General features: G+C 48.8%; 58 protein-coding genes and 3 pseudogenes (1 of these 61 cut by a window edge). 33 read left to right on the top strand and 28 right to left on the bottom strand.

Annotation, left to right across the window (positions count from 1 at the left end):
- Positions 1-61, bottom strand: partial view of a bifunctional UDP-sugar hydrolase/5'-nucleotidase gene (locus D9736_RS18410; RefSeq protein WP_130258902.1) — the 5' portion only. It extends 1,508 nt beyond the left edge of the window; 61 of the gene's 1,569 nt are visible here — the first part of the coding sequence; it begins with the start codon at positions 59-61; its stop codon lies beyond the left edge, outside the window.
- 225 nt (positions 62-286) lie between these two features.
- Positions 287-956 (bottom strand): annotated as a pseudogene (locus D9736_RS23860) (bifunctional metallophosphatase/5'-nucleotidase); the annotation flags it as partial.
- Positions 957-1,088: 132 nt separating this feature from the next.
- Here D9736_RS23860 and D9736_RS18405 point away from each other — a divergent pair.
- Both D9736_RS18405 and D9736_RS18400 read left to right on the top strand, forming a co-directional pair.
- Positions 1,089-2,225, top strand: coding sequence for a cytoplasmic protein (locus D9736_RS18405; protein ID WP_130258901.1), 1,137 nt, complete (start codon positions 1,089-1,091; stop codon positions 2,223-2,225).
- Positions 2,226-2,741: 516 nt separating this feature from the next.
- Positions 2,742-2,849 carry a type I toxin-antitoxin system toxin Ldr family protein gene (locus D9736_RS18400; RefSeq protein WP_016265910.1) on the top strand — a complete coding sequence of 36 codons (108 nt, stop codon included), beginning with the start codon at positions 2,742-2,744 and terminating at the stop codon, positions 2,847-2,849.
- A 149-nt stretch (positions 2,850-2,998) separates the two neighbouring features.
- Here D9736_RS18400 and kdsA read toward each other — a convergent pair whose 3' ends face one another.
- The 6 genes from kdsA to hemA are packed head-to-tail and all read right to left on the bottom strand — an operon-like array spanning position 2,999 to position 8,303.
- Positions 2,999-3,853 (bottom strand): 3-deoxy-8-phosphooctulonate synthase, encoded by an 855-nt coding sequence (kdsA, locus tag D9736_RS18395; RefSeq protein ID WP_000811058.1) that lies wholly within the window; start codon positions 3,851-3,853, stop codon positions 2,999-3,001.
- 35 nt (positions 3,854-3,888) lie between these two features.
- A complete protein-coding gene (gene sirB1 / locus D9736_RS18390) occupies positions 3,889-4,698 on the bottom strand; it encodes an invasion regulator SirB1 (RefSeq protein ID WP_001764444.1) in 810 nt (269 codons plus the stop codon).
- A gap of 3 nt (positions 4,699-4,701) precedes the next feature.
- The gene (gene sirB2 / locus D9736_RS18385; protein ID WP_021580704.1) at positions 4,702-5,094 is read right to left on the bottom strand and encodes an invasion regulator SirB2; all 393 of its coding nucleotides are present in this window, start codon (positions 5,092-5,094) and stop codon (positions 4,702-4,704) included.
- Positions 5,091-5,924 (bottom strand): peptide chain release factor N(5)-glutamine methyltransferase, encoded by an 834-nt coding sequence (gene prmC / locus D9736_RS18380; RefSeq protein ID WP_130258900.1) that lies wholly within the window; start codon positions 5,922-5,924, stop codon positions 5,091-5,093. The genes sirB2 and prmC overlap by 4 nt, the downstream gene beginning before the upstream one ends.
- The gene (prfA, locus tag D9736_RS18375) at positions 5,924-7,006 is read right to left on the bottom strand and encodes a peptide chain release factor 1 (RefSeq protein ID WP_130205673.1); all 1,083 of its coding nucleotides are present in this window, start codon (positions 7,004-7,006) and stop codon (positions 5,924-5,926) included. The genes prmC and prfA overlap by 1 nt, the downstream gene beginning before the upstream one ends.
- Before the next feature lie 40 nt (positions 7,007-7,046).
- Positions 7,047-8,303, bottom strand: a complete 1,257-nt coding sequence (gene hemA, locus D9736_RS18370) for a glutamyl-tRNA reductase (protein ID WP_130205671.1) — start codon at positions 8,301-8,303, stop codon at positions 7,047-7,049.
- Between the two features lie 213 nt (positions 8,304-8,516).
- Here hemA and lolB point away from each other — a divergent pair, with 213 nt between their 5' ends.
- The 4 genes from lolB (at position 8,517) to dauA (ending at position 12,890) form a co-directional block, all read left to right on the top strand.
- The gene (gene lolB / locus D9736_RS18365) at positions 8,517-9,140 is read left to right on the top strand and encodes a lipoprotein insertase outer membrane protein LolB (protein WP_130205669.1); all 624 of its coding nucleotides are present in this window, start codon (positions 8,517-8,519) and stop codon (positions 9,138-9,140) included.
- Positions 9,140-9,988: a 4-(cytidine 5'-diphospho)-2-C-methyl-D-erythritol kinase gene (gene ispE, locus D9736_RS18360; RefSeq protein WP_130258899.1), complete on the top strand. Its 849-nt coding sequence runs from the start codon at positions 9,140-9,142 to the stop codon at positions 9,986-9,988. The genes lolB and ispE overlap by 1 nt, the downstream gene beginning before the upstream one ends.
- Positions 9,989-10,138: 150 nt before the next feature.
- On the top strand, positions 10,139-11,086 hold the full coding sequence (gene prs / locus D9736_RS18355; RefSeq protein WP_001298109.1) for a ribose-phosphate diphosphokinase: 948 nt from the start codon (positions 10,139-10,141) through the stop codon (positions 11,084-11,086).
- A gap of 124 nt (positions 11,087-11,210) precedes the next feature.
- Positions 11,211-12,890: a C4-dicarboxylic acid transporter DauA gene (gene dauA / locus D9736_RS18350; protein ID WP_130205665.1), complete on the top strand. Its 1,680-nt coding sequence runs from the start codon at positions 11,211-11,213 to the stop codon at positions 12,888-12,890.
- 59 nt (positions 12,891-12,949) lie between these two features.
- Here dauA and ychH read toward each other — a convergent pair whose 3' ends face one another.
- Positions 12,950-13,228, bottom strand: a complete 279-nt coding sequence (gene ychH, locus D9736_RS18345; RefSeq protein ID WP_064528711.1) for a stress-induced protein YchH — start codon at positions 13,226-13,228, stop codon at positions 12,950-12,952.
- A 277-nt stretch (positions 13,229-13,505) separates the two neighbouring features.
- On the opposite strand from ychH, the gene pth reads away from it, so the two are divergent.
- The 3 genes from pth (at position 13,506) to D9736_RS18330 (ending at position 15,664) form a co-directional block, all read left to right on the top strand.
- Positions 13,506-14,090: an aminoacyl-tRNA hydrolase gene (pth, locus tag D9736_RS18340; protein ID WP_130258898.1), complete on the top strand. Its 585-nt coding sequence runs from the start codon at positions 13,506-13,508 to the stop codon at positions 14,088-14,090.
- A gap of 116 nt (positions 14,091-14,206) precedes the next feature.
- On the top strand, positions 14,207-15,298 hold the full coding sequence (ychF, locus tag D9736_RS18335; protein WP_000505866.1) for a redox-regulated ATPase YchF: 1,092 nt from the start codon (positions 14,207-14,209) through the stop codon (positions 15,296-15,298).
- Between the two features lie 189 nt (positions 15,299-15,487).
- The gene (locus D9736_RS18330) at positions 15,488-15,664 is read left to right on the top strand and encodes a hypothetical protein (RefSeq protein ID WP_165383448.1); all 177 of its coding nucleotides are present in this window, start codon (positions 15,488-15,490) and stop codon (positions 15,662-15,664) included.
- A gap of 37 nt (positions 15,665-15,701) precedes the next feature.
- On the opposite strand, the gene dhaR is transcribed toward D9736_RS18330, so the two are convergent.
- Positions 15,702-17,621, bottom strand: coding sequence for a dihydroxyacetone kinase operon transcriptional regulator DhaR (gene dhaR / locus D9736_RS18325; RefSeq protein WP_130258897.1), 1,920 nt, complete (start codon positions 17,619-17,621; stop codon positions 15,702-15,704).
- A gap of 227 nt (positions 17,622-17,848) precedes the next feature.
- Between dhaR and dhaK the strand changes: the two genes are divergently transcribed.
- The 10 genes from dhaK (at position 17,849) to D9736_RS18275 (ending at position 29,574) form a co-directional block, all read left to right on the top strand.
- Positions 17,849-18,919: a dihydroxyacetone kinase subunit DhaK gene (gene dhaK, locus D9736_RS18320; protein WP_130215987.1), complete on the top strand. Its 1,071-nt coding sequence runs from the start codon at positions 17,849-17,851 to the stop codon at positions 18,917-18,919.
- Positions 18,920-18,929: 10 nt separating this feature from the next.
- The gene (gene dhaL / locus D9736_RS18315; protein WP_130205657.1) at positions 18,930-19,562 is read left to right on the top strand and encodes a dihydroxyacetone kinase subunit DhaL; all 633 of its coding nucleotides are present in this window, start codon (positions 18,930-18,932) and stop codon (positions 19,560-19,562) included.
- A 10-nt stretch (positions 19,563-19,572) separates the two neighbouring features.
- Positions 19,573-20,991, top strand: coding sequence for a dihydroxyacetone kinase phosphoryl donor subunit DhaM (dhaM, locus tag D9736_RS18310; RefSeq protein ID WP_130258896.1), 1,419 nt, complete (start codon positions 19,573-19,575; stop codon positions 20,989-20,991).
- A gap of 121 nt (positions 20,992-21,112) precedes the next feature.
- On the top strand, positions 21,113-22,810 hold the full coding sequence (locus D9736_RS18305) for an alpha,alpha-trehalase (protein WP_130258895.1): 1,698 nt from the start codon (positions 21,113-21,115) through the stop codon (positions 22,808-22,810).
- Positions 22,811-23,147: 337 nt separating this feature from the next.
- A complete protein-coding gene (locus tag D9736_RS18300) occupies positions 23,148-24,170 on the top strand; it encodes an iron ABC transporter substrate-binding protein (protein ID WP_130258894.1) in 1,023 nt (340 codons plus the stop codon).
- The gene (locus D9736_RS18295) at positions 24,170-25,150 is read left to right on the top strand and encodes an iron ABC transporter permease (protein WP_130258893.1); all 981 of its coding nucleotides are present in this window, start codon (positions 24,170-24,172) and stop codon (positions 25,148-25,150) included. Before D9736_RS18300 ends, D9736_RS18295 begins: the two co-directional genes overlap by 1 nt.
- A complete protein-coding gene (locus D9736_RS18290) occupies positions 25,147-25,905 on the top strand; it encodes an ABC transporter ATP-binding protein (protein WP_130258892.1) in 759 nt (252 codons plus the stop codon). Before D9736_RS18295 ends, D9736_RS18290 begins: the two co-directional genes overlap by 4 nt.
- A gap of 9 nt (positions 25,906-25,914) precedes the next feature.
- Complete coding sequence (locus D9736_RS18285) at positions 25,915-26,727, top strand: class I SAM-dependent methyltransferase (protein ID WP_130258891.1); 813 nt, start codon at positions 25,915-25,917, stop codon at positions 26,725-26,727.
- Positions 26,724-27,578: a ModD protein gene (gene modD, locus D9736_RS18280; protein WP_130258890.1), complete on the top strand. Its 855-nt coding sequence runs from the start codon at positions 26,724-26,726 to the stop codon at positions 27,576-27,578. Before D9736_RS18285 ends, modD begins: the two co-directional genes overlap by 4 nt.
- A gap of 25 nt (positions 27,579-27,603) precedes the next feature.
- Entirely contained in the window at positions 27,604-29,574 is a 1,971-nt protein-coding gene (locus tag D9736_RS18275) for a TonB-dependent receptor (protein WP_130258889.1), read from the top strand.
- A 49-nt stretch (positions 29,575-29,623) separates the two neighbouring features.
- Here D9736_RS18275 and D9736_RS18270 read toward each other — a convergent pair whose 3' ends face one another.
- A complete protein-coding gene (locus tag D9736_RS18270; RefSeq protein WP_000511315.1) occupies positions 29,624-29,878 on the bottom strand; it encodes a GlsB/YeaQ/YmgE family stress response membrane protein in 255 nt (84 codons plus the stop codon).
- 198 nt (positions 29,879-30,076) lie between these two features.
- Here D9736_RS18270 and D9736_RS18265 point away from each other — a divergent pair, with 198 nt between their 5' ends.
- Positions 30,077-30,811: a flagellar brake protein gene (locus D9736_RS18265; protein ID WP_130258888.1), complete on the top strand. Its 735-nt coding sequence runs from the start codon at positions 30,077-30,079 to the stop codon at positions 30,809-30,811.
- Position 30,812: 1 nt separating this feature from the next.
- Here D9736_RS18265 and emtA read toward each other — a convergent pair whose 3' ends face one another.
- The gene (gene emtA / locus D9736_RS18260; protein WP_130205637.1) at positions 30,813-31,424 is read right to left on the bottom strand and encodes a membrane-bound lytic murein transglycosylase EmtA; all 612 of its coding nucleotides are present in this window, start codon (positions 31,422-31,424) and stop codon (positions 30,813-30,815) included.
- A 99-nt stretch (positions 31,425-31,523) separates the two neighbouring features.
- Between emtA and ldcA the strand changes: the two genes are divergently transcribed.
- Positions 31,524-32,438 (top strand): muramoyltetrapeptide carboxypeptidase, encoded by a 915-nt coding sequence (ldcA, locus tag D9736_RS18255; RefSeq protein WP_130258887.1) that lies wholly within the window; start codon positions 31,524-31,526, stop codon positions 32,436-32,438.
- A gap of 94 nt (positions 32,439-32,532) precedes the next feature.
- Positions 32,533-34,269, top strand: a complete 1,737-nt coding sequence (locus tag D9736_RS18250; protein WP_064528688.1) for a potassium/proton antiporter — start codon at positions 32,533-32,535, stop codon at positions 34,267-34,269.
- 56 nt (positions 34,270-34,325) lie between these two features.
- Here D9736_RS18250 and dadX read toward each other — a convergent pair whose 3' ends face one another.
- Both dadX and dadA read right to left on the bottom strand, forming a co-directional pair.
- Complete coding sequence (dadX, locus tag D9736_RS18245; RefSeq protein WP_130258886.1) at positions 34,326-35,396, bottom strand: catabolic alanine racemase DadX; 1,071 nt, start codon at positions 35,394-35,396, stop codon at positions 34,326-34,328.
- Between the two features lie 9 nt (positions 35,397-35,405).
- Positions 35,406-36,704 (bottom strand): D-amino acid dehydrogenase, encoded by a 1,299-nt coding sequence (dadA, locus tag D9736_RS18240; protein ID WP_130205629.1) that lies wholly within the window; start codon positions 36,702-36,704, stop codon positions 35,406-35,408.
- A 329-nt stretch (positions 36,705-37,033) separates the two neighbouring features.
- Here dadA and D9736_RS18235 point away from each other — a divergent pair, with 329 nt between their 5' ends.
- The gene (locus D9736_RS18235) at positions 37,034-38,566 is read left to right on the top strand and encodes a SpoVR family protein (protein WP_130205627.1); all 1,533 of its coding nucleotides are present in this window, start codon (positions 37,034-37,036) and stop codon (positions 38,564-38,566) included.
- Positions 38,567-38,617: 51 nt separating this feature from the next.
- Here the strand turns inward: D9736_RS18235 and fadR are convergent, their stop codons facing one another.
- On the bottom strand, positions 38,618-39,337 hold the full coding sequence (gene fadR, locus D9736_RS18230) for a fatty acid metabolism transcriptional regulator FadR (protein WP_130215962.1): 720 nt from the start codon (positions 39,335-39,337) through the stop codon (positions 38,618-38,620).
- 221 nt (positions 39,338-39,558) lie between these two features.
- On the opposite strand from fadR, the gene nhaB reads away from it, so the two are divergent.
- Positions 39,559-41,100: a Na(+)/H(+) antiporter NhaB gene (gene nhaB, locus D9736_RS18225; RefSeq protein ID WP_130258885.1), complete on the top strand. Its 1,542-nt coding sequence runs from the start codon at positions 39,559-39,561 to the stop codon at positions 41,098-41,100.
- Positions 41,101-41,245: 145 nt separating this feature from the next.
- A complete protein-coding gene (gene dsbB, locus D9736_RS18220) occupies positions 41,246-41,776 on the top strand; it encodes a disulfide bond formation protein DsbB (protein WP_130258884.1) in 531 nt (176 codons plus the stop codon).
- Positions 41,777-41,821: 45 nt separating this feature from the next.
- On the opposite strand, the gene umuC is transcribed toward dsbB, so the two are convergent.
- Complete coding sequence (umuC, locus tag D9736_RS18215) at positions 41,822-43,090, bottom strand: DNA polymerase V catalytic protein (RefSeq protein ID WP_130222849.1); 1,269 nt, start codon at positions 43,088-43,090, stop codon at positions 41,822-41,824.
- Entirely contained in the window at positions 43,090-43,509 is a 420-nt protein-coding gene (locus D9736_RS18210; RefSeq protein ID WP_130205617.1) for a translesion error-prone DNA polymerase V autoproteolytic subunit, read from the bottom strand. Before D9736_RS18210 ends, umuC begins: the two co-directional genes overlap by 1 nt.
- 879 nt (positions 43,510-44,388) lie before the next feature.
- Here D9736_RS18210 and D9736_RS23630 point away from each other — a divergent pair.
- Positions 44,389-44,568: a hypothetical protein gene (locus D9736_RS23630; RefSeq protein ID WP_240779355.1), complete on the top strand. Its 180-nt coding sequence runs from the start codon at positions 44,389-44,391 to the stop codon at positions 44,566-44,568.
- Between the two features lie 668 nt (positions 44,569-45,236).
- Here the strand turns inward: D9736_RS23630 and D9736_RS18195 are convergent.
- The 3 genes from D9736_RS18195 to D9736_RS18185 all read right to left on the bottom strand — a co-directional run bounded on the left by D9736_RS18195 (position 45,237) and on the right by D9736_RS18185 (position 46,798).
- The gene (locus D9736_RS18195) at positions 45,237-45,683 is read right to left on the bottom strand and encodes a YcgN family cysteine cluster protein (protein WP_205712811.1); all 447 of its coding nucleotides are present in this window, start codon (positions 45,681-45,683) and stop codon (positions 45,237-45,239) included.
- A 90-nt stretch (positions 45,684-45,773) separates the two neighbouring features.
- On the bottom strand, positions 45,774-46,433 hold the full coding sequence (locus D9736_RS18190; RefSeq protein ID WP_130205613.1) for a fumarylacetoacetate hydrolase family protein: 660 nt from the start codon (positions 46,431-46,433) through the stop codon (positions 45,774-45,776).
- A 71-nt stretch (positions 46,434-46,504) separates the two neighbouring features.
- Complete coding sequence (locus D9736_RS18185; protein WP_130205736.1) at positions 46,505-46,798, bottom strand: YcgL domain-containing protein; 294 nt, start codon at positions 46,796-46,798, stop codon at positions 46,505-46,507.
- A gap of 125 nt (positions 46,799-46,923) precedes the next feature.
- Between D9736_RS18185 and minC the strand changes: the two genes are divergently transcribed.
- From minC to D9736_RS18160, 5 genes are all read left to right on the top strand, one after another.
- Positions 46,924-47,619, top strand: coding sequence for a septum site-determining protein MinC (minC, locus tag D9736_RS18180; RefSeq protein WP_130215951.1), 696 nt, complete (start codon positions 46,924-46,926; stop codon positions 47,617-47,619).
- A 23-nt stretch (positions 47,620-47,642) separates the two neighbouring features.
- Positions 47,643-48,455 (top strand): septum site-determining protein MinD, encoded by an 813-nt coding sequence (gene minD / locus D9736_RS18175; RefSeq protein WP_064528664.1) that lies wholly within the window; start codon positions 47,643-47,645, stop codon positions 48,453-48,455.
- Between the two features lie 3 nt (positions 48,456-48,458).
- Positions 48,459-48,725 (top strand): cell division topological specificity factor MinE, encoded by a 267-nt coding sequence (gene minE / locus D9736_RS18170; protein WP_001185664.1) that lies wholly within the window; start codon positions 48,459-48,461, stop codon positions 48,723-48,725.
- 454 nt (positions 48,726-49,179) lie between these two features.
- Positions 49,180-49,524: a YMGG-like glycine zipper-containing protein gene (locus tag D9736_RS18165; RefSeq protein ID WP_064528662.1), complete on the top strand. Its 345-nt coding sequence runs from the start codon at positions 49,180-49,182 to the stop codon at positions 49,522-49,524.
- A gap of 3 nt (positions 49,525-49,527) precedes the next feature.
- A complete protein-coding gene (locus tag D9736_RS18160) occupies positions 49,528-49,863 on the top strand; it encodes a YmgD family protein (RefSeq protein WP_074399524.1) in 336 nt (111 codons plus the stop codon).
- 57 nt (positions 49,864-49,920) lie between these two features.
- Here the strand turns inward: D9736_RS18160 and D9736_RS18155 are convergent.
- From D9736_RS18155 to D9736_RS18140, 4 genes and pseudogenes are all read right to left on the bottom strand, one after another.
- Positions 49,921-50,064, bottom strand: a pseudogene (locus D9736_RS18155) (autotransporter outer membrane beta-barrel domain-containing protein); the annotation flags it as partial.
- Between the two features lie 48 nt (positions 50,065-50,112).
- Positions 50,113-50,331 carry a cell division-associated protein YmgF gene (ymgF, locus tag D9736_RS18150; RefSeq protein WP_130215949.1) on the bottom strand — a complete coding sequence of 73 codons (219 nt, stop codon included), beginning with the start codon at positions 50,329-50,331 and terminating at the stop codon, positions 50,113-50,115.
- 130 nt (positions 50,332-50,461) lie between these two features.
- Positions 50,462-51,985 (bottom strand): cyclic diguanylate phosphodiesterase, encoded by a 1,524-nt coding sequence (locus tag D9736_RS18145; protein ID WP_130215947.1) that lies wholly within the window; start codon positions 51,983-51,985, stop codon positions 50,462-50,464.
- A gap of 253 nt (positions 51,986-52,238) precedes the next feature.
- Positions 52,239-52,640 carry a DUF302 domain-containing protein gene (locus D9736_RS18140; protein WP_130258882.1) on the bottom strand — a complete coding sequence of 134 codons (402 nt, stop codon included), beginning with the start codon at positions 52,638-52,640 and terminating at the stop codon, positions 52,239-52,241.
- 454 nt (positions 52,641-53,094) lie between these two features.
- Between D9736_RS18140 and D9736_RS18135 the strand changes: the two genes are divergently transcribed.
- The gene (locus D9736_RS18135) at positions 53,095-53,424 is read left to right on the top strand and encodes a YkgJ family cysteine cluster protein (RefSeq protein WP_130205601.1); all 330 of its coding nucleotides are present in this window, start codon (positions 53,095-53,097) and stop codon (positions 53,422-53,424) included.
- Positions 53,425-53,828: 404 nt separating this feature from the next.
- Here D9736_RS18135 and D9736_RS18130 read toward each other — a convergent pair whose 3' ends face one another.
- Entirely contained in the window at positions 53,829-54,545 is a 717-nt protein-coding gene (locus D9736_RS18130) for a YebC/PmpR family DNA-binding transcriptional regulator (protein WP_130258881.1), read from the bottom strand.
- A 330-nt stretch (positions 54,546-54,875) separates the two neighbouring features.
- Here D9736_RS18130 and D9736_RS18125 point away from each other — a divergent pair, with 330 nt between their 5' ends.
- Positions 54,876-55,217 carry a DHCW motif cupin fold protein gene (locus D9736_RS18125; protein WP_130222855.1) on the top strand — a complete coding sequence of 114 codons (342 nt, stop codon included), beginning with the start codon at positions 54,876-54,878 and terminating at the stop codon, positions 55,215-55,217.
- Positions 55,218-55,405: 188 nt separating this feature from the next.
- Here D9736_RS18125 and D9736_RS18120 read toward each other — a convergent pair.
- The 3 genes and pseudogenes from D9736_RS18120 to pinE all read right to left on the bottom strand — a co-directional run.
- Positions 55,406-55,573, bottom strand: a pseudogene (locus D9736_RS18120) (isocitrate/isopropylmalate family dehydrogenase); the annotation flags it as partial.
- Between the two features lie 230 nt (positions 55,574-55,803).
- Positions 55,804-56,637 carry a 5-methylcytosine-specific endonuclease McrA gene (mcrA, locus tag D9736_RS18115; RefSeq protein ID WP_072668360.1) on the bottom strand — a complete coding sequence of 278 codons (834 nt, stop codon included), beginning with the start codon at positions 56,635-56,637 and terminating at the stop codon, positions 55,804-55,806.
- 106 nt (positions 56,638-56,743) lie between these two features.
- Positions 56,744-57,298 (bottom strand): site-specific DNA recombinase, encoded by a 555-nt coding sequence (gene pinE, locus D9736_RS18110; RefSeq protein WP_000905000.1) that lies wholly within the window; start codon positions 57,296-57,298, stop codon positions 56,744-56,746.
- Between the last annotated feature and the right edge of the window lie 81 nt (positions 57,299-57,379).

Here is a 57,379-nt window from a genome sequence, read left to right as displayed (position 1 = left end):
CGAATAGGCTTTGTGCAAACAATAGAGAAGACATTACTGGCAATAGTATTTTTTTACACATTATAGGCACCATTTTATTTAAAATAAAAACTATTCACCGCCTTTCCTGAAGGTAGTTTATAGATAATAATAAATTTAGTTAAAGATCACATCTAAAGGCAATAAATGCCCTGTGAATCTTGCTCCTATGAATTAACAAATACAGTAATGTAAAACACACTACGTCAAACGTATTTATTTCTTCACATCAACACCACGTATACAATTAATTTGTTCATTCCTGATGGTCAGTCCCCCCCTTACTGAATTGGCTAACTGGCACAAACTCATAGACCAGCAATACAGTCAAATCAACTTTACCTTTTAGTTCGTCGATATAATGTTGTGGGGATTTAATTTCATCCCTACTTTAAATGCCTACATGTGTTGTGGAATAAACAGCATCCTTAAATACAAACATGCAGTGCAAAATTATTGCACTGTTCTTCACTCCATCTTTCTCAATAATGGCATAAGGTTTATCCATCAATTTTCTATTACTATTCTGATAAAATACCTTTCCCAGTACAGCATGGGGTTTTACCTGTTCAAGCTGTAATAATGTATTATAGTAGACATGACTGAATTCATGATTTCACATTGTAACGGTGTAAAATGACACAGTATTCATGAGATCAATACTAGTACCCACCTTTTGTAAGACTACTAATACATGGTCCAGTAAAATACCCTCCTGGTATAAAAAACATACTGCTTTACCTTTTACTTATCCTGTTTTACCTGAGTAGCGATATTTACCCAGCCCCCAATGTCTCCTTTAGCATCAGCAAGTCATAGAGTTTTATAATGTTCCACGTGTGCATGGAGAGCATTAGCATAAATAATCGATACATCTTTGGCACAGGTCAAAATTGTAATAGCAACAGGATATCCTCAGTAATTATTTGTATCTTCATAACCCGTTCCGTTCAGTTATATTAACGTTTGTTACTTTACGTTTTTAATGGTTACTTTATGTGAATCTGCTCACACAACTTGACAAGAGTTATAGGGCAGAATTAGCAACCACTTAAAATCGTTGGTGACCTATGTCGACGCTATTTACAATTAATACCTGCAAAACGTTTGGTTGTCGCAATTTAGGATTACCAACATCTGCTGATTACAGCTGGCCTGATTACAGGTTAGGGTATCCTGCATTGCACTGTCAGGCATGTGGAAGTTATCCCCCCCTGTTTGATGGACAACAATTTCGTGACTGGCTATCAGCGTACTTAACCGCATACGCCTGTGAAAGAGGTCTTTTTTGCCCTGTATGTTATTGCAAAGAGATTATTTGCTATGGTCATAATCCACAAGGGACACAGCGCGTTCAGTGTCGCGTCTGCAAAAAAGTCTGGACACCAAAACAGCTTCTACAAAAAGAAATAACACCACCAGAACAAATTGAAACGGTTCCTCTTATTGTGCCATTTCAAGGGAGAAGCTCGGAGCAGAAACTATATGTTCTACTCAGCGTTGATAGTGTTCGAGGTAATATTCTTCATATCTCCACTAATTTTACTCAGCACCAGACAGGGGAATCTTTACGTTATCGCTGGAAAGGGTATGTTGAACCCGATTTATTTCATAGTGACATCGTACAACGCATTGATATGCGAGAAAAACAATTTCTTAACCGAAGCCAGTTCGATGAAATTCAGTATGGGAGTGCTGAGCTCAAACGCAATGCCAGAGGTACGGTTCTACGTCCTGTTATCGCTGTACACGGACATTTCCGTTTACTGAATATCCTCTATCCTGAAGTTAAGATAAATATCATTTCACATGAATGCTTTCTAAGAGGCGCAGCCATTACCGCATGGTCCAAACAATTTCGTCAACGCCAGGGTGAGCTTTGGTTTATAGAAGAGGAAATAAATGACAGTGACACGAATACACCGTGGCATTTTCAGGGGGTAACGTACCATGGCTGGTGGAAAAATCAGTGGCAGCTATGGGAACAAGATAAAAATCGTAAAATGGCCTGCTCATTAACCGGTGGGGATAACAATAATGCTAAGACGCTCTCTTTAGCAGCCAGCAGACACTTTATCTATTGGTTATATAAACAAACAACTTTTACTCACAGTGCTCGGCTATCCGCCGGTCATGTAACGCAGATACTACTTTCCCTGGCACAAGACTATAACGGTAAACTTACTGTAACGAGTTCTGGTGAGTAATATTCTGCCACATCTTCTCTGCGATAAAATTCCGGCCCATATCCATTCATGGAAAGAGAAACCCCCCGCACGTTGAGAGGTCAAACCTGACAACAGAACGGGGGCTAATCTTGAACCAGAACGATTCAAGAATAGCCGCAAAATGTTGTCATTACAACAAGGCGGCTATATGACGCTCGCGCAGTTTGCCATGATTTTCTGACACGACCTGGAAGCATCATCCAGTGCACTCATGAAACCACTGCAACAGCTGTTGAAAAGCCGGAATGCACTCTTCATTGCAAACATTTCAGGGATGAAGTGAATATAAATTGAGACGTAATATCGACACCAAGCCGGAGTTATCCGGTGAGGCGCAATGTTGCGGGGGCTTTATCCCTGGTGGCATTGGTTGCTGGAAAGAGAAAACCCCCGCACGTTGAGAGGTCAAACCTGACAACAGAACGGGGGCTAATCTTGAACCATCAACAATTCAAGAATAGCCGCAAAATGTTGTCATTACAACAAGGCGGCTATATGACGCTCGCGCAGTTTGCCGTGATTTTCTGGCACGACCTGGCAGCACCGATCCTTGCGGGAATTATTACCGCAGCAATTGTTGGCTGGTGGCGTAGTCGGAAGTAAGGTGAAAACGGGCGTCAGGCTGCCGTGATGGCAATATGCGCCCGAAACCGGCCGCAGAGGTAACAGCCTGCGGCCTTTTTTGTCTTCTTTGACCATGAAAAAAGCCCTACCGTAGAACGATAAGGCCTTTGTTTTCAAAGCAGAAAAGATTACTTGCTGGTATCCAGCTCTTCGAAACCTTTAACCAGATCATCAATCGCTTTCATCTGCTTGAGGAACGGCTCCAGTTTAGCCAGCGGCAGCGCGGATGGACCGTCACATTTCGCATGTTCCGGATCCGGATGCGCTTCAATAAACAGACCAGCCAAACCTACAGCCATACCGGCACGTGCCAGTTCGGCAACCTGGGCGCGGCGACCACCAGAAGCTGCACCAAACGGATCGCGGCATTGCAGTGCGTGGGTAACGTCGAAAATTACCGGGGAGTTGCCAGAGACTTTCTTCATTATGCTGAAGCCCAGCATATCAACGACCAGGTTGTCGTAACCGAAGTTAGCGCCACGGTCACAAAGAATCACTTTATCGTTGCCGCCTTCTTTGAATTTATCAACGATATTACCCATCTGGCCTGGGCTCACGAACTGTGGTTTCTTGACGTTAATTACCGCGCCAGTCTTCGCCATCGCCTCCACCAGGTCAGTCTGGCGAGCAAGAAACGCTGGCAACTGAATAACATCTACCACATCAGCAACAGGCTGTGCCTGGCTTGGCTCGTGAACGTCAGTGATAATTTTTACGCCAAATGTCTGTTTCAGTTCCTGGAAGATTTTCATCCCTTCTTCCAGTCCTGGTCCACGATAAGAGTGGATGGAGGAACGGTTGGCTTTGTCAAAAGAGGCTTTGAACACGTAAGGGATACCCAGTTTCTGGGTTACGGTTACGTAGTGTTCGCAAATGCGCATCGCCAGATCGCGAGATTCCAGCACGTTCATACCACCAAACAGCACGAACGGCAGGTCATTTGCTACGTTGATGTCGCCAATGCTAACCACTTTTTGTTTCATAGGATCGCCTTAATCTTAAGTAAAGTGTCGATTAATTAATGCAGCACAATATGTTTATGCGCGATGTTGTTAATTTGCGCACGTATCATTTCGCTGATCGGGTCTTCCGGACACTGTTCAACGAAATAATTTAAATCATTCAACGCAACGTGTTCGCAATCCAGTTGCGCGTAAATCAACCCACGATCGCGAATTTCATACGGATCTTCCGGGTTAAATTGTAATAAGGCCTCGCTGGTGCGTAACGCCAGTTCCATCTGATTTTCTTCCATCAGCGACGCTTTCAGCGTATCCAACAGTTTACGGATAACCTCAATGTTATCGGCTTCATCCAGGTCTTCATAAAACAGTTCCGCAGACGGGCTGATATTTCCCTTTAACCACACATCCAGCATATGTTCGCTTAATGATTCACCGTTAAAAGGGTTAATCAGCCAGATTTCTCCGTCCGGGCATTCTATGCGCAATATAAGCTGCGTCGGGAATATCACCGGCAATAGCGGCAAATCGAGACGATTAGCAACCCACAATAAAACGGCGCCTAACGATACCGCACTGCCCTGCCGATTTTTTAGCACTTGATCAAGCCATAATGCATCGGAAAGACGATAAACACCACGTGAGGCTTTAAACCCCCATTCGCCGTAGAACAGCGCGATTAATTTTTCCAGCTGCTCTTCTAATGGCAGAAGCTGGCTAATTTCTTCCTTCGCCAGACTAACGAGACGCTCCAGTTCGTCGTAAACATCTTGCGAGGGAAAATCGCGGCGGATTGCTTCGCAAGCCAGGATCATGCCTTCGCACAGCGGCGCTTTATTAAATTCGAAATCAGCTAACGATCTCATGACTTACCCCAGTAACGGTACTTTTGTGGTGGCGAGTTTAATGATGATGTACAGCACCACCAGCGCCAGCGGGAAGGCAATAATGCGCGCCTGCTGACTGTGCATCCGACGATAATCGAGTGCAATAAAACCCAAAACGATATAAATGATAACTCCAAACAGCTTTTCAGTCAGCCATTCAGCCTGCCCGGAAAATGGCAGGATGTGCGCTTTAGCCATCAGCGCGATGCCGCTAAGCAATAACACCGTGTCGACAACCGGCGGCACAATGCGCGTCCAACGAGCGAATGCCAGTGGATGCTCCTGGTAACGTAGCCAGAATCGTAGGGTTAAGAGCCCAACAGAAAGCGCGATGCTAATGAGATGAACGCTAAGCAGCGTAGTAAAACTTATCATCGATAATAGCGACCGAGCGTTACGCGCTCGTTATCACCATAGTCCCGACAGGTTTCGACTTCATGATATCCCGCGTGGATAAATGCCTGTCGCACAGCTTCGCCCTGCTGCCAGCCATGTTCCAGAAGCAGAAAGCCGCCGGATACCAGCGCGTTACGCGACTGTTCGATGATATGCACGATGTCTGCCATTCCGCTGTCTGCCGCAACCAGCGCAGTGAGTGGCTCAAAGCGGACATCGCCTTGTTGAAGATGTGGGTCCTGCTCGTCAATATACGGCGGATTACTGACAATCATCGTAAACTGCTGTCCGACAAGCGCACTAAACCAGTCGCTTTGCAGGATGTGGATATTTTTGATTGCCAGATTTTGCGCATTGCGCTTCGCAAGAGCGACAGCGTCAGGCATTCGGTCAACCGCCGTAACATCGCAATCCGGGCGTTCGCTGGCCAATGCCAGCGCAATTGCCCCAGTGCCAGTTCCAAGATCGAGAATACGGCAAGGTTGTTCAGGCAATCGCGCCAGTGCCTGCTCCACCAGACATTCCGTATCCGGGCGCGGAATTAAGGTCGCTGGCGAAACAAATAATGGCAACGACCAGAATTCACGCACACCGGTTAAATGAGCAATAGGTTCACCGGCACGACGACGAGCTAAAAGCGCGTCGAGTTGCTCACATTGCTCTTCAGTCAACTGCGTTTCACCAAAGGCGAGAATATAAGTGCGCCCCTTGCCGGTAACATGCTCCAGCAGGATTTCAGCATCGCGCCGCGGGCTTTCGCTCGCCTGAAGTTGGCTTATTGCTTCACGTAACCAGTGTTGATATTCCATTATTCCTGCTCGGACAACGCCGCCAGTTGGTCGGCCTGATGTTCCTGGACGATCGGTTCTATCAGCATATCCAGTTTACCTTCCATTACTTCATCCAGACGGTAGAGCGTCAGGTTGATGCGGTGATCGGTAACACGCCCCTGCGGGAAGTTATAGGTACGGTTACGATCGCTGCGATCGCCGCTACCCAGCAAGTTGCGACGGGTGGAAGCCTCTGCCTGCTGGCGTTTTGCCATTTCCGCCGCATGGATACGAGCACCAAGCACTGAAAGTGCCTTCGCTTTGTTTTTATGCTGCGAACGTTCGTCCTGACATTCAACAACAATACCGGTCGGCAAGTGAGTAATACGAATTGCCGAATCGGTGGTGTTGACGTGCTGACCACCTGCGCCTGAAGAACGGAAAGTATCGATACGCAAATCTGCCGGGTTAATATCCGGCAGTTCTGCTTCCGGCAGCTCCGGCATTACCGCTACGGTACAAGCAGAAGTATGAATACGCCCTTGCGATTCTGTCGCAGGAACACGCTGCACGCGATGGCCGCCAGATTCGAATTTCAAACGACCATACACGCCATCACCGCTAATTTTGGCGATGATCTCTTTATAACCGCCATGTTCACCCTCGCTGGCGCTCATGATTTCTACACGCCAGCGGCGGGCCTCTGCGTAGCGACTGTACATACGGAACAGATCGCCAGCGAACAGCGCCGCTTCGTCGCCGCCGGTTCCGGCACGCACTTCGAGGAATGCATTGCGTTCATCATCGGGATCTTTTGGCAGCAAAAGAACCTGTAACTGTTGCTCCAGTTGCTCGCTTTTTTCTTTAGCTTCACGCAGCTCATCCTGCGCCATCTCGCGCATTTCCGGATCGTCGAGCATCATCTGCGCGGTTTCGATATCTTCCTGAACCTGTTGCCAGTCGGTGAAACAGCGCGAAACATCACTTAACTGCGCATATTCACGTGATAATGCGCGAAAACGTTCCTGGTCGGCGATGGTTTGCGCATCACCCAGCAGTGCCTGAACTTCTTCATGGCGTTCATGCAGGGCTTCCAGTTTGGCAACGATAGAAGGCTTCATAGGCGTAAATGCACCCTGTAAAAAAGAAAATGATGTACTGCTACTCCAGCCCGAGGCTGTCGCGCAGAATATTCAGGCGTTCGTTATCCCCGTCACGGGCGGCCTGTTGAAGTGATTTCGTTGGCGCATGGATCAGGCGGTTAGTCAGTTTCCATGCCAGATCCTGCATTATGGCTTGCGCGTCGCCGCCCTGCTCAAGAGCGGCTAATGCTTTGGCGGTTAACTCATCGCGAACTTGTTCAGCCTGGCTGCGATAATCGCGAATGGTTTCGCTGGCGCTTTGTGCGCGTAGCCACGCCATAAATTCGCTGGTTTCCTGAGCAACGATAGTTTCCGCCTCAACTGCGGCGGCTTTACGTTGCGCCAGGTTGTGCGAAATAATGCTTTGCAGATCATCAACACTGTAAAGGTAGGCATTCGCCAGTTTGCCAACTTCTGGCTCAACATCGCGTGGAACGGCAATATCGACCAGCAACATCGGTTGGTTGCGACGACTTTTTAATGCGCGCTCCACCATGCCTTTACCGATAATCGGCAGCGGACTAGCGGTGGAACTGATGATGATATCGGCTTCACACAGACGTTCGTCGATATCGCTCAGGGCAATCACTTCCGCGCCGACTTCATCTGCCAGAATTTGGGCACGTTCGCGAGTACGGTTGGCGATAATCATCTTCTGTACTTTGTGTTCGCGCAGATGACGCGCCACCAGCTCGATGGTTTCGCCCGCGCCAACCAGTAATACGGTCACCGTAGAGAGCGATTCAAAGATCTGCCGCGCCAGCGTACAAGCCGCAAATGCAACAGATACCGCACTGGCGCCAATATCCGTTTCAGTGCGAACGCGTTTCGCCACGGAGAAAGATTTCTGGAACATACGCTCCAGTTCGCTGGCCTTCATATGGCCTTTTTGCGAATCGGCAAAGGCTTTTTTTACCTGGCCGAGGATTTGCGGTTCGCCCAATACCAGTGAATCCAGACCACTGGCAACACGCATTAAATGGCTGACCGCGTCGTTATCCTGATGCCAGTAGAGGCTATTACGCAGATCTTCTTCGTTGAGATTATGGTAATCGCACAACCAGCGAATGAGCGCCTCTTGCAGGTTATCCTGCTCTTCAACGCTAAGATAAAGTTCTGTGCGGTTACACGTCGACAGCACCACGCCGCCCTGCACCATCGGCTGCGCAAGCAGGCTGTCCAGCGCCTGATCGAGCTTGTCCGGCGAAAACGATACACGTTCTCGCAGCGATACAGGTGCCGTTTTATGGTTGATACCGAGTGCTAAAAGGGTCATGTCTGCGGGAAATAATACCAACGTTGATATGGTTAGTCTGCTCGCATCATACAGGATGCGCGGGATCAATAAAAGAGAGCGCCCCCTTTTGGAGTAATTGCCTAAACCCGTTAGATTCTGGCAATTAAGACAACTTGAACATAGACGATGGCTGACGGTAACGCTAGCATTAAGGGTTATAACTGCAACGTATCTCAAGGACTTGTCATTATTATGCCCCTGCCCGATTTTCGCTTTATCCGCCTGCTACCGCTGGCTGCTCTCGTGCTCACGGCCTGTTCCGTTACGACGCCGAAAGGTCCAGGCAAAAGCCCGGATTCGCCACAGTGGCGTCAGCATCAGCAAGACGTGCGTAATCTTAATCAGTATCAGACACGCGGTGCATTTGCCTATATTTCTGACCAACAAAAAGTGTATGCCCGTTTCTTCTGGCAGCAAACTGGCCAGGATCGCTACCGTCTGCTGCTGACTAACCCATTGGGCAGCACGGAACTGGAGTTGAATGCCCAGCCGGGTAATGTGCAGTTAGTGGACAATAAAGGCCAGCGTTACACCGCCGATGACGCCGAAGAGATGATTGGCAAATTGACCGGAATGCCGATTCCGCTCAACAGTTTGCGCCAGTGGATTTTAGGTTTGCCAGGTGATGCAACCGACTACAAACTGGACGACCAGTACCGCCTGAGCGAAATTACCTATAGTCAGAACGGTAAAAAATGGAAAGTGGTATATGGCGGTTATGACACCAAAACGCAACCTGCGATGCCTGCCAACATGGAACTCACCGAAGGCGGTCAACGCATCAAGTTAAAAATGGATAACTGGATAGTGAAATAATGCGGACTCAGTGGCCCTCTCCGGCAAAGCTTAATCTGTTTTTATACATTACCGGTCAGCGTGCGGACGGCTACCACACGCTGCAAACGCTGTTTCAGTTTCTGGATTACGGCGACACTATCAGCATTGAACTTCGCAACGATGGGGAAATCCGCCTGTTAACGCCAGTTGAAGGTGTGGAACACGAAGATAACCTGATTGTTCGCGCGGCACGGTTGTTGATGAAAGCCGCCGCCAGTGGGCGTCTTCCGATAGGAAGTGGTGCAGATATCAGCATTGACAAGCGTTTGCCTATGGGTGGTGGTCTGGGCGGTGGTTCATCCAATGCCGCAACAGTTCTGGTCGCTTTAAATCATCTGTGGCAATGCGGACTGAGTGTTGATGAGTTGGCAGAAATCGGTCTGACGCTGGGCGCAGATGTTCCGGTTTTTGTCCGTGGTCATGCTGCTTTTGCCGAAGGGGTCGGTGAAATATTAACGCCGGTGAATCCACCAGAGAAATGGTATCTGGTTGCGCACCCTGGCGTGAGTATTCCTACGCCAATGATTTTTAAAGATCCCGAACTCCCGCGCAACACGGCGAAAAGGTCAATAGAAACGTTGCTAAAATGTGAATTCAGCAATGATTGCGAGGTTATCGCAAGAAAACGTTTTCGCGAGGTTGATGCGGTGCTTTCCTGGCTGTTAGAATACGCCCCGTCGCGCCTGACTGGGACAGGGGCCTGTGTCTTTGCTGAATTTGATACAGAGTCTGAAGCCCGCCAGGTGCTAGAGCAAGCCCCGGAATGGCTCAATGGCTTTGTGGCGAAAGGTGTCAATCTTTCCCCATTGCACAGAGCCATGCTTTAAGCCGGGCAAGCTGAGTTTCGGTGACAACGTCACCTTGTTCCAGACGTTGCATCGCGCTCTTTAATACACCGCCTGGAAAGAATATTGCCTGGCCCGCACAGTTTTCGGCAGATTCTTTCCACCAATGGACGCATGCCTGAGGTTCTTCTCGTGCCTGATATGAAGCTTTTTGCTGGTAACGCCACCCCGGAACTAGCACAACGTATTGCCAACCGCCTGTACACTTCACTCGGCGACGCCGCTGTAGGTCGCTTTAGCGACGGCGAAGTCAGCGTACAAATTAACGAAAATGTACGCGGTGGTGATATTTTCATCATCCAGTCCACTTGTGCCCCTACTAACGACAACCTGATGGAATTAGTCGTGATGGTTGATGCCCTGCGTCGTGCTTCCGCAGGTCGTATCACCGCTGTTATCCCCTACTTTGGCTATGCGCGCCAGGACCGTCGCGTCCGTTCCGCTCGTGTACCAATCACTGCGAAAGTGGTTGCAGACTTCCTCTCCAGCGTCGGTGTTGACCGTGTGCTGACAGTGGATCTGCACGCTGAACAGATTCAGGGTTTCTTCGACGTTCCGGTTGATAACGTATTTGGTAGCCCGATCCTGCTGGAAGACATGCTGCAGCTGAATCTGGATAACCCGATTGTGGTTTCTCCGGACATCGGCGGCGTTGTGCGTGCCCGCGCTATCGCTAAGCTGCTGAACGATACCGATATGGCAATCATCGACAAACGTCGTCCGCGTGCGAACGTTTCCCAGGTGATGCATATCATCGGTGACGTTGCAGGTCGTGACTGCGTACTGGTCGATGATATGATCGACACTGGCGGTACGCTGTGTAAAGCTGCTGAAGCTCTGAAAGAACGTGGTGCTAAGCGTGTATTTGCGTACGCGACTCACCCGATCTTCTCTGGCAACGCGGCGAACAACCTGCGTAACTCTGTAATTGATGAAGTCGTTGTCTGCGATACCATTCCGCTGAGCGATGAAATCAAATCACTGCCGAACGTGCGTACTCTGACCCTGTCAGGTATGCTGGCCGAAGCGATTCGTCGTATCAGCAACGAAGAATCGATCTCTGCCATGTTCGAACATTAATCGAACCCGGCTCAAAGACCCGCTGCGGCGGGTTTTTTTGTCTGTAATATCCATTTGTATGACCTATGCCTCCTTCACCTGCCATTTAGTTGACAGATGATGCGCTCACGGATGAAACATTATTGTGAACAAAATATTTTCCTCACATGTGATGCCTTTCCGCGCTCTGATCGACGCTTGCTGGAAAGAAAAATACACTGCCGCACGGTTTACCCGTGACCTTATTGCCGGGATAACCGTTGGGATTATTGCTATTCCTCTGGCGATGGCGTTGGCAATTGGCAGTGGTGTGGCTCCTCAATACGGTTTATATACCGCTGCCGTTGCGGGGATTGTCATAGCTCTGACGGGTGGGTCGCGCTTTAGCGTTTCCGGTCCGACTGCAGCATTTGTAGTAATTCTCTATCCCGTTTCGCAACAGTTTGGACTGGCAGGCCTGCTGGTTGCGACGTTGTTGTCGGGGATCTTTTTGATCCTGATGGGTCTGGCGCGCTTTGGTCGTCTGATTGAATATATTCCGGTTTCCGTCACCTTAGGTTTTACCTCGGGTATCGGTATTACCATCGGTACTATGCAGATTAAAGATTTTCTCGGTCTGCAAATGGCTCATGTCCCGGAACATTATCTACAAAAAGTCGGCGCATTATTTATGGCGCTGCCGACCATTAATGTGGGTGATGCTGCGATTGGTATCGTGACGCTGGGCATTCTGATTTTCTGGCCACGTTTGGGTATTCGTTTACCTGGCCACCTTCCGGCCTTGCTGGCTGGTTGCGCGGTGATGGGGATTGTTAACCTGCTTGGCGGACATGTTGCTACCATCGGATCGCAATTCCACTACGTTCTGGCCGATGGTTCTCAGGGTAACGGTATTCCGCAACTGCTGCCGCAACTGGTGCTGCCGTGGGACCTGCCTAATTCAGAGTTCACACTAACCTGGGATTCTATTCGCACCCTGCTGCCTGCGGCATTCTCAATGGCAATGCTCGGCGCAATCGAATCACTGCTCTGCGCCGTGGTGCTGGATGGTATGACCGGGACGAAACACAAGGCGAACAGCGAACTGGTCGGTCAGGGGCTGGGGAATATTATCGCTCCGTTCTTTGGTGGTATTACCGCTACAGCTGCCATCGCGCGTTCTGCCGCTAACGTCCGTGCCGGAGCAACTTCCCCTATCTCGGCGGTGATCCACTCTATTCTGGTTATTCTTGCCCTGCTGGTACTGGCACCGCTGCTCTCCTGGCTGCCGCTTTCCGCCATGGCAGCCCTGCTGTTGATGGTGGCGTGGAACATGAGTGAAGCGCACAAAGTGGTCGACTTGCTGCGTCATGCGCCGAAAGATGACATCATCGTCATGCTGCTGTGTATGTCACTGACCGTGCTGTTTGATATGGTTATTGCCATCAGCGTGGGGATTGTTCTGGCATCGTTGCTGTTTATGCGCCGTATCGCCCGTATGACTCGTCTGGCGCCGGTGGCAGTAGACGTTCCTGATGATGTTCTGGTCTTGCGTGTTATTGGCCCGCTGTTTTTCGCGGCGGCTGAAGGTCTGTTCACCGACCTGGAATCACGTCTGGAAGGAAAACGGATTGTTATTCTGAAGTGGGATGCCGTTCCGGTGCTGGATGCCGGTGGTCTTGATGCGTTCCAGCGTTTTGTGAAGCGCCTGCCTGAAGGGTGTGAACTGCGCGTGTGTAACGTGGAATTCCAGCCTCTGCGTACAATGGCCCGATCCGGTATTCAACCGATTCCGGGACGTCTGGCGTTCTTCCCGAATCGCAGCGCAGCGATGGCTGATCTGTAAGAAAGGCATTAAATTGACCAGTCAGCGCAAACTGACTGGTCAGCAAACTACTTTAGTTGTTAGCTATGACGGCGATTATCGCTACGGCGGCAACGTTTGTCATAGTGGCGAACCCACCAGTAACGGTCGCACACCTGTTCATGCCCGCCAACACGGGCTCCCGCCAGCCAGAGAATGGCACCGACGAAAATACTCAGCACTGCACCGTGTGCGAAATACTGGGGCATATCAAACTGTGGTAATTGGTTGAGGATTGAATACCCCACGCCGACCACCATCACCACCAGACCCAACCCCATAAGCACGTTACCGAGTAACGAAGCGTTTTTGCGTTTCATGTGTCACCTCCGGAACTTTCTGGGTTGTAACAGGGAATACCCCTCTTCCTTATGTGTAAAGTATAGACAACACCCTGTGGCTTATGTGCGGGCGTGATCACAATTACAACCCTTATTTCAACAAAACTTTACAAATAACCGTCTGAACACCTTGACTTTCTAATAGTCGATACTGGCAATTATTATGTTATCTGCGTTTAACACGCTGTTTTTTGTCAAGCGGGGCCGCAACCAGTAAACTACGCGCCAGTTATGTACTCACTCAGGACAAAAAAACGTGACGATTAAATTGATTGTCGGCCTGGCGAACCCCGGCGCTGAATACGCCGCAACGCGACATAATGCTGGCGCCTGGTTCGTTGACTTACTGGCGGAGCGTTTACGCGCTCCCCTGCGCGAAGAGGCTAAATTCTTTGGTTATACCTCGCGAGTTACCCTCGGAGGCGAAGATGTCCGCCTGTTAGTCCCGACTACATTTATGAATCTCAGCGGCAAAGCCGTCGCCGCGATGGCCAGTTTTTTCCGCATTAATCCGGACGAAATTCTGGTGGTTCACGACGAACTGGATCTGCCTCCGGGCGTCGCCAAATTTAAATTGGGCGGTGGCCACGGTGGTCACAATGGACTGAAAGACATCATCAGTAAATTGGGTAATAACCCTAACTTTCACCGTTTACGCATCGGAATCGGTCATCCGGGCGATAAAAACAAAGTTGTTGGGTTTGTGTTAGGCAAACCACCTGTTAGTGAACAGAAGTTAATTGATGAAGCCATCGACGAAGCGGCGCGTTGTACTGAAATGTGGTTTACAGATGGTTTGACCAAAGCAACGAACCGATTACACGCCTTTAAAGCGCAATAAGTCGTTGTCTGCGGCATTTTTGCCGAGTGCCGTGTATAATAGGCAAAGTTATTTCCATTTCTGCAATCTGTTTGTGATAACAGGTTGATTATTAAGATATTAAGGTGATTTAAATCATGGGATTCAAATGCGGTATCGTCGGTTTGCCCAACGTCGGGAAATCTACCCTGTTCAACGCGCTGACCAAAGCCGGTATTGAAGCGGCCAACTTTCCATTCTGTACCATCGAGCCGAACACGGGCGTCGTACCAATGCCTGACCCTCGCCTGGATCAACTGGCTGAAATCGTAAAACCGCAGCGTACGCTTCCCACGACCATGGAATTTGTTGATATCGCCGGTCTGGTAAAAGGCGCGTCGAAAGGTGAAGGTCTGGGTAACCAGTTCCTGACTAACATTCGTGAAACCGAAGCGATCGGCCACGTTGTTCGCTGCTTTGAGAATGACAATATCATTCACGTTTCCGGCAAAGTTAACCCGGCGGACGATATTGAAGTTATCAACACCGAACTGGCGCTGGCGGATCTCGACACCTGCGAACGTGCGATTCACCGCGTACAGAAGAAAGCCAAAGGTGGCGATAAAGACGCGAAAGCCGAGCTGGCGGTACTGGAAAAATGCCTGCCACAGCTGGAAAACGCAGGCATGCTGCGCGCGCTGGATTTAAGCGCTGAAGAGAAAGCGGCGATTCGTTACCTGAGCTTCCTGACGCTGAAACCAACGATGTACATCGCCAACGTCAACGAAGACGGTTTTGAAAACAACCCGTATCTTGACCAGGTGCGTGAAATCGCGGCGAAAGAAGGTTCTGTTGTGGTTCCGGTTTGTGCTGCTGTTGAAGCTGACATTGCCGAACTGGACGACGAAGAACGTGACGAGTTTATGCAGGAACTGGGGCTGGAAGAACCAGGCCTGAACCGTGTGATCCGTGCCGGTTATAAACTGCTGAATCTGCAAACTTACTTCACCGCTGGGGTGAAAGAAGTACGCGCATGGACTATTCCTGTTGGAGCAACTGCGCCACAGGCTGCTGGCAAAATCCACACCGATTTTGAAAAAGGCTTTATCCGCGCACAAACCATCTCGTTTGAAGATTTCATCACTTACAAAGGTGAACAAGGTGCGAAAGAAGCGGGCAAAATGCGTGCAGAAGGTAAAGACTACATCGTTAAAGATGGCGATGTGATGAACTTCCTGTTCAACGTCTAATTCCACGTAATACCCTGGCGGTTAATAACGAGCCATTATGTGAGTCGCACATAATGGCTTTTTTACGCCTGCTACGCTGCTTCTTTCAATTCTGAGTTACCGAAACTCATAATCAGACTCCTGGCAATATTAACAATGCGGCTTTTATGTGATAACAATCACAGTGCATTAACCGTTCAAGAGTTTGTCATGAAAAAAACATTTACCTTCAGTCTGTTAGCAATTGTCTTTGCGAGCCTGTTAAGTGCTTGTGTTCCTCACCATCATCACCGCCACAACGATGGCCCGCGTGGTCCTGCGGCTTCCGGTAAGCCAATGCCACCTTCAAATGGTGGGCCAAATCATGGCAGTCATGGTCGCTATTAATTAGCAAGTCATACGCGGGAGAGTGCCTACTTTCCCGCTATCCACGACGCTTAAACTGACTTGCATCAATGCCGTATTGCTTCATTTTTCGCCACAGCGTAGTGCGACCAATCCCGAGTAAAACCGACATTTCCTGAATACGGCCGCCAGTCACCTGGGCCGCGTTAATAATCGCTTCTTTTTCAACTTCCGCGAATGACAGACTGGTAGAAAGACGTGTAGCGCTGGCATCATCTGTCGCCTGTTCAGTAAACAGGTGTTCCGGCAAATCACTGACACGAATGCGTCCGTTGTCGCTACTCAGCGCAAGATTCTCGATGACGCTGTAAAGTTCAAAATCATTGCCGGGCCATGCGCAAGAAACCAGGCGAGTAAGCGCATCGTCATCAATTTTCAGACGCGTAGAGAAGCGTTTTTCAAGACTGCGTAATTTGTTATTCACCAGCGCCGGAATACTGTCGCGCCGCATCCGTAAAGGCGGGATGGTAATTTCAAATGCATGAAGCGCGTAATAAAGCTGACGACTAAAGCGATTTTGCTCCACCAGCATCGCCAGATCTGCTGTTGTAGTGGCAATCACTTTGACATCAATGGGTATTAAACGCCGCGCATCCAGTCTTGTGATGACGCCTTGTTTGATAACCTGGAGCAACGCAGACTGTAACTCTGCCGCCAGATATTCAATCTTTTCAAGGAACAACGTGCCGCCATGTGCCAGTTCCAGCCGACTCAGACGACCATTTTCATTCTCCGTGCGATCGCCACCAATAAATTCTTCCGCCAGCGCCGCGTCGCCATATAACTCGCAATTAACCGCGATATAGGGACCCGCCGCACGCTCGCTTTCATTGTGAATGGCCTGGCTTAACAGTGCTTTGCCAACGCCTTCTTCTCCGCAGAGTAACACCGGGAAACTGCTGCGCGCCGCCTGGCGGCCAAAATGGATCAACCGGCGGGTTTGCGGATCGTCCTGTGGCATATGAGCGAAGGTATGGCTGACTTTTCCTAATTGACTGGTCATCAACTGCCGCATCTGTTCTACCGGATGGAGCAACAGAATAAAGCTGGTCCCTTGCGTTTCAATTATCGGTTTAAGGGTAATGACCGCATCAATAAACTGGTGCTGACTTTCAAAAGTCGCTTCCACATGTTTGAGGGGATGAGCTTGCTTTATTGCCTGTTGCAATACGGTTGGTAGCGTTAATAGCTCAGTGATCGCCCTTCCCTGACTTGCCGTCGCGTCCAGACACAAAACACGCGCCGCCTGGGCATTGATAAATTGCAAATTACCCTGCTCGTCCCAGCTAATCACGCCATCGTCCATACTTTCCAGCAAGGCGTTAAGCTGATTTAAATGCCGGTTTGTTTCAGCCAGTAAACTGTCTGTCAGCAGTAAATTTCCTACCTCGCGCGCAATTGCCAGCGTCAACGGCAAATCGGCTGCGGTGGTTTGCTCAACCGGACACGCCAGCGCTATCGTTCCCGTTAATCGGCCCTTGCTGTCAAACAGTGGCGTTGCACAAAATGCCCAATCCCATAGCGCCTGCTTGAAATGTTGATCGGCCATCGTTTTCACTGCCTGACCGGAGATAGCCGCTAACGATAGCGCACAAGTACCAATAATTCCCTCTGCGCAATACGTGCCGTCATTGAATCCCAGGACACTAAGCTGGTGCAACGTTTGTGGATCGCCATAACGACTAAGGATGCAGGCGGTTTCATCAAGGATGAACAGTCCGCACGCCCGCGATTCCATATATTCCCAGGCATCTTCCAGTGCCGCTTGCCCGAGTGCCAGCATCGCTTCCTTACGCCGATAGATAGAAGCAAATGTCACGCCCCGAGCCTGATGCGGTACGCTCCATGACTCCCGTTTCATCAGCTTGCGGCATCGCTCCCAGGATGCTGCTATCAAGGGAGATACGCTCTGTTGCTGGTTGTTAAAACCGTCATTCATATTTGCTGCCCTTATGACAAAAAGGTGTTCCGCATCGCAAATTTACTTATCCAGATTCGGCATTGTTCCGTTATGGAACATTTATTAAAGAATATGTTTCATTGTGAAACATAATTTGGGTTAATTTTCTTTTCCCCTGCCTGATGCACAATGGATTTACCGGCAGTCAGTGGTCGCCGTGTCGTTGAACATCATCCATGCCCTACCCTAATTGCTGGAGCAAAATAATGAAAAAATTGATCAATGATGTGCAAGACGTACTGAACGAACAACTGGCGGGACTGGCGAAAGCGTATCCTTCGCTGGCACTGCATCAGGATCCGGTGTATGTCACCCGAGCCGATGCGCCAATTGCAGGAAAAGTGGCGTTATTGTCGGGAGGCGGCAGCGGACACGAACCCATGCACTGTGGTTATATTGGCCAGGGTATGCTCTCGGGGGCGTGTCCTGGCGAAATTTTCACCTCACCGACGCCCGATAAAATTTTTGAATGTGCCATGCAAATCGATGGTGGCGAAGGTGTACTGCTGATTATCAAAAATTATACCGGCGATATTCTTAACTTCGAGACAGCGACCGAATTACTGCACGATAGTGGCGTAAAAGTGACCACCGTGGTCATTGATGACGACGTTGCAGTAAAAGACAGTCTTTATACCGCCGGGCGGCGCGGCGTTGCCAATACAGTATTAATTGAAAAAATTGTTGGCGCAGCGGCAGAACGCGGTGACTCGCTGGAGGCTTGTGCACAACTGGGGCGTAAGTTGAACAATCAGGGCCACTCTATTGGTATCGCCCTCGGTGCCTGTACCGTCCCTGCTGCAGGCAAACCTTCTTTTACGCTGGCAGATAATGAAATGGAATTTGGTGTCGGCATTCATGGTGAGCCGGGTATTGACCGCCGCCCCTTCTCCTCTCTTGATCAAACTGTCGATGAAATGTTCGACACGCTGCTGGAAAATGGCACATATCACCGCACGCTGCGCTTCTGGGATTATCGACAAGGTAGCTGGCAGGAAGAGACGCAAACTAAACAACCGCTTCAGTCTGGCGATCGCGTGATTGCGCTGGTCAACAATCTTGGCGCGACACCGCTTTCTGAACTGTATGGCGTCTATAACCGCCTGACCACGCGTTGCCAGCAAGCTGGCTTGACTATCGAGCGTAATTTAATCGGCGCGTACTGCACCTCACTGGACATGACCGGTTTTTCCATCACCTTACTGAAAGTTGATGACGAAACGCTGGCGTTATGGGACGCCCCGGTCCACACCCCGGCGCTTAACTGGGGTAAATAAGGAGATAACCATGTCACTGAGCAGAACTCAAATTGTTACCTGGCTCACTCGCTGTGGAGAAATTTTCAGCAAAGAGAGCGATTATCTTACCGGGCTGGATCGTGAAATTGGCGACGCTGACCACGGGCTGAATATGAATCGTGGCTTTAGCAAAGTGGTGGAAAAACTCCCTGCCATCGCGGATAAAGACATCGGTTTCATTCTCAAGAATACCGGCATGACGTTGCTTTCCAGCGTCGGCGGTGCCAGCGGCCCACTGTTCGGTACGTTCTTTATCCGTGCGGCACAGGCAACTCAGGCACGTCAAAGCCTGACGTTGATAGAGCTTTATCAGATGTTCCGTGATGGCGCAGACGGCGTAATCAGTCGGGGGAAAGCAGAACCAGGCGATAAAACCATGTGCGATGTCTGGGGGCCAGTGGTTGAGTCGTTACGCCAGTCCAGTGAGCAAAACCTTTCTGTTCCGGCGGCGCTCGAAGCCGCCAGTAGCGTCGCGGAATCCGCCGCACAAAGCACGATTACGATGCAAGCCCGCAAAGGCCGGGCCAGTTATCTCGGTGAACGCAGTATTGGTCACCAGGATCCTGGTGCAACCTCCGTGATGTTTATGATGCAAATGTTGGCGTTAGCCGCAAAAGAGTAAGGAATTGGTGATGGTAAACCTGGTCATAGTTTCACATAGCGCCCGACTGGGAGAAGGTGTCGGTGAATTAGCTCGCCAGATGTTAATGGGCGATAGTTGTAAAATCGCCATTGCCGCAGGAATTGACGATCCACAGAATCCCATCGGTACAGATGCCGTCAAAGTGATGGAAGCCATCGAATCCGTTGCCGATGCCGACCATGTGTTGGTCATGATGGATATGGGGAGTGCGTTATTGAGTGCAGAAACCGCACTGGAATTGCTGGCGCCAGAGATCGCCGCGAGAGTACGTTTGTGCGCTGCACCGTTGGTCGAAGGAACGTTAGCAGCCGCCGTCAGCGCAGCCTCGGGGGCGGCTATCGACAAAGTCATCCATGACGCCATGCATGCGCTGGAAGCCAAACGAGAACAACTGGGCTTACCATCATCCGCTACTGAAATCTCCGACATATGCCCCTCGTACGATGAAGAAGCCCGTTCTCTGGCAGTGGTGATTAAAAACCGTAACGGACTCCACGTCCGTCCAGCCTCCCGACTGGTCTATACCTTATCGACATTTAATGCAGACATGTTGTTGGAGAAAAACGGTAAGTGCGTAACACCGGAGAGTATTAACCAGATTGCGCTGTTACAAGTCCGCTGTAACGATACGCTGCGCCTGATTGCAAAAGGGCCAGAGGCTGAAGAGGCGTTGGTCGCTTTTCGCCAGTTGGCTGAAGATAACTTTGGTGAAATGGAAGAGATAGCACCGCCAACTCTGCGTCCAGTTCCGCCTGTCACAGGAAAAGCCTTTTATTATCAACCGGTTTTATGCACAGTACAGGCAAAATCATCACTGAGCGTGGAAGAAGAACAGGAACGGTTACGCCAGGCAATTGACTTCACGTTGTTAGATCTGATGACGTTAACGGCAAAGGCAGAAGCAAGCGGGCTCGACGATATCGCAGCAATTTTTTCCGGCCACCATACACTATTAGACGATCCTGAACTGCGGGTAGCGGCAAGCGAACTCCTTCAGCATGAACATTGCACGGCGGAGTATGCCTGGCAGCAGGTTCTTAAAGAACTTAGCCAGCAATACCAGCAGATTGATGATGAATATTTGCAGGCTCGCTATATTGATGTGGACGATCTTCTGCATCGCACCCTGCTCCACCTGACACAGACAAAAGAAGAACTCCCTCAGTTTAGCGCGCCGACCATTTTACTGGCGGAGAACATTTATCCCTCCACGGTACTTCAACTGGATCCGACAGTCGTTAAGGGCATCTGCCTTAGTGCCGGAAGTCCGGTATCCCACAGCGCTCTAATTGCCCGCGAACTGGGCATTGGCTGGATTTGCCAGCAGGGAGAGAAGCTGTATGCGATTCAACCTGAAGAGACGTTAACGCTGGACGTAAAAGCACAACGCTTCAGGCATCAGAGTTAAATCAGATTTGTCTGTCAGTTCGCAGAAAAAGATTTCAATCATGCTCTTACGGCGATCCTGAACTAAGGTTTTCTGATACTTGAATACCGTTTTGTTCGGTATCGCCAAAGGAGAATGATTGATGAAACCACTTGTCCCTCGTCGCTCGCAGAAAGTGGCGTTAATACCTGCTGCCGTATTATTGTGTGCCGCCGCGCTATCTGCACAGGCAGAAGAAACACCGGTGACGCCACAATCGCCTGATATTTTGTTAGGCCCTCTGTTTAACGATGTGCAAAACGCCAAACTTTTTCCTGATCAAAAAACTTTTGCCGATGCCATTCCTAACAGCGATCCATTAATGATCCTCGCAGACTACCGGATGCAGCAGAATCAGAGCGGGTTCGATCTGCGCCATTTCGTTAACGTCAATTTCACCCTGCCGAAAGAGGGAGAAAAATATGTGCCTCCAAAGGGGCAGTCACTGCGCGAACACATTGACGGACTTTGGCCGGTGTTAACCCGTTCTACCGAAAGTACCGAACAATGGGATTCTCTGTTGCCGTTGCCGAAACCCTATGTCGTGCCGGGAGGTCGTTTTCGCGAAGTGTATTACTGGGACAGTTACTTCACCATGCTGGGGCTTGCCGAAAGCGGTCACTGGGATAAAGTGGCGGACATGGTGGCAAACTTTGGTCATGAAATAGATACTTATGGGCATATTCCAAACGGTAACCGCAGCTATTATTTGAGCCGATCGCAGCCGCCCTTTTTTGCCTTGATGGTGGAGTTACTCGCGCAACACGAAGGTGACGACGCGTTGAAACAATATCTGCCGCAACTGCAAAAAGAGTACGCGTACTGGATGGACGGTATTGAAAACCTGCAGGCCGGGCAACAGGAAAAACGCGTTGTTAAACTCAAGGATGGCACTATTCTTAACCGCTATTGGGATGACCACGATACGCCACGCCCGGAGTCGTGGGTAGAAGATATTGCCACCGCCAAAAGTAATCCGAACCGCCCTGCCACTGAAATTTACCGCGATCTGCGTTCTGCCGCCGCGTCTGGCTGGGATTTCAGTTCACGCTGGATGGACAACCCGCAGCAGTTAAATACGTTACGCACCACCAGCATCGTACCGGTCGATCTCAATAGTCTGATGTATAAGATGGAGAAAATTCTCTCCCGCGCCAGTAAAGTCGCCGGGGATAACGCGATGGCCAGCCAATATGAAACGCTCGCCGATGCCCGTCAGAAAGGGATCGAAAAATACCTGTGGAACGATCAACATGGCTGGTATGCCGACTACGATCTGAAGAGCGATAAAGTACGCAATCAGTTAACTGCCGCCGCCCTGTTCCCGCTTTATGTCAATGCAGCGGCAAAAGATCGCGCGACCAAAATGGCTGCTGCCACTAAAACACATCTGTTGCAACCTGGCGGACTGAACACCACATCGGTTAAAAGTGGACAGCAATGGGATGCGCCAAATGGCTGGGCTCCCCTGCAATGGGTGGCGACAGAAGGATTGCAAAACTACGGGCAGAACGAGGTGGCGATGGACATTAGCTGGCACTTCCTGACCAATGTTCAGCACACTTATGACCGGGAGAAGAAGCTGGTCGAGAAATATGATGTCAGTACCACCGGAACAGGTGGCGGCGGTGGCGAATACCCGTTGCAGGATGGCTTTGGCTGGACCAATGGCGTCACGCTGAAAATGCTCGATTTGATCTGCCCGAAAGAACAACCGTGTGACAACGTTCCGGCAACGCGTCCGACCGGTAAATCAACCACACAGCCGGTTAAACAAAAAGAGGCGGAACCTACGTCTTAACTTTGCTGTATATCGGGCAATGCCATTGCGCGCATAAAATTGGCATTGCTCTTTTTTTCCACGAAAAACCAAACATCGATTATTATACGATCTATGTCTTAATTTTCTTATATCAGAGAAGATATTAATTTTACATTATCAATTTATTAATCATTACTCTTCTATTTATATTTTTCCGCCACTCACGCATTCTCCCTGACAATTTTCTTGTTGAACAAAGCGTTGTTTAGCAAATAAGCAGATCATTCTGTTTCTTTAGACAAATCTTGACATCAAACATGATCTTTATCGATATATATGTAAATATATAGCGGTTTTAATTGTCAGGATATTACTTATGTCACTAACCAGACGGATGTTTACGCAGGCTCTTGCGTCTACCTTGTTCCTGCATCATCTGCCGTCCTTTGCACAATCAGTTAAATTCTGGGCCTCATTGACGCTTCCTGAAGCCAAAAAAATTACGCGTATTGTCAGTGCCGGTGCGCCTGCCGATCTGCTTTTGCTGGCTGTCGCGCCAGAAAAACTGGTCGGTTTTTCTTCTTTTGACTTTGCTCGCGAGGCGGCAATTCCATTAACTCCGGCAATACGTCATTTACCTAAACTTGGACGACTCGCCGGACGCGCCAGTTCGCTTTCAATGGAAGGGCTTATGGCATTGCAGCCCGATTTGGTCGTTGATTGCGGCAATACGGATGAAACCTGGATCTCCCAGGCACGGCAGGTTAGCGAACAGACACAAATACCCTGGTTATTGCTTAATGGGAAACTGGAGCAATCGGCAGAACAGTTAACAACGCTTGGCAAAACGTTAGGCGAAGAGCACCGCGCCGCAGAACAAGCCAATCTCGCCAGCCGCTTCGTTGGTGAAGCTCAGGCATTCGCCACCTCACCCGCCGCTAACCTCCGCTTTTATGCTGCGCGCGGTCCCCGAGGGCTGGAAACGGGCTTACAGGGTTCGTTGCATACCGAGGCGGCGGAATTATTAGGTTTGCACAACGTCGCGCAAATAGCCGATCGCCACGGCCTGGCACAGGTTTCCATGGAAAATCTACTGCGCTGGCAGCCGGATATTATTCTGGTTCAGGATGCTGTGACTGCAAACTTTATCCGTAACGATCCTCTCTGGCAGGGCGTAAATGCCGTTGCGGAACATCGCATCCTGTTTTTGAGTGGCTTGCCTTTCGGCTGGCTGGATGCCCCGCCGGGAATCAACCGTCTTCTGGGATTGCGCAGACTCCACGCCTGGCTGGATCCCGCAGTCAACAGCCAGTTTAAAAACGATATGAAACGTTACGCTCAACTGTTCTGGCATTGCCCATTAAGTGACGCCGACTATCAAAAAATGGTGGCGAGCTAATGAGAACCGCGAACGGATGTATTCTGCTGCTGGCAGCTATCAGTATCACTTTTGCCGCCGTAAATGGGGCTTATCATCTCGATATACAGCAACTGCTGGCGCTAATTCTTCGTCAAGAAGATGTTCCTGTGCAGGAACAAATTGTCTTCTGGCAAATCCGCGTGCCGCGCATTCTGGCGGCGTTGTTACTGGGCGCTGCGCTGGCAGGCGCCGGAACCACCTATCAGGGTATGTTCCGTAATCCCTTAGTTTCACCGGATATTTTAGGCGTCTCCGCCGGTGCCGGACTTGGTGCCTGCGCGGCAATCCTGTGGGGATTATCGATAGCTTACATCCAACTCTATGCATTTTGCGGCGGTCTGCTGGTGGTCGCAGGCGTCTGGCTGATTACATGTCGGGTGACTCGTCACGATCCGGTGCTCACGCTGGTGCTGGTCGGCATTGCGTTAGGAACGTTGTGCGGAGCGGGGATATCGCTAATTAAAACGCTGGCCGATCCCTATACCCAGTTGCCCTCGATTACCTTCTGGCTACTCGGTGGCCTGTCTACGGTAACCTTACGCGACCTTTACTACGCGGCACCGCTCATTCTGGCTGGCTCCGTTCCTCTGCTATTCCTCCGCTGGCGCATGAATTTACTCACGCTTTCTGATGACGAAGCCCGCTCGCTGGGGCTGAATGTTGCGCGTCTGCGATTAGGATTGATTGTCTGCGCCACACTAATCACCGCCAGCACGGTAGCAATAGCGGGCATTATTGGTTGGGTTGGTCTGGTCGTTCCGCACATTGCCCGCTTGTTGACCGGTCATAACCATCAGCAACAGTTGCCCATGGCAATGTGTACTGGCGCAATTCTGCTCCTGCTCACCGATACGCTGGCGCGCAGCATTGGGACAACAGAAATCCCGCTCGGCATTCTGACCGCTTTTGTTGGCGCACCGTTTTTCCTGCTTTTGTTGTTACGCGGAGGTCGCCAGTGACTTTGCTTGCCGTCCGTCATGCGTCTCTGGGTTACTCCCGCCATCCGGTGCTAAGTGACGTTTCCTTCGCCCTGTCACAAGGAACTATTTGTTGTCTGCTTGGCGCCAATGGTTGCGGCAAAACCACGCTCATGCGCTCCATTCTTGGCGTTATACCGTTATTAAAGGGCGAGATCTTACTGGATAGCATCCCCGTTCAGACACTTAACCATCGCCAGCGCGCGCAAGCAATTGCCTGGGTACCGCAGGCGCACGACGGTATTTTTGCTTTCAGTGTGCTGGATATGGTGTTGATGGGCCTGGCCCCTACCATGGGCGCTTTTTCCGTTCCCGGTAAGCAAGAACGCCTGAAAGCAACGGAACAACTGGAAAAGCTGGGTATTTTGCATCTGGCGACAAGACGCTGGAATACCCTTAGCGGCGGTGAACGCCAGCTGGCTTTAATCGCCCGTGCACTCGTCCAACAACCGCGCTTGTTGTTACTGGATGAGCCCGCCTCCAGCCTCGATTTCGGTCATCAGATCCAACTTCTGGACACGCTGGCGCAGCTAAAAAATAACGGCATGACAATGTTAATGTCGACTCACCATCCGCTCCATGCCAACGCCATTGCCGACAGCATTATCCAGGTAGAGCCAGATGGACGAGTAACACAAGGCTTACCGACCGAACAGTTAACAACGAACAAACTGGCGGCCCTGTATCGGGTTTCTGCCGACCAAATTCATCATCACCTCTCTGCAATTAGCCGCTAAGGAACAATCATGCTCATTGATGATATTGATTTTGCAGACCTTTATCTGCAGCAACTCAAACTGGCTCACCGCACAGAAAAAACGCCCGATCACTGGGATCAACGGGCGGAGAAAATGGCTGAAAATTGTGCCTCGCCAACGGACAGCTACCTGCAACAACTGATCGCTAAAATTGACCTGCAAGGCGCGCAGACCTTATTCGATATGGGCTGCGGACCAGGCACCGTATCGCTGGCGCTGGCTGACAAACTCACTACGGTTTATGGCGTTGATTACAGTCAGGGGATGCTGAACGTTGCCGCCCGCCGCGCCGCCGCACTGAAGGCTGACAATGTCCACTGGATCCAGCGCGCCTGGGAAGAGGACTGGAGTGACCTGCCACGCTGCGATATTGCCGTGGCTTCCCGATCCACTCTGGTGGCTGATATGCGCCAGGCAATGAGCAAACTGAATAATCAGGCACGGCTGCGCGTCTACACCACTCATCTGGTCAGCACCTCGTTCGTCTCCCCGGCCATTCAGCGGGCGGCAGGTCGGGAAGTGATCGAATTACCCAACTATATCTTTGCGCTCAACATCCTGTATCAAATGGGAATTTATGCTCACGTCGATTTTATCCGTGGACAAAATTGCCAACAGGATAACAGCACCTGGGAACGTTTTGAGCAGAATGTCAGCTGGAGTCTTGGCACGCTTAACGACGATGAGCGTGAGCGGTTATATCGCTGGTATCAACAACAAGATGCTCGTACCCTCGCCCCTGCCAGCCGCGACTGGGCGCTCATCTGGTGGGATAGCGTGCCGCCGGAGGCACTGCGATGATCTTCATTTCTCAGGCACAAATCGATGCGTTACTTCTGGAAGATATCCAGGGCGGTGACCTGACCACGCGGGCATTAAATATTGGACACCAGCCTGGCTATATTGCGTTTTTTCACCGCCAGGGCGGCTGCGTCAGCGGCGTTTCTCTCGCGTGTAAGATGTTAACCACGCTGGGGTTAACCATTGATGACGCGGTCAGCGACGGTTCACAAGCGGATGCAGGTCAGCGGCTGATCCATGCCCACGGCGACGCTGCTGCACTTCATCAGGGATGGAAAGCGGTCCAGAACGTACTGGAGTGGAGTTGCGGCGTCTCAGATTATCTCGCTCAAATGCTGGCGTTGCTTCGTGAACGTTATCCTGACGGCAATATCGCCTGCACCCGAAAAGCTATCCCTGGAACCCGGTTGCTGGCAACACAAGCTGTCATTGCCGCTGGCGGGCTGATTCACCGTGCCGGATGTGCGGAAACCATATTATTGTTCGCCAACCACCGTCATTTTCTTGCTGACAATCAGGACTGGTCGGGCGCAATCGCTCAGTTACGTCGCCACGCCCCCGAGAAGAAAATTGTTGTTGAAGCCGAAACGCCGAAAGAGGCTATCGCCGCGTTACACGCGCAACCAGACGTACTTCAGCTCGACAAATTTAGTCCGCAGCAGGCAACTGAAATTGCGCAAATAGCGCCGTCGCTGGCTCCCCACTGCACGCTGGCTCTGACCGGCGGAATTAATCTGACGACACTCAAAAATTACCTCGACTGCGGCATTCGCCTTTTTATTACTTCCGCGCCTTATTACGCGGCACCGGCTGACATCAAAGTCAGTCTGCAACCCGCAGCCTCTATTTAATTCTTTGTTAAACGGAATTTATTCTATGAGACTCAAAAAACGTTATCTCTGCACAGCATTATCACTTGCCTTTACCCAGCAGGCCGTAGCCGCTCAGGAGAGCGACACGCTGACCGTATGGTCCAGCCCCGTATCATCGACGACGACCACCGTTCTCGATCAACCCACCATGAAGGCCCTGGATAAACAGAATGTCGCTAAGGCATTAAGCGTCGTCCCTGGCGTAGTGCTGCAAAAGTCAGGCAGCCGCAACGAAGAACAGGTCAAAGTTCGTGGTTTTGATAGCCGTCAGGTACCGGTCTATTTCGACGGTGTGCCGATTTATGTTCCCTATGACGGCAACCTCGATCTGGCACGGATTCTGACCAACAATCTGGGCGCGGTCGAAGTTTCCAAAGGGTATTCGTCGCTGCTTCAGGGGCCTAATCAGATGGGCGGAGCCATTAATATCACCACCCAGAAGCCAACGAAACCTCTGGAAGCAAATCTGGGATATCGCCAGGGATGGAGCCGTAGCCAGGACAATGCCTACGATATGCATGCTTCATTTGCCGCCAGCAGCGATCTGGGGTATTTGCAAGTCAGCGGTAGCCAGCTAAAGCAGGATTTTCTCGGCCTGCCGCATGGTGTGAATAACGATATTGCAGGCAAACACGGCAAGATGATTCACTCATCGGCTGATGACAAACGCGGCATTGTGAAGCTCGGTTTTACACCACGCGAAAACGATGAATACACACTGACTTACATTAAGCAGGATGGTGAAAAAGATAACCCGCCATACAGCGGAAACAGTGGTCAGAAATCACGCTACTGGCAGTGGCCGGAGTATGACAAAGAAAGTTTTTACTATCAGGGAACGACCCAGCTAAACGAGCGTTTTACTTTGAAAAGTCGGCTGTATCGCGACACCTTTGAAAATACGCTGATGATGTACAACTCGCTGGCTGATTTGAAAAATAAAAAAGGCAGCTACAGCCATTATTCCGATTACAGCGACGGTGCCGGGTTACAACTGGCAGCCGATGTGCGTGAAAACGATCTGCTGTCGTTTGCCGTTAACTGGAAAGATGACGTACACCGGGAAAAAGGTGCGCCGCACGCCGCTTACGATCGCTATGAAGATCGCACCTGGTCGCTCGCCAGTGAATATCAATGGGCTGCCGCCGATAATGTCGATGTCGTGGCGGGAATCAGCTATGACTGGCGCGATAGCGTAGAAGCGAAAAAACATGAGAACGATGGCAGCATCACCCATTATGACGACAACAATCAGTCAGCTTTTAACTGGCAGGTGATGGGGAAATACCACTTTGCCAATGAAGACACGCTGGCGCTTTCGTACTATGACCGCACACGCTTTCCGACGCTGAAAGAACGCTATACCACGTCCAAACCAGCGTATAACCAGATAGCGATTGTTAACCCGCAGCTCAAGCCGGAACGCGCGCGCGGGGTAGATTTAACCTGGAATGGTGCCTTCACGCGCGACTGGGGATTTGAGGTCAGCGTTTACTATAATCGGGTGAGTGATGCCATCCTCTCGCACAATATCGATGCCGATACCATTCAAAACCAGAACAGCGGCACGGTGGATTACAGCGGTCTGGATGCCGGTATTAAGGGGAAAATCAGCAATATACTGGATGTAGGATTGAGCTACGCCCTGATCCACGCTGACGGTAAACGCAAAGACATCGGCAAGATAACCGATCTGCCAACGCAGACCATGACCGCATGGATGACTCTCAAACCGTGGGAGCCGTTAAGCGTAACACTGTCGGAAGAGGCGCGTTCCTCCAGCTACAGCAACAGTGACGGTTCACAAAAAGCCGCCGGTTTTGCGGTGACCCACATTCGAGCTGATTACGCCTTAGGTCATGGTTTCAGCGTCAATGCGTCGGTCAATAACCTGTTTGATACCCAATATGCCTACAGTGAAGGGTTTATTGAAGAAGGTCGCAATTTCTGGGCAGGTGTCGAGTATACGTTCTGATGTGAAAGCGGATAGCGGCATCTGTATCGCTATCCGCCTTATGAAAATCTTATTCTCTTCGCAGGAGGCGGAATACGCCCAGAACGAGAATAGCTCCCACCACCGCCACCAGGAAGCTGTGCAAATTAAAACCGCTGATGGAGCCGCCAATGCCAAACATGGTCGCCAGCCAGCCGCCGACCACCGCACCGACTATTCCGAGAATACAGGTCAGGAAAAATCCACCACCATCACGCCCCGGCATGATTAGCTTGGCGATAATGCCGGCTATCAGGCCAAAAATAATCCAGGCAATAATTCCCATGTTCAGGCCCTCGTTTCTATGAACAGGACGCAAGAAATGCTTACGTCAACGCTCTAAGTATAGGCAAGGGTAAGTTTGATGTCGGGCGTCTGGTGGTTGATTTGCAGTCAACATGTAAAAAAAATTCGCGTTTGTATAAAGTTTTGTTAATCGCTACCGATAAACCAAAGACAGTTTGTCGGTCAGGAGTTTTTCCGCGTGAGTCACTACCATGAGCAGTTCCTGAAACAAAATCCTTTAGCAGTACTGGGCGTTTTACGCGATTTGCATAAAGCCGCAATTCCCTTGCGTATCAGTTGGAGTGACGGTCAACTGATCAGCAAAATACTGGCAATAAGCCCGGATAAACTGGTGCTGGATTACGGCAGTCAAGCAGAAGACAACAATGCAGTGCTTAAGGCGCAGCACATTACCATAACCGCCGAAACTCAGGGTGCGAAAGTCGAGTTTACTGTTGAACAATTACAGCAAAGTGAATACCTGCAGCTTCCGGCCTTTATTACCGCACCACCTCCCGCGCTATGGTTTGTGCAGCGACGCCGATATTTCCGCATCTCCGCCCCGCTCCATCCACCTTATTTTTGCCAGACCAAACTGGCGGATAACAGCACGTTACGTTTTCGCCTGTATGATTTGTCGTTAGGCGGCATGGGCGCATTACTGGAAACGGCAAAGCCTGCCGGATTGCAAGAAGGCATGCGCTTCGCACAGATTGAAGTCAACATGGGACAATGGGGCATTTTTCACTTTGATGCCCAGTTACTGACGATCAGCGAGCGTAAATTGATTGATGGTAAAAATGAAACCGTCTCCACTCCCCGTCTGAGCTTTCGTTTTCTTAACGTCAGCCCGACGGTGGAGCGGCAATTACAGCGGATTATTTTCTCACTAGAGCGGGAAGCCCGTGAGAAAGCGGACAAAGTACGCGACTGAGTTACATTGCGTCCAGAGCCTGCTCGAGTTTATAGATATAGCGTGGAGCCTGCGGCGCGGGGTGATTTCTCGCGACGTGATCGAGGAACTCGTCAGCGTCCAGATCGTTGATTTTGCTGATCGCCTTTTTCCGATCTGAGGAGAAAGTCCGTAACAGTGCGCCTGCCCCGTTAGCGTATGACACCACCAGCGCATATTGCAGTACTTTCGGATCTTCAATACCTGCCAGCGGGCCGGTTTCCAGAATATTCAGGTAAGCTGCCCCCATTGAGATATTACGCTCTGGATTTTTCAGCTCACTGGTCGTTGGTTCGCCGCTCCAGCCCATGCGACGGTAAACATCGCGTCCGGACGTGGAGGCTTTTAACTGCATCAGACCAATCGCATTCGACTTACTCACCGCGTTCGGGTTACCGCCCGACTCGATAGCGATAATCGCCGTGATCAATTGTGGATCGACACCCCAGGCCGCACCGGCTTTCTGACTTATTGGCATCCACTTCATTGCACGTTGTACCGGAACTTTCGCATTCCACGGAGGGTTCGTATAGTCATGTTTTGATGAACAACCCGCTAATAACACAATCAAAAAGGCAAACCATCTCAATTTCACTTCATCTATCCTTATAGCCTGGAATCGCCGTTGAGGTGACAACGGCACACCTAAGCGGCATGATATACAATTCGTTTCTGTTGTCAGCAAGGAATTGCCATGTCTCAGTTTCACTTAATCGCCCCGTCGGGTTACTGCATTAATCAGCACGCCGCGCAGCGCGGTATTCAACGCCTGATGGATGCGGGTCATCAGGTCAATAACGTAGAGGTCATTGCCCGTCGCTGTGAGCGGTTTGCAGGTACGGAAACGGAGCGTCTGGCGGATATTAATTCTCTTGCAGGGCTGACATCACCCAACACTATCGTACTGGCGGTTCGCGGCGGTTACGGCGCCAGCCGCTTACTGGCGGATATTGACTGGCAGGCGCTGGTTGCTCGCCAACAACATGATCCGTTGCTGATCTGCGGGCATAGCGATTTCACAGCCATCCAGTGTGGGCTGCTGACCCAGGGTAATGTCATCACCTTTAGCGGCCCGATGCTGGTGGCGAATTTTGGCGCGGAAGAACTGAACGCCTTTACCGAGCACCATTTCTGGCTGGCATTACGCAATGAAACATTCACCATTGAATGGCAAGGGGAAGGCCCGACGTGTCGGACCGAAGGCACGTTGTGGGGAGGCAATCTCGCGATGCTGATTTCGCTGATTGGTACGCCGTGGATGCCGCAAATTGAGAACGGTATTCTGGTGCTGGAAGATATTAACGAGCACCCTTTCCGCGTCGAACGTATGCTGTTACAGCTCTATCATGCCGGAATTTTACCGCGTCAAAAGGCGATTATCCTCGGTAGCTTCAGTGGTAGCACGCCCAATGATTATGACGCGGGTTACAACCTGGAGTCGGTGTACGCGTTCTTGCGTTCCCGCCTGTCTATTCCACTCATAACTGGCCTCGATTTTGGTCATGAACAACGCACAGTTACGCTGCCGTTGGGCGCACATGCCACGCTTAATCACACCCAGGAAGGCACACAGTTGACGATTAGTGGTCATCCTGTTCTTAAAGTGTAAAAAAATCACGTTTCAGGGCTAAGTAAAACGCTGTTTCTGCCGCTAATATGGTAGGGTTTATATAAGAGACAGTGTAATCAGGAGTAACCGACCGTTGGATGCCACAACAATAATTAGCCTTTTCATCTTAGGATCCATCCTTGTCACCAGCAGTATTTTACTTAGTTCATTTTCTTCCCGTCTTGGCATTCCCATTCTGGTTATTTTTCTGGCGATCGGCATGCTGGCGGGGGTTGATGGCGTCGGCGGCATCCCGTTTGATAATTATCCTTTTGCTTACATGGTAAGTAACCTCGCGCTGGCGATTATTTTGCTCGACGGCGGGATGCGTACCCAGGCCAGTTCATTTCGCGTGGCGTTAGGCCCGGCGCTGTCACTGGCGACGGTGGGCGTGCTGATTACTTCTGGTTTAACCGGCATGATGGCGGCGTGGCTGTTTAATCTCAATTTGATTGAAGGCTTATTAATCGGCGCCATTGTCGGTTCCACGGATGCCGCTGCGGTATTTTCTCTGCTTGGCGGCAAGGGGCTTAACGAACGTGTTGGCTCGACGCTGGAAATAGAATCCGGCAGTAATGATCCGATGGCCGTGTTTCTGACCATTACCCTGATTGCGATGATCCAGCATCATGAGAGCAATATTAGCTGGATGTTCATTGTCGATATTCTGCAACAATTTGGTCTGGGCATTGTAATAGGTCTTGGTGGCGGTTATTTACTGCTGCAAATGATCAACCGCATCGCCCTGCCCGCCGGATTATATCCATTGCTGGCATTAAGCGGCGGTATTCTGATTTTCTCATTAACCACTGCGCTGGAAGGTAGCGGTATTCTGGCGGTGTATCTGTGCGGTTTTCTGCTGGGGAATCGCCCTATTCGCAACCGCTACGGCATTCTGCAGAATTTCGACGGCCTCGCCTGGCTGGCGCAAATCGCCATGTTCCTGGTGCTTGGGCTGTTGGTTAACCCAAGCGACTTACTGCCTATTGCCATTCCGGCGCTCATTTTGTCCGCATGGATGATTTTCTTCGCTCGTCCCCTTTCGGTATTTGCCGGATTGCTGCCGTTCCGTGGCTTCAATTTGCGCGAGCGCGTATTTATCAGTTGGGTCGGGCTGCGCGGCGCGGTGCCAATTATCCTGGCGGTGTTCCCGATGATGGCGGGCCTGGAGAATGCACGTCTGTTCTTTAATGTCGCCTTCTTCGTGGTTCTGGTTTCGCTGTTGTTACAGGGAACGTCGCTCTCGTGGGCGGCGAAAAAAGCCAAAGTGGTGGTTCCGCCCGTCGGACGCCCGGTATCACGCGTTGGCCTTGATATTCATCCGGAAAACCCGTGGGAACAGTTTGTTTATCAGTTGAGTGCCGATAAATGGTGCGTGGGCGCGGCGCTGCGCGATCTGCATATGCCAAAAGAGACGCGTATTGCGGCACTGTTTCGTGATAACCAGTTGCTTCATCCCACTGGCAGCACCCGACTGCGTGAAGGCGACGTCTTGTGCGTGATTGGTCGGGAACGCGATCTCCCGGCGCTCGGTAAACTGTTCAGCCAGTCACCGCCAGTCGCGCTGGATCAACGTTTCTTTGGTGACTTCATTCTTGAAGCCAGTGCCAAATATGCCGATGTGGCGCTGATATATGGTCTGGAAGATGGTCGGGAGTATCGCGATAAACAGCAAACGCTGGGGGAAATTGTCCAGCAATTGTTAGGCGCGGCTCCGGTTGTCGGTGATCAGGTGGAGTTTGCCGGGATGATCTGGACGGTGGCCGAGAAAGAAGATAATGAAGTACTGAAGATTGGCGTTCGGGTCGCGGAGGAAGAAGCCGAATCTTAAGTTTGATCCGTCTTGTATCGCCGGATGTGACGCTGGTCGCATCCGGCTACAGCAAGTTACACCGTCACAACAGGCACACGTAACGCCAGCGCGCACATCAATTCATAGCCAACAGTTCCGGCAGCGGCGGCGACATCATCAATTTTGATCTCTTTGCCCCACAGCTCAACCGGGGTACCAATACCCGCCTGCGGGCAAGGCGTTAAATCGACCGCCAGCATATCCATCGAGACAGTCCCTACCGTCATGGTGCGTACGCCGTCGACTAAAACAGGGGTACCGGTTGGCGCATGCCGCGGATAACCGTCGGCGTATCCGGCGGCGACAATGCCGATTCGCTGTTCATCACGCGCGGTATAGCGACCGCCATATCCCACGCGCTCTCCCGCTTTCAGCGTCTGGACACCAATAATCTCGCTACTTAACGTCATTACTGGACGTAATCCGGTATTGGCGATATCGCGCCACTGACCGGATGGTGATGCACCATACAAAACAATCCCCGGACGCACCCAGTCAAAATGCGCTTCCGGATGCCACAGCGTCGCCGCCGAGTTAGACAACGAGCGTCGACACTCCAGCCCTTCCGCCGCCTGGTCAATACGCGCCATCGCCCCGGTAATCCCATCAGGATGCTCGGCCTCGGCAAAATGCGACATCAGGGTCATTTCGCCAACATTCGCCATCGCCCGCAGTTGCTGCCAGACGGTGGACACGCGATCGGGCAGGAAGCCCAGCCGATTCATTCCACTGTTCACTTTAAGATAAATATCCAGGGGTGCTTTTAGTCGCGCGTTTTGCAACGCTTTGAGCTGCCAGTTACTGTGAACGCAGGTAGTCAGGCGATACTGGTCATAAATCTCCAGATCCTGGGCGTGGAAAAAACCTTCCAACATGAGGATCGGCCCTTTCCAGCCGCGCTCACGTAGGGTAATGGCCTCTTCCAGATTAAGTAAGGCAAAGCCATCAGTCGCCCCGAGCGCACTCCAGATACGCTCAATACCGTGCCCATACGCGTTCGCTTTTACCACCGACCAGACGCGCGCGTGCGGCGCGGCCTGGCGGACAATGTTCAGATTCTGTTTTAATGCCTGTAGATCGAGGCTGGCCTGTATCGGTCTGGTCATCTCGATTCCTTAGCTGTGCGCGCCATGTAAATGGCCCGGGCGTGATGGCGTAAATCCACGGCTGTAGCGCGCTACGCTTAAATCCTCATACGGGATAGCGGGCGTGCGCCCCGAGAGCAGATCGCTTAACAACTGGCCGGAACCGCAAGCCATCGTCCAGCCGAGCGTACCGTGACCGGTATTCAGCCACAGATTTTTAAAGCGTGAACGACCAACAATCGGCGTGCCGTCTGGCGTCATCGGGCGCAAACCGGTCCAGAAAGTTGCCTGCTCGACATGACCGCCGCGCGGATAGAGATCGCGAACGACCATTTCCAGCGTTTCACGACGCGGCTGTAACAGTTCAGTGTTAAAGCCAACAATTTCCGCCATCCCGCCAACGCGGATACGGTTATCGAAACGGGTAATGGCGATTTTGTAGGTTTCATCAAGAATGGTGGATACCGGCGCGCCATCTTCCTGCGCAATTGGAATGGTCAGGGAATACCCCTTCAGCGGATACACCGGAATATCAACAATGCCTTTGAGCATCGCCGTCGAGTAAGAACCAAACGCCATCACATACGCATCGGCCTTAATCACTTCATCACCACACTTCACGCCGTAGATTTGCTCGCCGTCGCAAAGTAGTTGATCAACGGGCGTATTAAAGCGGAATTTAACCCCCGCCTGCTCCGCCATCCGCGCCAGATTCTGGGTAAAGAGCTGGCAGTCTCCGGTTTCATCATTGGGCAGTTGCAAACCGCCGGTCAGTTTATGCGCCACTTCTGCCAGTGCGGGCTCCACTTCTGCCAGGCGGCTGGATTCCAGTAATTTGTACGGCACACCAGCATCTTCCAGCACGGCGATATCGCGAGTGGCGTTTTCATATTGTTGTTCGGTACGGAACAGTTGCAGCGTCCCACCCTGCCGACCTTCATACTGGATATTTGTCTCTGCGCGTAATGCTTTCAGGCAATCACGGCTGTATTCCGCCAGGCGCACCATCCGCCCTTTATTTTCCATATAGTGGCTGGTGTCGCAGTTACGTAACATTTGCCACATCCATTTCAACTGGAACTGCGTACCGTCGAGACGAACGGCCAGCGGCGCATGGCGCTGAAACATCCATTTAATCGCTTTTAAAGGCACGCCTGGTGCTGCCCACGGCGCGGCATAGCCGGGGGAGATTTGCCCGGCATTCGCAGCGCTGGTTTCAAGAGCCGCCCCCGGTTCCCGATCAATGACGGTGACCTCATGTCCTGCCTGATTCAGATACCAGGCGCTGGCAACGCCTACCACACCACTTCCCAGTATGACAACTCGCATAGCCACTCCGATAACGGTAGATACAGTAAAAGAATAATAATCTAATTACATCTTGATAACTCAGTTGAAAATATTATTCAACATATGGGTTTTTTATGGTGAGCCAGCTCACATCTCCCTGACACAGCGGGAATATACTGTCTTTGGCATCTCCTGCTGAACGTGCTTTTTATCCAGCAGAAAATTCCGTTGAGAAGCTAATTATTGGCACTCCAATAATAAGAAATCGCAAAGAAAAAAATTCTCCGGCGACGCGGTTTTTAACAGGTGTTCTATGCTTGAAATGAGGTGCTCCACACAGAGAGCGCCGACAACAATGAGGTGCGCGTATGGCGACGATCGATTCTATGAATAAGGACACCACACGTTTGAGCGATGGACCCGACTGGACGTTCGACCTGCTGGATGTTTACCTTGCAGAGATAGACCGGGTGGCGAAACTCTATCGGCTGGATACCTACCCGCACCAGATTGAAGTGATCACTTCGGAACAGATGATGGATGCCTACTCCAGCGTCGGCATGCCGATCAACTATCCGCACTGGTCATTCGGTAAAAAGTTTATCGAAACCGAACGTCTGTATAAGCACGGTCAGCAAGGGCTGGCCTATGAAATTGTCATTAACTCTAACCCCTGTATCGCTTACCTGATGGAAGAGAACACCATCACCATGCAGGCGCTGGTGATGGCACATGCCTGCTATGGTCACAACTCTTTCTTCAAAAACAATTACCTGTTTCGCAGCTGGACCGACGCCAGTTCGATTGTCGATTATCTGATTTTTGCCCGTAAATATATTACCGAGTGCGAAGAGCGTTATGGCGTTGATGAAGTAGAAAAGCTGCTGGACTCCTGTCATGCCCTGATGAACTACGGCGTGGACCGTTACAAACGTCCGCAAAAAATCTCGCTGCAAGAGGAGAAAGCCCGGCAGAAAAGTCGCGAAGAGTATCTGCAAAGCCAGGTCAATATGCTCTGGAGAACGCTGCCTAAACGCGAGGAAGAGAAAACCGTTGCCGAAGCGCGTCGCTATCCATCCGAACCACAAGAAAACCTGCTCTATTTTATGGAGAAAAATGCGCCGCTGCTGGAATCATGGCAGCGTGAAATTCTGCGTATTGTGCGTAAGGTGAGCCAGTATTTTTATCCGCAAAAACAGACTCAGGTGATGAACGAAGGCTGGGCGACCTTCTGGCACTACACCATCCTTAACCATCTGTACGATGAAGGAAAAGTGACCGAACGCTTTATGCTGGAGTTTTTGCACAGCCACACCAATGTGGTTTTCCAGCCGCCCTATAACAGCCCGTGGTACAGCGGAATAAATCCGTATGCGCTTGGTTTCGCCATGTTCCAGGATATTAAACGGATTTGTCAGTCGCCGACGGAAGAAGACAAATACTGGTTCCCGGATATCGCCGGTTCTGACTGGCTGGAAACATTGCATTTTGCGATGCGTGATTTCAAAGATGAGAGTTTTATCAGCCAGTTCCTGTCACCGAAAGTGATGCGTGATTTTCGCTTCTTCACCGTTCTGGACGACGATCGCCATAATTATCTGGAAATTTCTGCCATTCATAATGAGGAAGGTTATCGGGAGATCCGTAACCGATTATCGTCGCAATATAACTTAAGTAATCTGGAGCCGAATATTCAGATCTGGAACGTGGATTTACGCGGCGACCGTTCACTGACGCTGCGCTACATTCCGCATAACCGCGCTCCGCTGGACCGGGGGCGTAAAGAGGTGCTGAAGCATGTGCATCGCCTGTGGGGATTTGATGTGATGCTCGAACAGCAAAACGAAGACGGCAGCGTCGAGTTGCTGGAACGTTGCCCGCCGAGAATGGGAAATCTGTAAAAACAACAAAAAACCCCTCGTTTGAGGGGTTTGCTTTTTAAACGGAAGGGATTATCGCCCCTGAATGGCTAAATCACCCGGCAGATTTTTCTGCATCCGGTGCCATATCTCGCCACTCTCATGCCCATAGCGGCGCACTGTTTCGTAAACCTGATCATGCGCGCCTTCAGTGCACAATGCCGATAGCTTGTGATAGAAGCCCAGTGCCAGACTGCGCGCCTCCGGATTAGCGAAATAGTGACGACCAATTCGCGTATACAGCCCTTTCATCCCGTTGAGGATCAGACCGTAAATTGGGTTACCGGAAGCAAACGCCAGACCGCGGAAAATGTTGTAATCCAGGTCAGCAAAGGCGTCGGCGTGATCGGCCACTTCATTGGCGGTTGCCAGCACTTCTTGCGCTTTATCAGGATGCTGACGAAATGCGGTGCGAATAAAAATTGTCGAAATATTGGTACGCACTGACAGCAAATTATCAATAAGCTGCGGCACACTTTCGTGATCCAGTCGCGCCAGCGTCTCAAGAATATTCAACCCGGAGGTTTCCCAGAAATTATTCACCTTCGTCGGTTTGCCGTGTTGAATAGTCAGCCAGCCGTCTCGCGCCAGGCGCTGCAACACTTCACGTAACGTAGTACGCGTTACGCCAATTAATTCTGAAAGTTCACGTTCTGCGGGCAAAATAGTCCCGGGCGGGAAGCGGTTATTCCAGATACTTTCAATAATGTACTCTTCCGCGAAACCCGCCGGGCTTTGCGCCTTAATGACCATAGTGAGATTTCCATAACACAGCAAAACAAAGTTGCACTCATCATACCAGAGGGCTAATCACGCTGATAGCAGACAAAAAGAAGAAAAAAGGGATCAAAGCTTCATTTTCTGCATCTCTTTCTCCTTGATCATCAATACTTGCCTCACTCCTGCCCGACCGTTAAGCTTTGCGCTTAAACATAAAAACATCATTGATTATTACTAAGGTAAGGGAAACCATCATGGAAATCTCCTGGGGCCGCGCGTTATGGCGCAATTTTTTAGGCCAGTCACCCGACTGGTACAAACTTGCCCTCATCATTTTTTTAATTATTAATCCGCTAATTTTTCTCATCAGTCCTTTTGTTGCTGGCTGGCTGCTGGTAGCGGAATTTATTTTCACGCTGGCAATGGCCCTGAAATGCTACCCGCTGCTCCCCGGCGGTCTATTGGCTATCGAAGCCGTCTTCATCGGCATGACCAGCGCGAAACATGTCCGTGAAGAAGTGGCGGCAAACCTTGAAGTCTTGCTGTTACTGATGTTTATGGTGGCGGGCATCTATTTTATGAAACAGCTGTTGCTGTTCATTTTTACTCGCTTGCTGTTAAGCATTCGCTCCAAAATGCTGCTATCGCTCTCTTTTTGCATTGCGGCAGCGTTTCTCTCCGCGTTCCTCGATGCTTTAACCGTCGTGGCGGTGGTGATCAGTGTTGCAGTAGGCTTTTATGGCATTTATCACCGCGTAGCCTCTTCCCGCACCGAAGATACCGACCTGCAAGACGATAGTTATATCGACCAGCATCACAAAGTTGTTCTGGAGCAGTTCCGTGCTTTTCTACGTAGCCTGATGATGCACGCGGGCGTCGGTACCGCATTAGGCGGCGTGATGACTATGGTAGGCGAACCGCAAAACCTGATTATCGCCAAAGCCGCTGGCTGGCATTTTGGCGATTTCTTTCTGCGCATGTCACCAGTGACCGTTCCGGTTCTGGTTTGCGGTCTGTTAACCTGCCTGTTGGTGGAGAAGCTGCGTTCGTTTGGCTACGGTGAAACGCTGCCGGAGAAAGTCCGCGAAGTGCTGCAACAGTTTGACGATCAAAGCCGCCACCAGCGTACCCGTCAGGATAAAATTCGTCTGATTGTCCAGGCGATTATCGGCGTCTGGCTGGTGACTGCGCTGGCGTTGCATCTGGCGGAAGTTGGCTTGATTGGTTTGTCGGTCATTATTCTGGCGACATCATTGACCGGTGTCACCGATGAACATGCCATCGGCAAAGCCTTCACCGAATCTCTGCCATTCACCGCACTGTTGACCGTCTTTTTCTCGGTAGTCGCAGTCATTATCGACCAGCAGCTGTTCTCCCCGATTATCCAGTTTGTGCTGCAGGCATCGGAACATGCACAGCTTTCGCTGTTCTATATTTTCAACGGTCTGCTGTCATCCATTTCGGATAACGTCTTCGTGGGGACGATTTATATCAACGAAGCGAAAGCGGCAATGGAGAGTGGCGCGATTACGTTGAAGCAATACGAACTTCTGGCAGTTGCCATTAATACCGGGACCAACCTGCCCTCCGTCGCCACGCCGAACGGCCAGGCTGCATTCTTGTTCCTGCTGACTTCCGCACTCGCGCCATTGATTCGCCTCTCTTATGGCCGCATGGTGTGGATGGCCCTGCCTTATACCCTCGTCCTGACTCTCGTCGGACTGCTCTGCGTCGAGTTTACTCTTGCCCCTGTAACCGAATGGTTTATGCAAATGGGCTGGATAGCAGCGCTTTGATAACAACTAACCGGGCATATTGATGCCCGGTTTGCCTTTTCGCCCGATAATTGTTCGATTACGATCGATTTTTGATTCCCCCTGGTGGCGCAGCGAATGAATTGGTTTAAACTGCGCATTCTATGCATATTGCAGGGATATTATTATGTTGCGATTTTTGAACCAATGTTCACAGGGTCGGGGTGCGTGGCTGTTGATGGCGTTTACCGCTCTGGCACTGGAACTGACGGCGCTGTGGTTCCAGCATGTGATGTTACTAAAACCTTGCGTGCTCTGTATTTATGAACGCTGTGCGTTATTCGGCGTTCTGGGTGCCGCGCTGATTGGCGCTATTGCTCCGAAAACTCCGCTGCGTTATGTGGCGATGATTATCTGGTTATACAGTGCTTTCCGCGGTGTGCAGTTAACTTACGAACACACTATGCTTCAACTCTATCCGTCACCGTTTGCGACCTGTGATTTTATGGTTCGCTTCCCGGACTGGCTGCCGCTGGATAAATGGGTGCCACAAGTGTTTGTCGCCTCTGGCGATTGTGCCGAGCGTCAGTGGGATTTTTTAGGTCTGGAAATGCCACAGTGGTTGCTCGGTATTTTTATCGCTTACCTGATTGTCGCGGTGCTGGTGGTGATTTCCCAGCCGTTTAAAGCGAAAAAACGCGATCTGTTTGGTCGCTAATCTATTCGGCGCTCCTGCGGGAGCGTCTTTTTCCTGCCGCTATGTTTATTTGACCCGCAGTAAATCAGAACTTCGTGTTGTATAACGTGGTGAAAGCATGGCTCGCTTCATCTGCCATTGTTGCTGGATCCCCTGCCCGGCAAAATAGAGTGTTCCCCTGCCATCCTTAGCATTCAGCATATCCATTACCGCCATCAATTGTTCACTACCGGGACGCGGTGCGTTGTTATCGAACAAATTGAGTTGTGCCACTCCCTGACTAAAGAAATCACCCAGCATCACGCCCGCTTTTTGGTAGCGATGGCCCGCTTGCCAGATGGCGTCCAGAGATCGCGTAGCCGCGTTAATAATGTCTCTGCTGTCCTGGGTAGGCGTCAGCAGTTTTACCGACGCACTATTGCCGTAATAGGATTCATTGAGCGCAAATGGCGACGTTTTAATAAACGTGGAGATAAACCGACAATATTGATGCTCACTGCGGAGTTTTTCTGCCGCCCGGGCGGCGTAACTACAAATGGCCTGCCGCATCGATTCATAATCCGTGATACGTTCGCCAAACGAGCGGGAACAGATAATTTCCTGCTTCGTCGGTGCAAACTCTTCCAGCTGCAAACAGGGTTCGCCGCGCAGTTCACGCACCGTTCTTTCGAGTACCACATTAAAGTGTTTACGAATAAACCGGATATCTGTATCCGCCAAATCCAGAACGGTTTTGATACCCATCGCGTTCAATTTTTTGCTGATGCGCCGTCCAATCCCCCAGACTTCATCTACGGGTAAAGCGGCCATTAATTTACGCTGGCGTTCCAGATTGGATAAATCCACCACCCCACCGGTCTGCCGCTGCCATTTTTTTGCCGCATGATTGGCAAGTTTTGCCAGCGTTTTGGTCTGAGCGATACCCACCCCCACGGTGAGATGCGTGCGTTGCAGTACCGTTGCGCGAATTTCTCTGCCAAAGTCAGTGAGATCGCGGCAGTTACGTACCCCCGTCAAATCGCAGAACGCTTCATCAATACTGTAAATCTCCACGCGAGGAGATAGCTCTTCCAGCGTCGACATCACCCGATTGCTCATGTCTGCGTAAAGCTCATAATTGCTGCTAAAGCAGACAACGCCACAGCGACGAAACAGCTCTTTTTGTTTGAACCAGGGATCGCCCATTTTAACGCCCAGCGCCTTTGCCTCAGCGTTTCGGGCAATAACGCAACCGTCATTATTCGATAGCACAACCACCGGTTTACCCCATAAGTCAGGGCGAAACACCGCTTCACAACTGGCATAAAACGAGTTCACATCGCAAAGGGCAAACATCAGCGCATCGCCTTTATTACATGGACAACTACACCAAAGACATCCAGCGTATCCTCGCTGCCGAGGGTAATCGGCGAGTACGCGCTATTCATGGGAATAAGCTGTACCGTCGGGCGCAACTGCAATTTTTTCACCGTAAACTCGCCATCGACAGCAGCGATGACGATATCACCGTGGCTGGCGGTAATAGCGCTATCGACAATCAATAAATCACCGTCACTAATCCCACCGTCAATCATGGAGTCTCCGCTCGCTTTGACGAAGTAAGTCGCGCTGGGATGCTGAATAAGCAATTGATTCAGATCGATACGCTGTTCAACGTAATCCGCTGCCGGTGAAGGAAAGCCACACTGAACAAGATCGCTAAATAGCGGAAAAGTCACAATTTCGCGGAGATCCGCAGGCTTGATAAACAACATAATAATCTGCCTGAAGTTATACTGTTTTTATATACAGTAGTCTGTTCTTGCCAGCAGATCAATACTGATTCAGACTATCAATATCTGTCGCTGCGTAGGCTGATCCTTAAGGATTGCCGCCCCACTGTTAACCGTCTGAACGCGGTATGGATATGTCGGTAAGCATTACCTAAAAATACGGTTAATTTTATAGTTTAAACCTTTTTTAGTTATTAGTAAGATACCTGTGCTTCCAAAAAAGCTGGGAAATTCAACGACTCTTGGAAATTTTTGGACCTTGTCCCGCGGCTACAATCCGACAGCCGCGTTTCTTTTTACTATCTAACCCACCGTAAACCTACCTACGGACCTTGCTCTACAGCTCATCCTGTACCCGTGTGATCCTGACCACGTAATGAATGGATAGCAGTGAGTTATCCGGTTACGACATCAACCAGTTCTTTGGTTTCATCACTTTGGACTCTGCCCACCACAATAAATCTGAGAAGATGGACAACGAGAGCAATAACACTGACCATAAATAAGCCTCAAAAAAAAATAATAAAAGAAGCCATTTGTTTTATTAACCACGAGGATTTAATGAACAATAGAATTACAGGTGTTTTAGTTAATGGGATATCTTCGATATTAAAATGATATAAAGAGTAGTTATTGTTTTCCTGACACATTGTTCCCGGTGGCGGCCTTCAAGATGGTCATTGATAATGATCAAGTCAATAATATCTTCCGATATTTATATTTTTATCGTAAATCTTTTTTAATATAGCGCTAAAGTTTATCGTTCAGCTAAAGACACGTTACCGTGGATTAACAGTATGAACGGAGTTTTTTTAGCACAGCGTGATATTAATCATTTCGAGTTGGATGATGAAAAGCAATATGACAGACGAGAAGTTAATGCAGTACTTTTCCATGAGTGGAGGGCGTTGCGTAACGTTGGATATTTACGCTCAGGAAGATGGGTGTGTTTATTATGTTGAAAATCATGGGGAAGATCAGGATATTGCTGTGGTTTATCCTGCTCAGGCAGTAGCATTCTACGGCGAATCCATCGCCTGATGGCGCTTCTTTGTCCACTGTCATTTGCATTATTGTAGAGTAAACATAGACTGGAATTGAACAGTCTCACATAATCAGAATCACCCATATAGCGGATGATTCTCTGTTTCAACCGCCAGTGCATAGCGCTAAATAAAACTAACAACATAAAATGGCTTTATGAATTTTTTCGCATATTCTACAAGCATATTCACGAGTATTTTTATATCAACTACCTGTAGATCGGATATATAACGACGTCGTTTGATGTCCGAATTTACCGTCTTTCGCTTTATACCCATCAGAACACCTGAGTAGAATAAGCATGCATGTTCAGGCGGTCTAATGAATGCGTCCATTGGTTACGGCATTTGAATTATTGTCATACCGTAGATTATCTTTTTTCGTGTGCTACGATTTACTTAGAAACAGCGATGACGCTCTCACTTTTTAGCTCGAAAATTTTTTGCAGGATTCAGGATTAATACTTCAGCCCACCAGTACAAAATATTTCATACTTCCAATATACCACCAGCCCAAACTTCATCGCGGCACTCTGGCGACACGTCTGGAAAATCGGGGTCATTTCTTCCCGGGTAGCAAATCGCTAATACACTGTGCGCCAGACCTTGTTATTGATGACCAGAATACCGCAAGGACCATTTTCGCTGCGGCTTGACTGATGCGGATTATTGCGCCCAGTCAGGTTTATTTAAGATATGGTCCTGCCAGTCAATCACTTCCGACTCTTTCACCGCGATATGGCGCACTGAAATGCGTTCGCCATGCATGGCTGCTTTTGAACCGGTAAGTAACGGATGCCACGCAGGTAAATCTTTACCCTCCGCCAACAAGCGATAAGCACAAGTCATCGGTAGCCATTCGAACGTGGGCAGATTTTCACGAGTTAATTTAATGCAGTCGGGTTCAAACTCGAAGCGGCGTTCGTAGTTCCGACATTGACAGGTTTTAATATTGAGCTGACGGCAGGCAACGTTAGTGAAGTAGATTTCGTCGGTGTCCTCATCCATCAGTTTATGCAGGCAGCACTGACCACAACCATCACACAACGACTCCCATTCTGCATCGCTCATTTCGTCCAGGGTTTTACTTTGCCAGAAAGGTATATCGCTCATCAGGTGTTCCACCATTACGTTAAAACGCACCTTATAACCAGTCTGGCACGGCGATGCAAGCTTTGCCGCCCCTTTCAGGCGGCAAAAGTATTACAAAACGCGAGTTGTCAAAGAATGACCGCCGAAAGTAACCGTCAATTCATCGCCACTGTGCAGCGGACCAACACCATCAGGCGTGCCTGTCAGCACAACGTCACCGGCCTTAAGGGTAAAAAACTTGCTCATATAAGCAATCAGTGGAACGATTTTGTGGATCATGTCCGCAGTCGTACCTTGTTGGCGTTGTTCGCCGTTTACACTTAGACCCAGCGACGTATTTTGTGGATCACCGCTGAACTCTGCTGCAGGAATAAACCCGGAAAGTGGACACGAGTTATCAAACCCTTTGGCCTTTTCCCACGGCTGTCCGGCTTTCTTCATTTTTCCCTGAACATCACGTAATGTCAGATCGAGCGCCACACCGTAACCTGCAATAGCTTTGCGCACATGCTCTTCCGTGGCCTGACGTAGCGTCGCGCCAATCAACACCGCCAGTTCAACTTCATGATGAACCGAGCCGAAATTAGAGGGGATAGCCAGGGGCTGGCGCAGATCACACAGTGCCGTTTCAGGTTTAATAAACAACACGGGCTCTTCGGGCACTTCACTCCCCATCTCTTTAATATGTTTGGCATAGTTACTGCCAACACAGACGACCTTACTCACCGGATAATCCAGCAGCGCACCTTGCCAGTTGTGATGTTGATACATAACGTTCCTCTCACTTCATCGTGGTTCTTAAAACCCGCTCCAACGAATATGATGCCACCGCCGGATATCGGTTATTTGTCAGTACTGTCTGTATTTTTCGCCATCACAGAAAGATGTTGTTTAAGCAAATCCTCAGGTGGTGGTGGTAACTGGAGATAATAACCTTGCTCAGCTAATGCCTGTTTAACTTTCTCAATATCGGCATTTACCAGTTTTTTCCGCCCATCCAATGGCAGAATCATCGCGAGTTGAGGTTGGCCAAACCCTTTCATCAGCTCCTCTGGAACACGCGAAAAATCGTCTTTTTTTTCGACATATAAATAGGTCTGGTCACGTTTGCTACTTCGATAGATCACACAAAACATAATTTTACTCTGAATAAATGTGGGGGTGACTTGCCTCAATATAATCCAGACTATAACATGCCTGATAGTCTTCGTAATATCATCGCTCGCTGATGATGATAATTAGCTAATTGAGTAAGGCCAGGATGTCAAACACGCCAATCGAGCTTAAAGGTAGCAACTTCACCTTATCAGTGGTTCATCTGCATGAGGCAGAGCCTAAGATTATTCATCAAGCGCTGGAAGACAAAATCGCTCAGGCCCCCGCATTTTTAAAGCATGCCCCCGTCGTACTCAATGTCAGTGGCCTCGAAGAACGGGTCAACTGGTCAGCAATGCACAAAGCTATCTCAGCAACTGGCTTGCGGATAATTGGCGTCAGCGGTTGCAAAAATGCGAAACTGAAAGCTGAAATAGAAAAGATGGGGCTACCAATCCTGACTGAAGGAAAGGAAAAAGCGCCACGTTCAGCTCCCGTTCCCCAGGCACCAGCGCAAAATACGATCCCGGACACAAAAACACGTTTAATAGATACGCCTGTGCGTTCCGGTCAGCGCATTTATGCTCCACAATGTGATTTGATTGTTACAAGTAATGTAAGTGCAGGAGCAGAATTGATCGCGGATGGTAACATTCATGTCTATGGCATGATGCGCGGTCGTGCGCTGGCCGGGGCAAGTGGTGACCGGGAAGCGCAAATATTTTGTACTAACCTGATGGCCGAACTAGTATCTATTGCTGGTGAATACTGGCTGAGTGATAAAATCCCAGTAGAATTTTATGGCAAAGCGGCACGGCTGCAATTAGTCGAAAACGCTTTGACCGTTCAATCGTTAAATTGATCCCTTTTTAACAAGGAATTTTTATGGCACGCATTATTGTTGTTACTTCGGGGAAAGGGGGCGTTGGAAAGACCACCTCCAGCGCGGCCATCGCCACTGGTTTGGCCCAGAAGGGAAAGAAAACTGTCGTGATCGATTTTGATATCGGCTTGCGTAACCTCGACCTGATTATGGGTTGTGAGCGTCGGGTCGTGTACGATTTCGTCAACGTCATTCAGGGCGATGCAACGCTAAATCAGGCGCTAATTAAGGATAAGCGTACTGATAACCTCTACATTCTCCCGGCATCGCAAACTCGCGATAAAGATGCCCTCACCCGCGAAGGGGTGGCCAAAGTTCTTGATGACCTAAAAGCGATGGACTTTGAGTTTATCGTTTGTGACTCACCGGCGGGTATTGAAACCGGTGCATTAATGGCTCTTTATTTCGCTGATGAAGCCATTATTACCACGAACCCGGAAGTCTCATCAGTTCGTGACTCTGACCGTATTTTAGGTATTCTGGCGTCGAAATCACGTCGCGCAGAAAACGGCGAAGAACCCATTAAAGAGCACCTGTTGTTAACGCGCTATAACCCTGGTCGCGTGCACAGAGGAGACATGCTGAGTATGGAAGACGTGCTGGAAATCCTGCGCATCAAACTCGTCGGTGTGATCCCAGAGGATCAATCCGTATTGCGCGCCTCTAACCAGGGTGAACCAGTCATTCTCGACATCAATGCCGATGCGGGTAAAGCCTACGCAGATACCGTAGAACGCCTGTTGGGTGAAGAACGCCCTTTCCGCTTCATTGAAGAAGAGAAGAAAGGCTTCCTCAAACGCTTGTTCGGAGGATAAGTTATGGCATTACTCGATTTCTTTCTCTCACGGAAGAAAAACACGGCCAACATTGCAAAAGAACGGCTGCAGATTATTGTTGCTGAACGTCGTCGCAGCGATGCAGAACCACACTATCTGCCGCAGTTGCGTAAAGATATTCTTGATGTCATTTGTAAATACGTACAAATTGATCCCGAGATGGTAACCGTACAGCTCGAGCAAAAGGATGGCGATATTTCCATTCTTGAGCTTAACGTGACCTTACCAGAAGCAGAAGAGCTAAAATAAGCTGTATTAGCTCAAACCTGATCTGACAGTTACCGGTTGTTTATACTGGTATCTGTCAGGTTGCATTTGGTCTAAATTTTGTTCTCCCCCTTCTATTGTCAGCTCAAATCGCCGCTAATTCACACTATTGCCATCAGAGCGAAATTACTTACCTTGCCTTTTTTGATAAATATTTTTTACATTTAAATCACACAACAATATTGATATTTCAGATCACCTAACCTTTACAATACCATGTTAACACTTGATGACATTTCTTGAAGAAAATATTTCAAATCAATGAGTTAATCCTTATTTAAGATTATTCCCATTCAAGCATAAAACACAATTACTATTATACCATTCGCGCTCATTTTGAATTATCTGAATAATAGCGAGCGTTCTTTAGTTAAGTAAATATTAATTAAAGACGAAATTATTGTGTGTGCAACTTACTTAATACCGGACATCTAAGTTGAAGAAAAAAATACTCGCCTTCGGGCTTATCTCAGCATTGTTCTGCTCCGCACCAGCAATGGCGGATATGAATCGCACCACGAAAGGTGCGCTGTTAGGTGCAGGCGTAGGTTTACTGACTGGCAATGGCGTTAATGGTGTGCTGAAAGGCGCTGCTGTGGGCGCTGGTGTTGGTGCAGTAACTGAAAAAGGTCGTGACGGCAAAAATGCCCGCAAAGGTGCGAAAGTGGGTGCTGCCGTTGGTGCAGTCACTGGCGTGTTGACCGGCAATGGTCTGGAAGGCGCGATTAAAGGTGCTGTAATTGGCGGCACAGGTGGTGCCATTCTGGGTAAAATGAAATAAGGAATGATGATGAAAAAATTTGCATTACTGGCTGGTCTGTTTGTTTTCGCACCAATGAGCTGGGCGCAGGACTACAATATTAAGAACGGTTTGCCGGCAGAAACCTATATTACTTGTGCTGAAGCTAACGAAATGGCAAAAACTGACAGCGCACAGGTTGCAGAAATTGTGGCTGTAATGGGTAACGCCAGCGTTACGAGCCGTGATTTAAAAATCGAGCAATCTCCGGAACTCAGTGCCAAAGTGGTAGAAAAACTGAACCAGGTTTGTGCTAAAGATCCGCAAATGCTGTTAATTACCGCCATTGATGACACCATGCGTGCCATTGGCAAAAAATAATCATTAATGCAGTACCGCGCCGATTGATTCGGCGCGTTTTTTTAGCAGGCGAAGGAATCAGAACTTATATTTAAATCCCACCATCACTGCGGTGTCATTGTAGCCATTATCACCGAGTTGAACGCCAACATTTCCCCAGACGCTAGCCGCTGAATTCAGATTGCCATTTACGCCAGGTTTAATTTCCCCCTGATTACGCGCACTGCCAGCAACTCATTTAGCCGTTTTCTGACAGTGATAACAGAAGGATTAAGGCTGATCCCTATGGCTAACGAGTTTTCCTCTTAACCGATTAACCACATTGATCGCCAACCAAACCAACGCATTTAGCAAATTTATAGTAACAAGCACTTCTCCCAACCAGGTGCTGGGTTTGGCAAAAAGGATAACCAGGAAAGTGATTAGCATAAATGCAATGGAGAAAATGATATATAAAGTAAAATAATCCAGATTATTACTCTTGTTCATGCTACTGATGGTAATCCTGTCAAAAATTTCAGACAATTATAGCAAACAAAATAATGAACAATAGTAACAAGACGAAACGAGCTAATTAGCTGTCTATAATTACGTCACCTCACGCTCAAGCGATCATTTTTCACTCAACCACCACTTTCACCTTCGGTTTTGAGAGAATAATTTTGACCAGCTCAATATATGTCACCGGTTTATAGAAATAGTATCCCTGTTGGAACGTGATGTTGTTTTGGTTCAGGTAATCGAGCTGCTCCTTCGTCTCAACACCTTCAGCGACAATACTGATAGAAAGTTTGCGCGCCAGATCCAGCACGCAGTCCAGGATCCGGGTGGAATCTGGATCTGCGTTGACCCGCCCGACGAAGCTGTGATCAATCTTGATATAATCAATATGTAGATCATGGAGATAAGAAAGCCCCGAGTATCCAGTACCAAAATCATCCAGTGCGATGACAAAACCATTTTCATGCAAAATGTTTAGTCGCTGGACCAGACTTTCATCAACATGCAAAGGCTCACGCTCAGTGACTTCAAGCACGAGATTCAAATCACGGCGCGTGAAGCTGCCCTTGTATTTCAGGCATTCTTCAACAAATGTCGGCGAAATAATATGCGAGGCGCTGAAATTTATCCCAACATGAAAACCTTCTGGCAGTTTACTTTCGATCGCATTCATTTGTTTGGCGACCTGGCTCATCAAACTTTGGGTGAGCGGAACTATCAACCCTGATTTTTCGGCAAGAGGAATGAAAGCCGCAGGAGAGATATATCCTCCCCGAGGGTGTTTCCAGCGGGCAAGGACTTCCACGCCGCGTAACGTCCCTTCCAGCCCATTTACCACTGGTTGATAAAAAGGCACAATTTCACCGTTATGTATTGCCCGCCGCAGGATCTCTTCCGGTGTCGCGCTTTTGTTGAAATATTTATCAAGCAGGAAGACAACGGCGCAGGAAATCAACAAAATGAATATCAAAATCCCCAGACCTTTATCGATAAGTCTGCTAAAGCTAAATAGAGGCGGCTGGTTATAAATAATACTGAAATGATATTTTGTGGAACTGACTCGTCCAGAAAAATGATTTTTACCATTGAGAGCTGTCACATCTCCCGACGGGCCAATAATGCTACCGCCAACGAGTAAAGTATATTTCGCCCCCTTCAACGGCACATTGAGCGCGCCACGAATATGTTGATCGCTAATAGTCACCAAAACTCGGGTATCTGCGAACTGATTCTGATAAAGCAAAATGGGCATTTTATTAACAGTATCGATTGCCGGAGCTAGCAGTAAATTGCTTTCAGGAATCACGGGTATACGTGATAGCAGTACGTGGTTCCCCGGCAATGAAGTACACCAGACCGCATCTTGTTTGAGAATGATGATCGTACGCAGATGTGGCTTGAGCGCTGCTTCTGTACCTAGTTGATATTGTTCATCCAGATCACACCCTTTTCTGGCTATTTCCCGTACCGTTTGAATCGCCTGTGACGCTTCCTCAAGTATATAATTGATATTGTTTGCGGCATATCTCGCCCCTGCCAGGCTCTCCGCTTTTGCGGAATACCAGAGCTGGATGTTCAAAATAGAGACGCCGGTAATAAACAGGCAAACCGCAGCGAGGATAGGGATAAGTGTATTGCGCATCTGCGTGTCCCTGACAACAGGTTAATAGAGGGGGTTGACATTCATTCGCTCAATCTGGCGTCTACAGAGAGCATGGTCGAGAGAATCAGAAATATCCACGCATCAGATGAAATTTTGCCCAACATGCCGCAAGTCTTTCAATGACTGATGAAAAACTAATGTTCGCGCTGATCAATGGGTCTTTAAGCAGAGAAGAGGCATGGGGTAATAATTCGGGAACAAAAATACAGGTTGAGCACGTTTCTGTTTAGCTTTAACTTTCGCCTTTATGCATATGTGAATCAATAGGTTGAATGTATTTCTGTACCAGCAATTCCAGCTTTTTCAACGTTTGTATCGCCGTTGAGTCAAGTCCATAACATTTCAATTCTTCTGCCGAGTGAAATCTAACGTTCACCTGACCTCCAGGCAACTGGCGAAGGAGTACCCTGAAAGGTAAATCCAGAGCGAGGTCTGGATGTTCCAACATCAAAGGCGTTCCCTTTTCAGGATTACCAAATACCAGAACAGTAGTTGGCGGCATTACAAGCCCTGCATTACGGGCAGCTTTTGCGTGGTCAAACTCGCCAAATAAAACCAGACCATTATCTGATACCGCCTTAAGAAGACGTGTTCTGGTATGTTCGAAGTCAAATGCACTATTGAATTGAATCATAACGTTTTTACCATTAACACAATAATCAATGTGAACGATGAGACAACCGTAATATAAATACAAAATATTATAACCTGAGCTTGCTCATATTTTTGAACATCAGAGAAATAACATTTTCTGATGAGCCCCTTTAATCAACCAGAATTAAAACAATCGCAATATCCACTATGTTTATAAAATCACCCTATGCTGACAAGATAATGTAGACTCTGATTCCATAAAGCACTCCCTTCCGAAACTCTGTAGTTACAAATTGTAAAGATTAATTTACTTTGTTTATATTTTGACTGTCTGGTTATATCTCAGTGGATATGTAAAATTAATAACAGCTGGTGATCATTCAGTAGTTGACTATAGAAAATTCGCCAGCCGGTCACAGACACGCATCTTTACAGGGCGTGTCTGCATTTTTTGTTATGATGTATTGTAATGTATATAGTAGTACTGGTGAATTATGAGCAATCTGAATCCATGCCTGGCGTGTGGTGCCTGTTGTGCATTTTTCCGCGTCTCTTTTTACTGGGCCGAAGCAGATGATGCAGGCGGCACTATCCCGGCTCATCTTACTGAGCAAATATCCCCTTACCACCGATGTATGAGCGGTACTAACCAGAAGGATCCACGTTGTGTCGCCCTGGCAGGAACGCCTGGAAAAAACGCATGTTGCACCATATACAAGAATCGCTCATCGACATGTCGAGAATTCGCCATGTCTGGCGAGGATGGGAAGATTAATGAGGCATGTAATCGCGCCCGCGCAAAATATGGGCTGCCTCCAATTTAAAAAGCACTTTTCATTTTTAATGGGCGCTATAAAACTGCGTATCCATGATTATATTCTGATGTAACATGCCCATTGCCCGAGTATCAAGAATACAATGCCATATGTTCCTGGTACCGGGCAACATTTTGGTGAAAACTGCCATTTTAAAAATTCAGTTCTTGATGATCATTCTTGATATTTTACGTAACAATTAACAGGCATTACATTCTGATATTTCGACTATAAACCATTACGTTTTTCGCGCAATTACCACCCATCGGATGATCCTTTGCCGTTAATCATGAGATAGTTACAATCAGTAATTTCGATTAGTCTTATTTTTTAAATGAGAGTCTTTTTATATGTTTTTTACATTCTTTAAGAATAAGAAATCTGCCATAAAGACAGATTTCTTTAATTTATAATTAGAGATTTGCAACGTTATGATATACTTTTTGAACATCGTCGTCATCTTCGAGGGCATCAATAAGTCCTTCAAAGATTTCTAAATCTTCTGGTGAAAGCTCAACTTCTGATTGAGCAATCATTTCTAATTCTGTTGTTGAGAACTCAGTAATTCCAGCTGCTTTTAGAGCTGCAATTCCTTTGTGAAGGTCTGTAGGCTCAGTATAAATAACGATGTTTCCTTCTTCTTCGGTCACATCACGGACATCCACTTCAGCTTCAAGCAAAATTTCAAACATACGGTCAGGGTCAGTTCCTTCAAATACAATCACGCCAGTATTGTCAAACATATAGCTGACAGAACCAGCTGCTCCGATATTCCCGCCTTTTTTATTGAAAATTGTACGAACGTTAGCAATCGTACGGTTAACGTTTGAAGTCAACGTTTCAGCGATAATCATTGAACCATTGGGTCCAAAGCCTTCATAACGTCCTTGTACGAACGTTTCGTCTCCGCCACCTTTGGCTTTATCAATAGCTTTATCAATAACGTGTTTTGGAACTTGCGCCTGCTTCGCGCGTTCAATAACAAACTTTAAAGAAGTGTTTAATTCTGGGTCTGGTTCGCCCTGTTTAGCCGCAGCATAGATTTCCACACCGAATTTTGCATATACTTTAGACGTTGCCCCGTCTTTAGCCGTTTTTTTAGCTACGATATTGGCCCATTTACGTCCCACTGGAATAATCTCCTCGAAATTTATTTACATCAATAACAGGTTGATAACCTGCGATTTTCGTCATATTATATCATAACATGGAAAATTTCGTCTATGAGAATTAGAAATAAGATAAATGTATAGCGGCACTTTAATTTTTCATTATTTTAAAATGTTACCAGATTATTTTTCGGATTTAGTTTTAGCTTTTTGCTCTTAATTATTGAAACGCTATAATAATACCTAAGGCAAAAATAATGCGTTGATATATAAATTATTTTTTCTTATGTTAATGTTAATTCATTCCAACCTGAGCTCAAGCACTCTTTCTTAACAACGAAAGGCCATAAAATGAATATCGAAGCATTTGCTTTTGGCACCACCAACTGGGGTGAAGTCGAAAAAACAGAACATCCCGGGGAAACAGGCATGGCCTACTGGCGCACACAATTTTTTGGTCACAAGCCGAACCAAATCCGTGTTCGAATGGTTGAATATACCCCAGGTTACCTGGCGGATCATTGGTGCAGTAAAGGTCATATCCTTTTATGCATAGAGGGAGAACTCGAAACACAGCTCGCAGATGGCCGCAAATTCACTTTAACTGCGGGGATGAGTTATCAGGTTGGTGATAACGCAGAGCCACATCAGTCCAGAACGGAGACAGGAGCAAAACTCTTTATTGTGGACTAACGGATTCGTCGTTGTTGCGATTGCGACGTCCGATTCTGGCACAGAATTGGAACCTGGCAGTAGAACAACCACCTGACCATCCCCCAACTACCTGGGGGTTTTGATAACTTATTTTGATAACCGTTAGCATCCTGACAAAAATAACGGGAGCGTTACGCTCCCGTTAATGGATTTAATAAATTACCGAATTACATGTTCTTGATGATCGCATCACCAAATTCTGAACATTTCAGCAGCTTAGCGCCTTCCATCAGACGTTCGAAGTCATAGGTTACGGTCTTCGCGTTGATTGCGCCTTCCATACCTTTAACAATCAGGTCTGCGGCTTCAGTCCAGCCCATATGGCGTAACATTAGTTAGATGACTAAATCGTAACTATTTGACATAGCAACATAATTTTACTAATTTGCATATAACTCATTAGCCCTTAGCATTTCTATAACTCATTGATTATAAACATGTGTTTTTGAGTTTTGATAACCATTTTTAGCATAAAAATAGCAGTTAACATTTGCAGAAGTTAAGATCAGAAAAAATTTTTACCCTGTAGGGTATTACGTCTTAAATGTGACTTTAATAAATAATTTTATTTCTGTAATCGGTTTATATTAACGTAAAGCATCTCGATTAGTTCTTTTGCATTTTTACTATAGTGCAATTCTCTATGGCAATTCGGACAAAGGGCAACACAGTTATCTGTTGTATCAGCACCACCTGAAGACAGGGGAATTACATGATGCACTTCCAAATATGGGTTTCCATCATTTAAATAAAACGGAGCATTTTTACCACAGTTTTCACATATACCTTTACTTTGCTGTAAAATCCAAGCTTTTACCATCGGGTCTCGGACATAAACTTTTTGTAGTCTTTCTACCTCAACTGGTTTCCTGGAGCCCTCGGGTTGACTCAACGTTTTCTTAATTAATTTACTAACCCTCATATTCAGAAGCGATTCATCATCTGTAGGCTGTGAAAGCTCTGATAGTTCTCCACGTATTATAGACGCCCAAAAACTGTCACTATAAATACCTGGAACATTTATCAATATTCGTTTCGTTCTATTGCCGGAAGGAATTTCCTTTCTCCCCGTACGACTAAAATAAGCCTGATAACCACACATCTTCAAGCGTATATCGCGGGGGCTATTACCAATCAAAGAAAAATATTCACCAGGATGGATTTTTCTTTCATCCAAAGAATGCATATGTTTTCTGACTGATGATGACGCCAGATATACTACGACTTGGGATACACCAGAATCAACCAACCGTTCAATGATATAATCAAGAGCGATATTGTAATCTTTGTTTCTGTCACCCGGCCCCCACGACTCAAGGATTAGACCATAAACACCATCCTCTTCACCTATCGAACACTCAGCTTTCAGTTCAATTCCATTGTTATCAAAAACATGCATAATATTAATCTTTAATCAATTTTTCACGACAATACTACTTTTATTGATAAAATTGCAACAAGTTGCTGTTGTTTTACTTTCTTTTGTACACAAAGTGTCTTTAACTTTATTTATCCCCTGCAGGAAACCTCTTATACAAAGTTGACACACCAACATCATAGATAATCGCCACCTTCTGGCGAGGAACTCCTGATGCAATTAATCGTCCGGCCTGTTCCCATTGTTCTGGTGTAAGTTTGGGACGACGTCCACCAATTCGTCCCTGTGCGCGAGCAGCTTCCAGTCCAGCTTTTGTTCTTTCAACAATCAGTTCACGCTCCATTTCAGCCAAGGCACCCATCACATGAAAGAAAAAGCGCCCCATTGGGGTACTGGTATCAATTGAATCCGTCAGACTACGAAAGTTGATGCCTCGTTCGCGCAACTCCTCCACCAGCACGACAAGATGCCGCATACTGCGCCCCAGTCGGTCCAGTTTCCAGACCACCAGCGTATCACCTGCCGATAATGTCCTGAGCAGTTTTTTCAGTCCCGGCCTTTCGGACTTTGTACCGCTTATCTTGTCTTCAAAAATCAGCTCGCATCCTGCACAGTTCAGCGCATTACGTTGTAGATCTGTGTTCTGGTCATTTGTTGACACACGTACATAGCCAATAAGCATGGTAGATCTCCCTGACAAAAGCAGGAATGATGCCATTTGCTCGTTATTTCTGCATTTTCATAAACGTTGGTTTGGGAGAAG

The sequence above is a fragment of the Escherichia sp. E10V10 genome, from assembly GCF_004211985.1.
Taxonomy (GTDB): domain Bacteria; phylum Pseudomonadota; class Gammaproteobacteria; order Enterobacterales; family Enterobacteriaceae; genus Escherichia.
This window is presented reverse-complemented; position numbering and strand designations above follow the sequence as displayed.

Bases quoted from the DNA above. Each gene is read 5' to 3' on its own strand.
- D9736_RS18270 (WP_000511315.1), bottom strand. From the start codon at position 29,878: ATGGGAATTATTGCCTGGATTATTTTTGGCCTGATAGCCGGCATTATC.
- D9736_RS23630 (WP_240779355.1), top strand. From the start codon at position 44,389: ATGACAGACGAGAAGTTAATGCAGTACTTTTCCATGAGTGGAGGGCGT.
- dhaK (WP_130215987.1), top strand. From the start codon at position 17,849: ATGAAAAAATTGATCAATGATGTGCAAGACGTACTGAACGAACAACTG.
- ldcA (WP_130258887.1), top strand. From the start codon at position 31,524: ATGTCTCAGTTTCACTTAATCGCCCCGTCGGGTTACTGCATTAATCAG.
- ispE (WP_130258899.1), top strand. From the start codon at position 9,140: ATGCGGACTCAGTGGCCCTCTCCGGCAAAGCTTAATCTGTTTTTATAC.
- prmC (WP_130258900.1), bottom strand. From the start codon at position 5,924: ATGGAATATCAACACTGGTTACGTGAAGCAATAAGCCAACTTCAGGCG.
- dhaL (WP_130205657.1), top strand. From the start codon at position 18,930: ATGTCACTGAGCAGAACTCAAATTGTTACCTGGCTCACTCGCTGTGGA.
- pinE (WP_000905000.1), bottom strand. From the start codon at position 57,298: ATGCTTATTGGCTATGTACGTGTGTCAACAAATGACCAGAACACAGAT.
- hemA (WP_130205671.1), bottom strand. From the start codon at position 8,303: ATGACCCTTTTAGCACTCGGTATCAACCATAAAACGGCACCTGTATCG.
- D9736_RS18140 (WP_130258882.1), bottom strand. From the start codon at position 52,640: ATGATTCAATTCAATAGTGCATTTGACTTCGAACATACCAGAACACGT.
- D9736_RS18300 (WP_130258894.1), top strand. From the start codon at position 23,148: ATGTCACTAACCAGACGGATGTTTACGCAGGCTCTTGCGTCTACCTTG.
- sirB2 (WP_021580704.1), bottom strand. From the start codon at position 5,094: ATGATAAGTTTTACTACGCTGCTTAGCGTTCATCTCATTAGCATCGCG.
- ymgF (WP_130215949.1), bottom strand. From the start codon at position 50,331: ATGAACAAGAGTAATAATCTGGATTATTTTACTTTATATATCATTTTC.
- ychF (WP_000505866.1), top strand. From the start codon at position 14,207: ATGGGATTCAAATGCGGTATCGTCGGTTTGCCCAACGTCGGGAAATCT.
- modD (WP_130258890.1), top strand. From the start codon at position 26,724: ATGATCTTCATTTCTCAGGCACAAATCGATGCGTTACTTCTGGAAGAT.
- minD (WP_064528664.1), top strand. From the start codon at position 47,643: ATGGCACGCATTATTGTTGTTACTTCGGGGAAAGGGGGCGTTGGAAAG.
- lolB (WP_130205669.1), top strand. From the start codon at position 8,517: ATGCCCCTGCCCGATTTTCGCTTTATCCGCCTGCTACCGCTGGCTGCT.
- dadA (WP_130205629.1), bottom strand. From the start codon at position 36,704: ATGCGAGTTGTCATACTGGGAAGTGGTGTGGTAGGCGTTGCCAGCGCC.
- D9736_RS18135 (WP_130205601.1), top strand. From the start codon at position 53,095: ATGAGCAATCTGAATCCATGCCTGGCGTGTGGTGCCTGTTGTGCATTT.
- D9736_RS18275 (WP_130258889.1), top strand. From the start codon at position 27,604: ATGAGACTCAAAAAACGTTATCTCTGCACAGCATTATCACTTGCCTTT.
- D9736_RS18235 (WP_130205627.1), top strand. From the start codon at position 37,034: ATGGCGACGATCGATTCTATGAATAAGGACACCACACGTTTGAGCGAT.
- dhaM (WP_130258896.1), top strand. From the start codon at position 19,573: ATGGTAAACCTGGTCATAGTTTCACATAGCGCCCGACTGGGAGAAGGT.
- D9736_RS18190 (WP_130205613.1), bottom strand. From the start codon at position 46,433: ATGTATCAACATCACAACTGGCAAGGTGCGCTGCTGGATTATCCGGTG.
- D9736_RS18185 (WP_130205736.1), bottom strand. From the start codon at position 46,798: ATGTTTTGTGTGATCTATCGAAGTAGCAAACGTGACCAGACCTATTTA.
- D9736_RS18305 (WP_130258895.1), top strand. From the start codon at position 21,113: ATGAAACCACTTGTCCCTCGTCGCTCGCAGAAAGTGGCGTTAATACCT.
- dadX (WP_130258886.1), bottom strand. From the start codon at position 35,396: ATGACCAGACCGATACAGGCCAGCCTCGATCTACAGGCATTAAAACAG.
- dsbB (WP_130258884.1), top strand. From the start codon at position 41,246: ATGTTGCGATTTTTGAACCAATGTTCACAGGGTCGGGGTGCGTGGCTG.
- prfA (WP_130205673.1), bottom strand. From the start codon at position 7,006: ATGAAGCCTTCTATCGTTGCCAAACTGGAAGCCCTGCATGAACGCCAT.
- D9736_RS18285 (WP_130258891.1), top strand. From the start codon at position 25,915: ATGCTCATTGATGATATTGATTTTGCAGACCTTTATCTGCAGCAACTC.
- sirB1 (WP_001764444.1), bottom strand. From the start codon at position 4,698: ATGAGATCGTTAGCTGATTTCGAATTTAATAAAGCGCCGCTGTGCGAA.
- D9736_RS18330 (WP_165383448.1), top strand. From the start codon at position 15,488: ATGAAAAAAACATTTACCTTCAGTCTGTTAGCAATTGTCTTTGCGAGC.
- ychH (WP_064528711.1), bottom strand. From the start codon at position 13,228: ATGAAACGCAAAAACGCTTCGTTACTCGGTAACGTGCTTATGGGGTTG.
- D9736_RS18125 (WP_130222855.1), top strand. From the start codon at position 54,876: ATGAATATCGAAGCATTTGCTTTTGGCACCACCAACTGGGGTGAAGTC.
- mcrA (WP_072668360.1), bottom strand. From the start codon at position 56,637: ATGCATGTTTTTGATAACAATGGAATTGAACTGAAAGCTGAGTGTTCG.
- D9736_RS18145 (WP_130215947.1), bottom strand. From the start codon at position 51,985: ATGCGCAATACACTTATCCCTATCCTCGCTGCGGTTTGCCTGTTTATT.
- D9736_RS18400 (WP_016265910.1), top strand. From the start codon at position 2,742: ATGACGCTCGCGCAGTTTGCCGTGATTTTCTGGCACGACCTGGCAGCA.
- D9736_RS18195 (WP_205712811.1), bottom strand. From the start codon at position 45,683: ATGAGCGATATACCTTTCTGGCAAAGTAAAACCCTGGACGAAATGAGC.
- kdsA (WP_000811058.1), bottom strand. From the start codon at position 3,853: ATGAAACAAAAAGTGGTTAGCATTGGCGACATCAACGTAGCAAATGAC.
- D9736_RS18295 (WP_130258893.1), top strand. From the start codon at position 24,170: ATGAGAACCGCGAACGGATGTATTCTGCTGCTGGCAGCTATCAGTATC.
- D9736_RS18160 (WP_074399524.1), top strand. From the start codon at position 49,528: ATGATGATGAAAAAATTTGCATTACTGGCTGGTCTGTTTGTTTTCGCA.
- D9736_RS18405 (WP_130258901.1), top strand. From the start codon at position 1,089: ATGTCGACGCTATTTACAATTAATACCTGCAAAACGTTTGGTTGTCGC.
- D9736_RS18210 (WP_130205617.1), bottom strand. From the start codon at position 43,509: ATGTTGTTTATCAAGCCTGCGGATCTCCGCGAAATTGTGACTTTTCCG.
- fadR (WP_130215962.1), bottom strand. From the start codon at position 39,337: ATGGTCATTAAGGCGCAAAGCCCGGCGGGTTTCGCGGAAGAGTACATT.
- dhaR (WP_130258897.1), bottom strand. From the start codon at position 17,621: ATGAATGACGGTTTTAACAACCAGCAACAGAGCGTATCTCCCTTGATA.
- umuC (WP_130222849.1), bottom strand. From the start codon at position 43,090: ATGTTTGCCCTTTGCGATGTGAACTCGTTTTATGCCAGTTGTGAAGCG.
- minC (WP_130215951.1), top strand. From the start codon at position 46,924: ATGTCAAACACGCCAATCGAGCTTAAAGGTAGCAACTTCACCTTATCA.
- nhaB (WP_130258885.1), top strand. From the start codon at position 39,559: ATGGAAATCTCCTGGGGCCGCGCGTTATGGCGCAATTTTTTAGGCCAG.
- minE (WP_001185664.1), top strand. From the start codon at position 48,459: ATGGCATTACTCGATTTCTTTCTCTCACGGAAGAAAAACACGGCCAAC.